The organism is Variovorax sp. 770b2 (assembly GCF_900115685.1).
Taxonomy (GTDB): domain Bacteria; phylum Pseudomonadota; class Gammaproteobacteria; order Burkholderiales; family Burkholderiaceae_C; genus Variovorax.
Genome location: NZ_FOXJ01000006.1, coordinates 1 through 55,317, shown reverse-complemented (window position 1 = coordinate 55,317; position 55,317 = coordinate 1). Strand labels below are relative to the sequence as shown.

Below are 55,317 nucleotides of genomic sequence, written 5' to 3'. Positions count from 1 at the left end.
GCGGCCAGTTCGAGCGAGAAGCCGTGTTCTTCGAGGATCTCGGCGTCGCTCCAGCGCCCGGGGCGGTAGAACTTGACCACCACCGCCGGATGCGGTGCGGGGTCTTCCAGGAACACCTGGTAGACCCGGTTTTCATAGGAGTTCAGGCCGGTGAGCCGGCCATCGCCGTGCAGGCCGAGCGTCGCGAGCGCGTCGAGCACCACGTCGGGCGTGAGGCTCTCGTAGGGATGGGTGTTGGCGGGCGCTGCGGGGGAAAGGGTCATGCGGCGATTGTCGCCACCCCCGCCCCGTTCGCCGTCACACCCCGCCGGGTTGTTTGTAAAGCGAAAGGATATGGCCCGTGCGCGGGTCGCCCTTGCCGCCCAGCACCTGCGCGTAGGCGGCCTGCACGGCCTCGCCGCCGCGGTGCTGCTGGGCGTGCAGCCAGGGGTTGCTCGCATCGGTCACCGTGGCGAGGAAGTTGCGCCAGGCGGACACCATGCGCCGGCCGAATTCGTCCGCGCCCCATTCGGCGGTGCGCTTCTTGATCTGCGCCGGCGCGAAGAACAGCGTGGCACGCGGGCCCGCGAGGTCCTTGCCCGCGCCCTTGGAGGCGAGCTGCTCCACGTGCGTGCCGCCGATCGAGCAGCTGTACTTGAGGTTCGCGAAGCGATCGTGGATCGCGTTGCGCAGCCCGCCGTTGCCCGCGAAGTCGATGTAAACGCTCGGCGTATCGGCCGCGATGCTGTCCAGCGCGTCGTAGGTCACCACGCGGTGGTAGCAGCCCAGGCTCTCGCAGAAGGCGACGTTCCCGGGCGAGGTCAGGCCGATCACCTCTGGCCCCGAGCGCTGGTGCAGCTGGAAGGCCGTGCCGTAGGCCGTCTTGCTCGACGCGCTGGACAGCAGCATGGTGCTCGCACCGAAGAAGTCGTTGTCGGCCATGAAGTCGTCGATCAGCCACGAGGTGATGAAGAGCGGGCGCAGCAGCGCCTGCAGGTCTTCGGTGTCGGTGGTGTAGAGCGGGTCGGCGTTGCAGCGGAAGTACTGGTTGTAGACCGCTGGCAATTCGGCGCGGTGCGGGGCCGCATCGGTGAAGCGCGTGGGCGAGAGCCGATCGGGGCTCAGCACGGCGCTCGATGCCATCGGCCAGTAGCCGTAGAGCCGCTCGCCCACCGCCACGCCGGGGTGCAGCGACTGCACGACGCTCGCGAAGCCCCACACGGGGATGCTGCCCCAGCCCTCTTCCTCGGAGGGAAAGAACTGCCAGTAGCTCATCGCATCGCCGAAGGCGGCGTAGGTGATGTTGTTGGAGGTGAGCGCAAAGCTGTCGATGCGCACGCGCACCTGGCCGTCGGCCAGTGGCTGGTCGGTGGCGGTGTGCAGGCGCGTGGTGGCGAGCTGGTCTTTGCGGATGAGGAAACTGGTGGTGCTCATGGGGTCGATCTCCACGGTGCGTTGAAGGGCGTGCGGCCACATTAGCCAAGCTTGATGAAAGGCGCTATCGCGTTGTCCCTTTCCGGGTCACGCGTGAGACAACGAGCGCCATGAAAAAAGCGCCCCAGCTTGAGACTGAGGCGCTTTCTTTGAAACTGTCGGGGTCCCTTCAAGGGAACACCGAGGAACCGGCTTTGCCGGGCCTCATGTGTTGCCCCCGGTAGGGGGTTGGCGAAGCGACACGAAGTGCGCGCAGCCTGGGGACGAGCTTAAACAATCACGAGTTCGACGTCGATGTTGCCGCGGGTGGCGTTCGAATACGGGCAGACCTGGTGCGCGGTGTCGACCAGCTTCTGCTTCTGTTCTGCATCGAGGCCGGGCAGCGTGATCGACAGTTGCACCGAGATGCCGTAGGCAGCACCGCCGTTCGTCGGGCCGAGGGAGACCTTCGAGTCGATGGCCACGTCGTCGGGCACCTTCACGCTGATCTTCGGGCCGACGGCCTTCATCGCGCCGATGAAGCAGGCGGCATAGCCGACCGCGAACAGCTGCTCGGGGTTGGTGCCGGGCTTGCCCGAACCGGGCGAGCTGAGCTTGACGTCGATCGCGCCGTCGCTGGACTTGCCTGCGCCGTCACGGCCGCCGACGGTGTGGGCTTCTGCGGTGTAGAGCACTTTGTCGAGCTTGGTGGTCATGGTGATTCCTTTGATGATGGAGGGAGGGGTGGGTGAAAAAAGCTTCTCTCGTTGTTCGATCGAAGCGGGGAGAAAAACGTTGTCCGTCAGGCCGCCTTCTTGACGCGGTCGCGAAGCGTCTGGATCTGCTGGGTGAGCGCGATGAGTTCGGGCACCGAGCATTCGGTGGCGGCCATGAGGCAGCCGGGAACGCTGGCTGCGCGGGCCTTGAGCTTGCGGCCGGCGGCGGTGAGCGTGATGTGCACGCGGCGCTCGTCGGCCACGTCGCGCACCCGGGCCACATGGCCGTTGGCTTCGAGCCGCTTGAGCAGCGGGGTGAGCGTGCCGGAATCCAGCGAAAGGCGCTCGCCGAGTTCGGAGACCATCGGGCCGTCCTGCTCCCAGAGGGCCAGCATGACGAGGTATTGGGGGTAGGTGAGCTGCAGCTTCTCGAGCACCGGCTTGTAGAGCCGGGTCATCGCCAGCGAGGCGGAATACACGGCGAAGCACAGCTGGTTGTCCAGCTTGAGCATTTCGTCGGCGGATACGGTGGTGGAGCGCATGGGTCGAATTGTAGCGAGCAATTAAATTGTGTGCAATGTAATTTGAAAGCATCCATTTCCAGATGCCGTGGACCGAAGCGCTCAGGCCTTGAACCGCTTGCGCGTCAGCGCCAGCGCGATCCAGAACGCCACGACCGCATACACCGCCAGCACGCCCGCATGCAGCCACCAGTCGGCCGGCCACTGGTCCATGAAGAGCGGCCGCACCAGTGCCACCGCGTTGGTCAACGGCAGCCATGCGGCCACCGCCTTCACCGCCGAGGGCAACTGCTCCAGCGGAAAGAACACGCCGCTCAGGAACATCATCGGCGTCATGAACAGCGTGAAGTAGTAGGTGAAGAAGTCGTAGCCCTTGGCGAGCGCATTGAAGATCAGCGCGATCGACGAGAAGGTGATGCCCGCGCCAATGAGCACCATCCACGCGACGAAGAGCTTCGGGCTGTGGCTGATGCCCAGTCCGAGCATCACGAACAGGATCGCGGTGACGGTGAAGATCGACTTGAACGCGGCCCACAGCATCTCGGCCATCACGATGTCGTCCAGCCCGACGGGCGCGTTCATGATGCCGTCCCACGTCTTTTGCACATGCATGCGCGAGAACGCCGAATACAGTGCCTCGAAGCTCGCCGCATTCATCGCGCTCATGCAGATCGAGCCGCTCGCCAGGAACAGGATGTAGGGCACCTTCACGCCGTCCACCGCCACCTGCCCGACCAGCGCGCCCATCCCGTAGCCGAAGGCCACGAGCCAGATCAGCGGCTCGGCGATGTTGCCGATGAGGCTGGGGATCGCGAGCTTGCGCCACACCAGCAGGTTGCGCAAGAAAACGGGCCACCAGCGCAGCGAGATTTCGGGCGCGCGCCACACGGAGGGCGGGGGCGGCGTGGGGTTCGTGCTTGTCGTTGCGGTCGTCGTGTTCATGGTCTAGCCGTCCTCGCGGATCTGCCGCCCGGTGAGCTTCAGGAAAAGGTCTTCGAGGTTCGCGGGGCGATGGAAAGTGCGCAGGCCGCTGTGCCGCGTCAGCGCATCGAGCAGCCGCCGCGCGTCCTGCGTGTAGAAGAACACCGTCTCCCCGCTCACTTCGACGCGCGCCGCCATCGCCTTGAGCTCGGGCGATTCGGCCAGCGACAGCGCACCGTTGCCGTACACCTCGACCACGTCCGGCTCCAGGTGCTCGGCGATCAGGTCGCGCGGCTTGCCTTCGGCGATCTTGCGGCCATGATCGAGCACCAGCAGGCGCGAGCACAGGCGCTCGGCCTCGTCCATGAAGTGCGTGGTCAGCAGGATCGACTTGCCCTGCTGCAGCAGCACCTGCAGCCGCTCCCACATCAGGTGGCGCGCCTGCGGGTCCAGGCCCGTGGTCGGCTCGTCGAGCAGCAGCAGCTTGGGGTCGTTCACGAGCGCGCGCGCCAGCGACAGCCGCCGGCGCATGCCGCCCGAGAGCTCCCCTGGTTTCGCATCGGCCTTGTGCGAGAGCGCCGCGAACTCCAGCAGCTGCGGCACGCGTGCGCGCACCTGCGCCTTGCCGAAGCCGAAGTAGCGGCCGTACACCACGAGGTTCTCGGCGCAGCTGAAGTCGGGGTCCAGCGTGTCGAACTGCGTGACCACGCCCAGTTGCGCCTTGATGGCCAGCGCATCGCGCGGCATCTGCAGGCCCAGCGCCGAGATCTCGCCGCCGTCGGGCGCGGTGAGGCCCAGGCACATGCGGATGGTGGTGGTCTTGCCGGCGCCATTGGGGCCGATCACGCCGAGGCACTCGCCCGGCGCGATCTCGAACGACAGGTCGTCCACGACCGTGGTGCCGCCGTAGCGCTTGCGCAAGTGGCTGGCGTGGAAGAGGGGGGAGGTGGGGGAAGAAGAAAGCACACAGCCATTCTGACGCAGGCCCCGGCGGACGCCGCCATCGCTTCAACCGATGGACAAGCGGCGCCAACCGGTGGACAGGCGGCATGCGTCGCACGCATGGCCGGTGCAAGTCCCGGCACAATCGACGCCCAGTCGAATACCGCGAGAGAAGAACCAAAGATGTTGCGTTTTCTGTTGGCACTGTCAGTCGTTTTACTGCTTGGCGCATGTGCCCAGTTTCACCGGCCGCTCGCGGCGGCGGACCGCACGAAGGTCCAGGAGGTCGACCTTCGCGTGGTCGTCGCGCAGGAGAGCTTCATGTTCTCCGCGCAGGCGCCCGGCGTGAGCGCGGCCACGGGCGGCGGCCTTATCGGCGCGCTGATCGATTCGTCGGTGCAGCAATCGCGGCAGAAGGAAATGAGTGCGGAAATCGGCGCCATCGTCGGTCCGCTGCTCGACTACGACTACCGCGTCGAAGCCGGCCTGGCCATCGGCGAGATGCTGAACACGCCCAGTGCGTTCCCGATGAAGATCGCTTCGTCGCAGGTGCTTGCAGGCATGCCGGCGAAAGCCGAGCAGGCTGCCCGCATCGCCGCAACAAAGACCGGCCCCGCCTATCTGGTGCTGTTGCTGCAGTACGAGCTGGAGCCCGGGCTGGGCGCCTTCACCACGCGCACCACGGCATTGCTCTGGCAGGACGGCAACAAGGAACCCTCGTACCGCTCGGCCACGATCTTCCAGACGCCCATCGGTGGCGGAACGCGCGCGACCGTCGTGCGCCGGCTGGGCGCCAACGACGGGCAGCAGCTCAGGGCCGTGATGCGCGACTCGATCCAGCAGACGCTGCGCGTGGTGGGGCTGGACCTGGCCGGCGCGCGCTCCGGCGCGATCCGCACCGCGCGGTTCAACGTCAACGGCACGTGGGTGACGCTGGGTGGCCAGGGCTTCGACGAGCAGCCCGGCCGCGTCGTCTTCCGCGACCAGGACAACGCGATGTATTCGGTCCGGACGGCCGCCCCATGAAGCAACCCTCACAACCACGCATCCCACGCACCGGCCTGGCCGCGGCCGCCTTGTTCGCGCTCTGCGCCATGCCCGGCCTGGCGCATGCGCTCACCGAGAGCGAACCGCTCGACATGGTCTACCAGCAGGCACCCGAACAGGAGCAGCGCCCCAACGGTCCGCCGGTCGAGACCCTTCGCGCGCCGCAGGGCTGCAAGCTCTACCTGCCGGCGATCGAGGACGGCCGCAACAACCAGGTCTACGCCGGCAACCTGACGCTGATGCTGCCGACGGTCCACGCCACGCCCAGGGCGGTCGAATCGCTGCGCAGCGGCGATGCGGGCATGTGGACGCGCGATGCGTTGCTGTCCACCAGGCGCTACGGCTTCCAGCCCATCGTCGGCGCGGCGGCTTCGGCTCCTTCGCCTGCCGCTTCCGCTGCTGCTGCTTCCGCTTCGGCGCGGCAGGTCTCCGCCGTGGTCGCGCTGCGCCTGGCGCATGCATGGTCCGCGGGGCTCAACCTTGTGTCGCACGTGGTGCTGAAGGTGAACTACCGGCTGCCCGGCGGCGCGATGGCCACGCGTCTCTATCACGGCATGGGAACGCGCACCAACTGGGCCAGCGGCAACGGCGAGTTCATGTCGGTGCTGAACCTCGGCATGGAGGAGGCGGTGCGCGGCATGGCGACCGATGCCGCGGCGCTGTGCGAAGGCAAGCCGCTGCCCGCTCCTGCGTCAGCGTCCGGGCCTGCTGCTGCGCCATAGCGGCTACAGCGGCTGCAGCGGCTACATCCGCAGGCCGCCGAACTCCGTCTTCATCCAGTCGATGAAAGCCCGCGTGCGGGCCGGCAGCAGCCGCGCATTCGGATAGATGACGCTCACCGGCCGAGGCGGCGGCTCGAAGTCCTCGAGCACGAGCTTCAGGCGGCCCTGCGCCACGTAAGGCAGCACCTGGTACGAGAAGAAGGTGCCGAAGCCCATGCCCGCGGCGCAGGCCTCGACGGCGGGCGCGAGATGGTTGAACTCCAGCCGGTTGCTCGGCGTCACGCCGATCGTCTTGCCGCCCTCGTGGAACTGCCATTGCGGCGGGGCATCGATGCGGCCGCGCACGCAGGCTGCGCCGTTCAGGTCGCGCGGATGCCGCGGCGTGCCGTGGCGCGCGAGGTAGTCGGGGCTAGCCACCACCACGCGCCGGATGGTGCCCAGCGTCTGCGCGACGAGCGACGAATCTTCCAGCGGGCTGATGCGGATGCCGACGTCGATGTTCTCCTCCAGCAGGTTCACCGCGCGGTCGTACAGCAGCACGCTGCAGCGCACCTTGTCGTAGCGCTTCATGAAGCGCGTGATGGCCGGCGCCACGTACATGTGGCCGAACAGCACCGGAGCCGTGATGGTGAGCTGGCCCGCCGGCTCGCGCGCTTCGGCGTTGAGCGCGCGATCGGCGGCGTCGGCCGCGAGCAGCACCTCGCGCGCGCTCGGCAGGTAATGGCGGCCTTCCTCGGTGAGCGACAGGCGGCGGGTGGTGCGGTGGAACAGGCGCACGCCCAGGTGCGCTTCGAGCGCCGCCAATGAACGCACCACCGCAGGCAGCGAGGTGCCCAGCGATTCGGCGGCGCGGGTCATGCTGCCTTGCTCGGCAATCTGAACGAAGGTCTGCATGGCTTTGAAGCGGTCCATGCCGCGATTAAACCGGAAAACGCAGCAGTCAAATACAGAAATGGCTATTCATTCATTGGACGCAAGAGAGAAGAATCGGGACCACGCCACACCCGGCCTTCGTCTCGACATTCCAAAGGATCTTCATGAACGCCATCGCCACCCGCCCCGCGCAACCCATCAAGCTCTACGGCAGCGCCATCTCGGGCCATGTGCACCGGGTGCGGCTGTTCCTCTCGATGCTCGGCCTGCCTTTCGAGGTGATCGAGCTCGACCTGAAGCAGCGCGCCAACCGCACGCCCGAGTTCCTGGCGCGCAATCCCTTCGGCCAGGTGCCGGTGATCGAGGACGGCGACGTCACGCTGGCCGACTCCAACGCGATCCTGGTCTACCTCAACGCACGCTATTCGGCCGACCCGTCGCGCTGGATGCCGCAGGACGCCGTGGGCGCGGCGCGCGTGCAGCGCTGGTTCTCGGTGGCTGCCGGCCCGCTGGCCCATGGCCCGGCTGCGGCGCGCGTGATGGCGCTGTTCGGCCTGGCCGTGGACCCCACGGAGACGGTGACCCGCTCGCACGCGCTGCTCGCGGTGATGGAGATCCACCTGGAGCGCCAACCCTTCCTGGCCGCGCCGTCCGCCACGCTGGCCGACATTGCGAACTACGCCTACGTCGCACATGCGCCCGAAGGCCGCGTGTCGCTGGAGGACTATCCGCATGTGCGCGAGTGGCTCGCGCGTGTGGAGGCCTTGCCCGGTTTCGTGCCGATGGTGCGTACGCCGGTCGGACTTGCGGTGGCGGCATGATCGCCGCGCCCTTCCACGCCGGCGAGCGCGCTCTGCAGGCGCAGGCCGGCTCGCGCGAGCAGATGGCGGTCGCGGGGCCGCGTGTGATCCGCGACTACATGCCCGACCAGCACCGCGAGTTCTTCGCGCAACTGCCGTTCGTGGTGGTCGGCAGCCTCGATGCGACCCTGCAGCCCTGGGCCAGCGTGCTCGCGGCACCCGCGGGCTTCGCGCATTCGCCCGACGCAGCGCACCTGCGCATCGATGCGCTGCCCGCGGCCGGCGATCCGCTCGCGGGCCAGCTCGCAGAGGGCGCCCCGCTCGGACTCCTGGGCATCGAGCCGCACACGCGGCGGCGCAACCGCATGAACGGCACGGTCGAATCGCTCGATGCGACGGGCTTCATGCTCCAGGTGCAGCAGAGCTTCGGCAATTGCCCGCGGTACATCCAGGCGCGGGAGCCGGTGTTCATGCCGACGCGCACAGGCAACGCGTCCGTGCAGTGGCTCGATGCGCTCGATCTCGATGCGCAGCGGCTCATCGGCAGCGCGGACACGCTGTTCATCGCCACGGCCTACCCCGACGAAGCTGCGGCGGGCGACGAAGCCGATGCCAGGTCGCACGGCGTCGACGTGTCGCACCGCGGCGGCCGTCCCGGTTTCGTGCGCGTCGACGAAGGCGGCGTGCTGACGGTGCCCGATTTCAACGGCAACCGCTTCTTCAACACGCTCGGCAACCTGCTGGCGCACCCGCGCGCGGGCCTGCTGTTCATCGACTACGACAACGGCGAACTGCTGCACGTGGCGGCCACGGCAGAGATCGTGCTGGACGGCCCCGAGCTCGCCGAGTTCGAAGGCGCCGAGCGGCTGCTGCGCTTGCACGTCGAGCACGCACTGCGCCGGCCGGCCGCGCTGCCGTTGCGCTGGGGCGACGCGCAGTTGTCGCCGCACCTGGCGGGCACGGGTCACTGGGCCACCGCGCGCGGCTGAAGCCGTCAGTGGAAGACGGGAATGCGCGCGTTGGCCGAGGGACGGTAGTGCCAGCCGCGCGCACGCAACGCGTCGAGGTCGGGCTGGTGGCGCAGCAGCGCGTCGAGCCCCGCGGCTGCGAGCGTGCAGGCCAGCGCCTGGCCCGGGCAGGCGTGCATGCCGTGGCCGAAGCCGAGCATGCGACGCCGTTCGCGGATCAGCCTGAAGCTGTCCGGGTCGGGGTTGAAGGCCGGATCACGGTTGGCAGCGGCCAGCACCAGCAGCACCGCGTCACCCGCCACCAGCGGCGTGCCCGCGATGGTGATCGGCTCGATCGCGAAGCGGCGTGTGTTGTGGACCGACGGGTCGTGCCGCGCCGTCTCCTCCACGATGGCTTGCAGCCCGCCGCGGGTGCGCGCGGCCTGGCGCAACGCAGGCTCGCGCATCGATGCGATGAGGCTGTTGCCCAGCAGGCCCGCCGTCGCGTCGCAGGTCTGCGAGAGCAGGCCGACGATGTTGGCGAGCAGGGAGCGAGAGAGGGGCGCATCGGCACCGCTCTCGGACAGGACAGCCGCGAGCAGTGTTCCGCTCCGCGGCGGCGTACTTGCCGTCAGCACCTCGAATCGCGTCATCAGCTCGCTCGCAGCAGCGCTCGCGGCCTGCAACTGGTCCGCTGTCGACAACGGCGACAGGCAGGCGACGAAATCGCGCATCCAGCCGTCCACCTGCGGCAGTGCTTCATCCGCGAAACCCAGCAGGTGCGCGACCGTCTGCACGGGCATGGAAAACAGCGCGTCCGACAAAGGCTCCGCCGGCACATGGCGCGCAATCCGCAAAGCCGCCGCGTACACGGCATCCAGGTCCAGCCCGGCCAGCGCGCGCTGCAACGCGGGGCGATGCGCTGGGTGCGCGGGGCCATCGTTCATGCGCACCAGGTGGCCGAACACCTCGCCGGCCGGGCTGCCCGCGATGGCGCGCGGGACGGGCTCGGCGGCGGGCCGCACACGCAGCGCGCCATGCGCGAGCAGCACCGATTCGATGACGTCCGCACGGCTCGCGACCCACACGCGCAGCTTCTCGTTCCACACGAGCGGCGGACCCGCGCGCAACTGGGCATAGAAGGGATAGGGATCGGCATGCGTGACGGCCGCGACCGGGTCGACGGGCATGCAATCGGCGAAGGAAGTGGGGCGGGTGTTCATGGCGCGCAGTGTGCAATCGACGATGCCGCCACACTTCGTTCGCGGGCGAAGTGTGGATTGCGGCAGCGTCTTACGATCGGTGCATGGACACGACTTCATCCTCCACCGCGGATCTCCAACTGGCCCGCCTCGCGGGTGCCATCGCCGAGCCGGCGCGGGCCCGCATGCTCAACTGCCTGATGGACGGCCACGCGCGCACCGCGACCGAACTGGCCACCGTCGCCGAGGTGGCCGCCTCCACCGCGAGCGCGCACCTCGCGCGGCTCAAGGAAGAGCGGCTGGTCGAAGTGCTCGTGCAAGGCAAGCACCGCTACTTCCGGCTCGCCGACGACAACGTCGCGGCCGCGCTCGAAAGCCTGATGGTGGTGGCCGGTGCGCCGCGCGCGGTCGAATTCAAGCCCAACACGCCGAGCCGCCTGCGCGCCGCGCGCACCTGCTACGACCACATGGCCGGCACGGCGGGCGTCGCGCTGCACGACCGGCTGCATGCGCAGGGCTGGCTCAGCGGCCTGCAGAGCGGTTCGTACGAACTCACGCCCGAGGGCGCGATCGCGCTCGAGAGCCTGGGGGTCGAAGTCGATGCGGTGCGCCGCTCGCGCCGGCGCTTTGCCTGCGCGTGCCTGGACTGGAGCGAGCGCCGTCCGCACCTGGGCGGCGCGTTGGGCGCCGCGTGGCTGCAGCTGTCGCTGCGCCGCGGCTGGGTGCGGCAGGAACTCGACGGACGCGAACTCGCGCTCACGCCCAAGGCGCAGCGCGAGATGCCGGAGCTGTTCGCCTGAAGGCGCTCGCTCAGGCCTTCAGCTTGAGCAGGTAGATCATCGGCCCGGCCATCGCCAGGTCCAGCTCGAGGAAGCTCTCGAAGTCCTTGCCCGCCATCCAGTACGCATCCCAGTTGTTGCGCTTGATGGTCTTCTGCCAGATGTCGGCACCGGTCGCGCGGCGCACGGCTTCCAGCAGCACGGCGCGGCGCTCGGCGGGCACCTTCTTGCCCGTGAGCACGCCGCGCCAGTTGGCCAGGTCGGCATCCACGCCCTGTTCGCGCACCGACGGAATACCCAGGAACGGGCGCTTGGACGACACGCCGATCGCGCGCAGCTTGCCGCCGGCCAGCGCCTCGCTGAATTCGCTGTAGCCCGAGATGCCGGCGACGGCCTTGCCGGTTTCCAGCGCCTCCACCACCTGCGCGCCGCCGGGATGCGGCTGGTAGACCAGGCCCGCCGTGTTGCCGGCCACGCGCGCCAGCATGCCGGCGTACATGTGATCGACGCCGCCGGCCGAGCCGCCCGCGATGACGGTCCTGGCCGCATCGGCGCGCAGCTGGGCGATCAGATCCTTGGGCGTCTTGATGGGCGAATCGGCCTTCACGGCCACCACCTCGTAGTCGCTGGTCAGGCGCGCCACCGGGGCGACCTGCGCCATGGTGACCGCGGGCTTCTGCAGCGCCACCGCGCCGACCATCACCATGCCGCTCATCAGCACGGTGTCGGGGTCGGCATCGTATTTCTCGACGTACTTTGCCAGGCCGATGGTGCCGCCCTTGCCGCCGACGTTCTCGTAGACCACGTCGCCCGCCGCGCCCGAGGCCAGCAGCGCCGCGCCGAGCGCGCGGCCGGTCTGGTCCCAGCCGCCGCCTTCGTTGGCGGGAATGACGATGCGCAATCTGGAAACCAGCTGCGGCTCGGCCGCGCCGGCAGGCCGGGGCCACAGCAGCGCGGCCTGGCCGATGCCGGCGGCGGCGACGCCACCCGCCATCCACGCGCTGAAATCGCGGCGAGAAAGGGTAGAAGGCGACGATCTAGTCATTTTGTTTCCGGTTGTTCTCAAAAGTAACCGGATGATGTCTGCGAAATGTGCAAAACACCCGCGCAGACGCCTAGGTGAAAACCCTAGGACTCGCTGTGAACTGCCAACTATTACTGGAAAGCGACTTCCGCGAAGCTGCGCAGCTTGCGGCTGTGCAGCCGGGTGGAGCCCTCTTCCCGAAGGATGTCGATGGCCCGCATGCCGATGCGCAGATGCTGTTCCACGCGCTCCCTGTAGAAGTGGTTGGCCATGCCGGGCAGCTTGATCTCGCCGTGCAACGGTTTGTCGCTCACGCACAACAAAGTACCGTAGGGCACGCGAAAGCGAAAGCCGTTGGCCGCGATGGTCGCGCTCTCCATGTCGAGCGCCACCGCGCGGCTCTGGCTGAAGCGGCGCTGCGGCTGGTTGCCGGGCAGAAGCTCCCAGTTGCGGTTGTCGGTGCTGGCCACGGTGCCGGTTCGCATGATCTTCTTCAAGTCGGGGCCTTCGTAGCGCGTGATGTCGGCCACGGCCTTCTCCAGCGCGAGCTGGATCTCCGACAGCGCCGGAATCGGCACCCACAGCGGCAGTTCCTCGTCCAGCACATGGTCCTCGCGCACATAGGCGTGCGCCAGCACGTAGTCGCCCAGCTGCTGCGTGTTGCGAAGGCCCGCGCAGTGGCCCAGCATCATCCAGGCGTGCGGGCGCAGCACGGCGATGTGGTCGGTGATGGTCTTGGCGTTGGCCGGGCCGACGCCGATGTTGGTCATCGTGATGCCGCTGTAGTCCTCGCGCACCAGGTGGTAGGCCGGCATCTGCGGCAGCCGCGGGGGCGCGGTGCCCTGGCTGCCATCGAGCAGGTGGCCGAAGGTCTCGCTCGCGCCGGCATCCAGCCCGCGCCGGCGCGTGACCACGTTGCCCGGCTCGATGAAGGCGACGTACTCGCTGTTCTCGTCGGCCATCGCCTCGTGGCCCAGGCGCACGAACTCGTCGATGTAGAACTGGTAGTTGGTGAACAGCACGAAGTTCTGGAACCACTCGGGCGCGGTGCCGGTGTAGTGGCGAAGCCGATGCAGCGAATAGTCCACGCGCGCCGCCGTGAACAGCGACAGCGGCTGTGCCTCGCCGTCGCGCGCCTCGTAGGTGCCGTTGGCGATGCCGTCGTCCATCACGCCCAGGTCGGGCAGGTCGAACACGTCGCGCATCAGCGCGCGGCGGTCTTCGCTCATCGTGCCCTCGATGTGGTCGTTCTCGGCGAACGAGAAGTGGATGGGAATGGGCTGCGTGCTGGTGCCCACCTCGAGCTCGACCTGGTGGTTCTCCAGCAGCAGGCGGAACTGGTCCAGGTAGTAGCGCGAGAAGAGATCGGGCCGCGTCAGCGTGGTCTCGTAACGGCCGGGCCCGGCGACGAAGCCGTAGCTCAGGCCCGCATTGGCCGGCGGCGTGTGGCGCGAGACCGTGTGCGTGTGCACCCGAACGAACGGATAGCAGGCCCGCACCCGGCCCGGCAGCGCCTCCCCGGCCACGAAGCGCAGCATCGATTCGCGCAGGTGGGCGAGGCCACCCTGGTAGATGGCCTTGACCTGGTCGAGTGCGGCGGCGGCGTCGGTGAAGCGGGCGGGGGCGACGAATGTGGGCATGTAGGGCATGGCGGCATTGTGCAATGCGCCGTTACCCTATGGCTGGACAGACAACCAAGGAAACGAATCGATGAAAGTCGCAGTCATGGGCGCCGGCGCAGTCGGCTGCTACTACGGCGCCATGCTGGCGCGCGCGGGCCACGAGGTGGTGCTGATCGGGCGGACTTCGCATGTGGAGGCGGTACGTGCAAACGGGCTGCGGCTGGAGACAGGGACCTTCGACGAACAGGTGCGGCTGGACGCGAGCACCGAGGCGAGCGCGGTGCGGGGCGCCGACCTCGTGCTGTTCTGCGTGAAGTCCACCGACAGCGAATCGGCCGCCGCGCAGATCAAGCCGCACCTTTCGCCCGATGCGCTGCTGCTCACGCTGCAGAACGGCGTGGACAACGACGAGCGCGTGCGCTCGGTGCTGTCGAACGAGGTGGCCGCTGCCGTGGTCTACGTGGCGACCGAGATGGCCGGCCCCGGCCATGTGAAACACCACGGCCGCGGCGAGTTGGTGATCGCGCCTTCGCGAGCGAGCGAGCAGGTCGCGCAGCACCTGGTCGCCGCCGGCGTTCCCACGCAGATTTCCGACAACGTGCGCGGCTCGCTCTGGGCCAAGCTGGTTTTGAACTGCGCCTACAACGCGCTGTCGGCGGTGTCGCAATTGCCCTATGGCGAATTGGCGAGAGGCATGGGCGTGACCGATGTGATCCGCGACGTGGTCGCCGAATGCCTGGCCGTGGCGAAGGCCGAAGGCGTCGTCATCCCGGGCGACACCGATGCGGCCATTCGCGGCATCGCGCAGTCGATGCCCTCGCAGTACTCATCGACCGCGCAGGACCTCGCACGCGGCAAGCTCAGCGAGATCGACCACCTCAACGGCTTGGTCGTGCGCCGCGGCGAAGCGCTCGGCGTGCCCACGCCCGCCAACCGCGTGCTGTTCGTGATGGTGAAGCTGCTCGAAGGCAAGCAGCACAAGACGGTCGCCTAGCCCGGCATCGGTTCGCGCATGGTGACGAACTCTTCGGCGCCCGTCGGGTGAATGCCGATGGTGCTGTCGAAGATCGCCTTCGTCGCACCCGCGCGCATCGCCACCGCAAAGCCCTGCACGACTTCGCCCGCGTCCGCGCCCACCATGTGCAGGCCCACCACGCGGTCGCTCTTCTTGTCCACCACCAGCTTCATGAAGGTGCGTTCGCTGCGGCCCGAGAGCGTGTGGCGCAGCGACTTGAATTCGCTGGAGAACACCGCCACCTCGCCGAACTTCGCGCGCGCGTCCAGTTCGGTGTAGCCGCAGGTGCCGATGTTCGGATGGGTGAACACCGCCGTCGGGATGAACTCGTAGTCCATGGCGCGCTTGCCTTTGCCGAACAGCGCATCGACCACCACCATCGCCTCGGCCAGCGCCACCGGCGTGAGCTGCACGCGCGTGGACACATCGCCCACCGCGTAGATCGACGGCACCGAGGTGCGGTAGTGCGCATCGACCGCGATCGCGCCCTGCTCGTCGAGCTTCACGCCCGCGGCGTCGAGGCCGAGGCCCTTCGTATTGGGCACGCGGCCCGTGGCGAAAAGCACCGTGTCGGCTTCGATCTGCTGTCCGCGCGCCAGGGTCACGACGAGGCCGTCCGCACCGCGCGCGATCGACGAGGCCTCGCAGTTCAGCCGCACGTCCACGCCCGCCTTGCCCATCTCGTTGGCCAGGAACTGGCGCACGTCGTCGTCGAAGCCGGTGAGCAGGTGCGCGCGGCGGTGCAGCTGCGTCACCTTCGAACCCAGGCCGTTGAAGATCGACGCGAACTCGCACGCGATGTAGCCGCCGCCCACCACCAGCAGGCGCTGGGGGAACGGGTCGAGATCGAACATCGCGTCGGAGGTCACGATGTGCTCGCGGCCTGGAATCTCCGGCACGTAGGGCGTGCCGCCGGTGGCCACGAGCAGGTGGCGCGCGGTGTGGCGCTTGCCGTCGATCTCCACCGTGTGGCCGTCGACCAGCTGCGCCCATCCGGCGATCACCGTGACGCCCGAGTTCTTCAGCAGCGAGGCGTAGATGCCGTTGAGCCGGCCGATTTCCTTTGCGCGCTGCGACTTGAGGTGTGCCCAGTCGAACTGCGGCTCGGAGGCCAGTTTCCAGCCATAGCCCGCGGCCTCCTCGAACGATTCGGCATAGCCGGCTGCGTAGCTGTAGAGCTTCTTCGGAATGCAGCCTACGTTGACGCAGGTGCCGCCGAGGTCGGCGGCTTCGGCCAGGCCCACCCGGGCGCCCGTTTGCGCCGCCATGCGCGCGGCGCGAACGCCGCCGCTGCCGCCGCCGATGACGAAAAGATCGAAGTCGAATGTGGGCATGAGAAGAGGCTCCTTTCGGGCGACTGTAGCGGCCGGTCGATGGCGGTGCTGCCGGCGGGACTTGGCGCGGACGCGGCCCCGCTGGAACGCGAGCGAGAATCCGCGCTGCAACAAGAGGGGCACAGCATGAAGAACAACAGCACCCGGGATCAGGCGGGCAAGGCGCCGGGCTGGCTCTGGCCATCGGCACTGGCGTTGTGCGTGGTGGCCGTCGCGCCCGCACCGGCCGATGCGCAACTCGCGCGCAAGCCCTCCTTCTATCAACAGCAGAACCAGCCGCAGCCCGAGGGCCCGGCCGCCCAACTCGTGCCGCGCCCCGCGGTGCCCGCATCGCTGCCGGCGCTCCGCAGCCAGGGCGACTTCGACACGCTGGCCCGCGTCTACGACCCCGGCACGCCGATGCAACTGGCCCACGTGCTCTTCATCGTGGACCGCCAGGCCAGGCCGGTACGCACGTACTACATCGACACGCCGCGCTACCAGCTGCACGTGCGCTTCGTGCGCGACACCGGGCTCTCGCCGCGCGCGGGCAAGCGCGAGATCGACCGCAACTACCTCGTGCCCGACCGTCGCTTCCTGTTCGGTACGCTGAGCTGGCAGCAGAACATCGGCAGCTTCACCTACGAGTTCTGGGAGGGCGACCAGCTCACCGCGCCGCTGCTGAGGCAAGCCGACGCACAGGTGAAGGCGAGCTTCTTCGCGGCCGTGAAGTTCAAGACCAACTCCACGCTGCACGAACGCGTGGCCAAGGAAGCGGGCATCGATTTCGTGAGCCAGGAGGCGTTGATCCGCGAGCAGCCCTACATGCCGATGAACCTGGGCACTGCGACGGGACGCGTGCGCATCGTGGACGACGCGTCGGGACTGAACGCGCTCTTGCCCGACGACATCGCCGTGCTGCGCCAGGTGCCGATCAACCTGCCGCCCGTGGCCGGCGTGCTGACCGAGCGGCCATCGACTGCGCTCTCGCACGTCAACCTGCTGGCCAAGGGCTGGGGCATTCCGAACGCCTATGTGCGCGATGCCGCGTCCGTGCTGCGCGAGCACGCGGGCCAGTGGGTGGCGTTGAAGGTCGCGGCCTCGGGCTATCAATTGCGCCGCCTCACCGCGGAAGAAATTGCGGCATTGCCGCCGCGTGCCGTGCGCACCGCGGCCACGGGCGCCGTGCCCGGCAGCGACAGGGCCGTGAAGCCCGACCTGCGCGAGACTCGCCTGCTGCCGCTCGCGTCGCTGCGCGCGCGCAACAGCGCGCAGTGCGGCTCCAAGGCCGCCAATCTCGGCGCGGTGCTGGCCGCGCGCATTCCCTCGACCACCGTGCCCGACGGCTTCTGCATTCCGTTCGCGCACTACGACCGCTTCATGCGAACCAACGGCCTGGCCGATCGCATCGCGCGCATGCAGCAGCAGCCCGGTTTCGCGAGCGACCCGCAGTTGCGGCAGAAGGCGCTCGCGCAACTGCGCGACGAGATCGTGGCATGGCCCGTCGATGCCGCCACCGCGGCGGCATGGCGCGCCGCATGGCAGTCTCAGTTGGGCGGCGGCGGCGTGTTCGTGCGCAGCTCGTCCAACTCCGAAGACCTGCCCGGCTTCAGCGGCGCGGGGCTCTACTCGACGATGCCCAACGTCAAGACCGGCGACGCGCTCGAAGTCGCGGTGAAGAAGGTCTGGGCCTCGGTGTTCAACCCCGAGGCCTGGGAGGCCCGCGGCGCCGCGGGCTTCGGCGCCGAGTCGGTGCTGATGGGCGTGTTCGTGCAGGCCGCCATCGACTCGACCAACGCCGGCGTGATGATCACGCGCGACCCCTTCGATGCGGGCCACCCGCACGTCACCTACATCTCGGCCAAGCGCGGCATCGGCATCCGCGTGGTCGAGGGGCAGCGCGTGGCCGAGCAGGTGATGTATTCGAGCTGGTCGAAGGCGATCCAGGTGCTAAGCCGGTCGGCCGAAGAGACGGCGCTCCAGCTGGACAAGGACGGCGGCGTGAAGGAGGTGCCGGTGGAGATCGGGCGCAATGTGCTGACCGATGAACTCGTGGTGCGGCTTGCGAACGTGGGCGCGGCCGTGAAGCGGACGTTCAATGCCGTCGACCAGGACATCGAGTGGGCGACTGTTGGAGACAAGATCGTGCTGCTGCAGGCGCGGCCGTATGTGGAGCGGCGGCGCTGACAGTCGGCAAGCGGGCCCTAATCTTTATAAAATAATCTATTGAATTAGTAATAAATTGCCGAAGCCCCTTACAGGACCGCAACTTACTCCAAATGATTTCTCAATCTATATCCGCACAAAAACGCTCCGGTTTTTTGCGCTTGTCCAATTAGGTACGCGAGGTCGCGAATGACGGGATTTAGCCTTCTTGAGTATCAAAACGAAGACTATCTGCCTTACGGTCCAGCGCTGCCTTAAACTCTGTGCCGCCTCTAATGTCTCGAAGGTCATCAAGAGAAAAAACAATCAGAAAAAGACCGTCTCGATCAAATCGACTTTGTATTTCGCGAAGTGCGTCAGCCCCAGAATCAACCCCTGTGACGCCGTTTTTTGAGAAAATGATGCCTAGTTTTACTTTGCATTTGTCTAGTTTTCCCATGAAGTCTCTTACCGGTCCAACCCCAACAGGCTTGCTCCAGTTTTTGCATTCGACAAGGCAATAGCGGCCGATCTCATCGAACAGAGGAATCGTTCCTTTTAAAGGATCGTATTCAATAACAAGGTCAATTTCACTGCTTCGGGTCTGCAGATTCTGATATTTGCATCGTAGAGATGGAGTGTTTTCCAAGAGAAACCGGGCTAAATTTTCTAGTGATTTTCCCTTTTTTTCGTTCGTCTCGGCTTTCTCTACCGTTTCAATCAAATCGACGAGCGCTAAATGGACCGAAACCTTTGAGGGTGGCGACGGCGTTTGTAAATTACGTTCAAGCACATACACGATTTCATTTGCTTGCTCTGAACTTAGTGCTTGAAGGTCAAAACGCCACTCTTTTTTTTCTGAGACAAGAATCAGGATATCCGGGGAAAAAACTACACCCATGTGGCAGTCGAAAGCATTCAGATACCGGCGAACCTGAAAAATCCAATCGCCGATGTTTTTTGGTTTTCTGTTTTTAAGCTCAATAACCACCCAGGGCTTTGATTCAATAGAATCAGCGAGCGCGATGTCTGCGCGCATACGGCTTCCGCCGTATTCATAGAAAGTCTCCTGTTCGCCATAATCGAGAATTTGCGTGAGTCGAGGAATTATTTCCCTAGCAAAATCTGCTTCTGTTTCAAAGCTCCTATTAGGCAAATCGCGCAACAGATCGCGAAGTTGTTTCCCCGATTCGTTGAGGTAGCGCTTTTGTTGTGGGCGACCTGATGGTGAAAATATTATCCTGCCATCAGCTTCAAGCGCTTTGGCCTTTTCTTGTGTAAAACGCCAAAAACGCCCAGGCGGGGGAAGCACTCCGTTCCATTCGTACTGCAATAAAGGGCGATTTCCTAGCAGCGTAGTGTCCGAAAGCAGGTATGGTCCTTTAGGGTCATTGTCAGGATTCTTGTATTTTTGTTTGGAAAATGCGAAATCTTCTTGCAACGGCATTGCAAAATTCCTTTAAACGGTTATTCTTTGTTCGCAATAATGGCCAGTCATTGTGACCGCACCGGATTTTCAATTAAGCTCTTTTCTTTTACGAAAGTTTTGAAAGCGGCGCTCCTACCCATACAAATATTGCGGCAGCCACAGCGTCAACCCCGGCCAGATGTACATAAACACCATGCACAGGATCACGATCAGCATGTACGGCATCATCCCGGCGAATATCTGGTTGATGGTCACGTGCGGCGGCGACACTCCTTTCAGATAGAAGGCCGACATCGCCACCGGCGGCGAGAGGAACGCCGCCTGCAGGTTCACGAACACCAGCACGCCGAAGAGCAGCGGGTCGATCTGGAAGTGCGCGAGCAGCGGCAGGAAGATGGGCACGAAGATCACGATGATCTCGGTCCACTCCAGCGGCCAGCCCAGCACGAAGATGATCGCCTGCGACAGCAGCAGGAACTGCAGCGGCGACAGGTTCATGCCCAGCACCCACTCCTCGATGATGCGTTGCCCGCCCAGCAGCGCGAACACCGCGGAGAACAGCGCCGATCCCACGAACAGCCAGCACACCATCGAGGTGGTCTTGAGCGTGAGGAAGACCGCCTCCTTGGTCTTCTTGAAGTCCAGCGTGCCGGCCTGCCATGCCATGAGAAATGCCCCGGCCGCGCCGACCGCCGCCGACTCGGTGGCGGTCGTGATGCCGAACAGGATCACGCCCAGCACGATCAGCGTGAGCGTGGCGAGCGGCATCACCGACGACACCAGCATGCGCAGGATCTCGAACTGCTCCGCGTCCATGCGCCAGTAGTACCAGCCGAGCAGCGCGAGCGTGAAGAGGCTGGCGAGCAGGAAGCCGGTGTAGAAGGCCTCGGGCACGGCGGCAGTCTTCGGTGCATCGACCGTTTCGCCCAGTTGTTGAAGTCCGCCTTCCGCCGCCGGAGGGCTCGCAGCGGCTTCGCTGCCGGGTGGCTCCTCGACGCCGCCGGGCGGCTCCTGCAGGCCGCTGTCCGATCCGGCCTCCCTCGGCGCGTCGTCGGTCGGCGGTTCGGCCAGGCCGGTGCCGCTTTCGGAGGACGAAGGAGATGAAGACGCTTCGGGCAGCGTCGCAGCCGCGCCCGCGGTCTTCTGCGTCGCCTGCTGCTCTGCCACCACCGGCGCGTTGTTGTCCTTCTGCGAGTAGATCGTCACGTACCACCACACCGAGCCCAGTGTCGTCGCGGCCAGCGCCAGCGGCACCAGCGCGTTCAGCAGGCTGCGCAGCAGCAGCCACCAGGTGATGCGCACGCCCTCGGCCGCGCCGCGCAGTGCACGCGCCGGCGACACCACTGCCGCGAACAGCGCGGGCAGCATGCGTGGCGAGTAGCTCTGCGCAATATGCGCGACCCATGGCGTGATCGGCGCGCGCTGCTTGTCGGGTGGCAGCTTGGGCGCGACCTTCGGCTGCAGCACGGCCCATCCGATCACATAGATCAAATAGAGAAACGCGAGGAAGAAACCGGGGAACATCGCGGCTGCATAGAGCTTCACCACCGACTGCCCGGCGACGGCCGCGTACACGATGATCATCACCGAGGGCGGTATCAGGATGCCGAGCGTGCCGCCGGCGGTGATCACGCCGGCCGCCAGGCGCGTGTCGTAGCCCGCGTTGAGCATCGGCCGCATCGCGATCACGCCCATCAGCACCACCACCGCGCCGACCAGGCCGCTCGCGATGCCCCAGAAGGTGCAGACGATCAACGTCGTCACCGCGAGCGAGCCCGGCACGCGGCGAAAGGCGAGCTGCACGCTGTGGAACATCTTGTCCACCAGCGCGCCGCGCTCCATCACATAGCCCATCAATACGAAGAGTGGGATGGACAGCAGCGTCTCGTTGGTCATCGCGCCGAACGCGCGCTGCACCATCAGGTCGAAGACCTTGTTGTCCAGCCAGGGCGAGGCGGGGTCGTAGAAGGCGATGAAGCCGAAGAACATGCCCAGGCCCATCAGCGTGAACGCCGTGGGGAAGCCGAGCATGATCACGACCACGATCAGGCCGAGCATCGCGAGGCCGAGTGCGGGTTCGCTCATTCCGTAACCTCCGTGCTCCGCACTGCGGTGCGCGCTTGCCTGGGGCGGGCCGGCGCGGCGCTCATGCGGCACCTCCGGTCGAGTCGCTCTTGCGCTGCTGCGCGGCCTGCTCGATCGCCTTGGCCCTGTCGATCACTTCGCGCTTGTCGGCCTCGTCGACGTAGCTGCTGCCGGCGAGCTGTTCGCCGACCACGTCCATTTCTTCCGCATCCTTCAGGCGCGGCGTCCAGACGCCGGTCTTCAGGCACAGCGCGCAGCGCACCATCTCGGCGATGCCCTGCAGCAGCAGCACGGCGCCAGCCACCGGGATCACGAACTTGAAGGGGTAGACCGGTATCGGGTCTGCATTGAAGGTCTGCTCGTGCATCGCGAGCGATTCGCCGAAGTAGGTCCAGCCCGACCAGGTGAGCGCCACCACGCCCGGCAGGAAGAAGATGGCGAACAGCACGAGGTCCAGCGCGGCCTGCGTGCGCGGCTTCATGCTGCCGTAGAAGAAATCGCCGCGCACATGGCCGGCCTGCGAGAGGGTGTAGGCGCCGCCCATCATGAAGAGCGTGCCGTAGAGCATGTTGTTGGCATCGAAGATCCAGGCGGTGGGCGCGTTGAGCGCATAGCGCTTGAAGACCTCGCCGCACACCAGCAGCATCAGCGCCACGATGAGCCACGAGAAGGTCTTGCCTACGACCATGCTGAACCGGTCGACGGTGTGGAGGAAACGTTGGATGGTCATGAAGGCATGGCAGGCAGAAAAGCACGCATCGGAAAGCCAGCCATCCGGAGCGTTCCGGATGACTGGCGCGAACCGTCATCGGCAGATTTCTCAGGCCTTCTTCTTGCTGAAGTAGTGGTTGTAGGCCATCTTGAAATCGACGCCGTAGTCGTTCTGCCATTGCAGCGCACGCTCGGCGAACACGCGCTGGGAATCCAGCACCTTCTTGAAGAGCGGGTTCTCTCCGGCCTTCTTCTCCACCGTCTTGTCCCACGCAGCGAGCTGCGCGCGCAGCACCGCATCGGGTGTCTTGTAGAACTTGATGCCGGCCTTCTTCATGTCCGCATAGTCCTGCGAGTTGCGCTGCACCGCCTTCCAGCTCATGTCGGCGCTCGCGGCCTGCACGGCGTAGTCGATGATCGAGCGCAGCTCCTGCGACAGCGCGCTGTACTTGCCCTTGTTGAACAACACCTCGAACTGCTCGCCCGACTGGTGGAAGCTCTGCAGCATGCAGTTCTTCACCACGTCGGGAAAGCCGAGCACGCGGTCGCTGGAGGCGTTGTTGAACTCGGCCGCATCGATCAGCCCGCGGTCCAGCGCGGGAACGATTTCGCCACCGGGCAGCGGGTTCACCGCGGTACCCATCTCGGTGAACATGTCCACGGCCAGCCCGACGGTGCGGAACTTCAGGCCCTTCATGTCTTCCACCTTGGCCACCGGCTTCTTGAACCAGCCGAGCGGCTGCGTGGGCATCGGGCCGTAGAGGTACGACACCACCTCCATGTTCAGGCTCTTGTAGATCTCCTCGAGCAGTGCCTTGCCGCCGCCGTAGTTGTGCCAGGCCAGCACGGTGTTGGCGTCCATGCCGAAGCCCGGGCCCGAGCCCCAGAGCGCGAGCGCGGAGTTCTTGCCGTAGTGGTACGCCACCACGCCATGGCCGCCGTCGAGCGTGCCTTTGTTCACTGCCTCCAGCAGCTGGAACGCGGGCACCACCGCGCCGGAAGGCAGCACCTCGATCTTCAGGCGGCCGCCGGCCATGTCGTTCACCTTCTTGGCGAAGTCGTTGGCGTACTCATGGAAGATGTCTTTCGCCGGCCAGGTGCTCTGGAAGCGCAGCGAGGTGGTTTGTGCCGTGCTGATCATCGGCACGGACATGGCGCCCGCGGCCACGGCCGCGCCCTTGAGCAGCCCGCGGCGGCGGGGCAATTTGCTGTCTGTCATGTTGTCTCTCTCCATACAAGTTCTGACGGAAGAACCCTGGCCGCTGTCTTGGAGTTATGTTTGGCAGCCCCGAGCCGCATCTTTGGCGCGCAGGAAACCGCGACAAACAGGGTTTTCACGAACTGGTGAAAAATTCCACCATCCGGCGAGGGCACCGGGCAAAGTAAAGACGGCCCTTTCCCGTGCAGTAACCCTATGGATTTGAAGGACGCAGACACATGACTGAACCCGTTGTTGAAAAGGGCTACGCCGGCGACGTGACGCCCGAGCAGGCCGCGCTGTGGCTCGCGAGCGGCGAGGCCGTGCTGGTCGACGTGCGCACCGATGCCGAGCGCGAGTGGGTCGGCTACGTCCCCGGCGCCGTGCCGTTGGCGTGGAAGCAATGGCCGGGCATGGCGCTGAACCCGGCGTTCGATGACGGTGTTCGCGCTGCGGGTGATGGCGGCAAGAAGCTGGTGCTGTTGTGCCGAAGCGGTGTGCGCTCCATCGCGGCCGCGAAGCGCGCCACCGAACTGGGGCTGGAGGCCTACAACATCCTCGAAGGCTTCGAGGGCAATCCGGACGAGAGCGGACACCGTGGGCAGATCGGCGGCTGGCGCAAGCGCGGGCTGCCCTGGAAGCAGAGCTAGCGTTCGGGGCGGCACTCCCGCCGACGGTGGGCTCTCTGTTTCGCGAATGTCCCCCGGCTTCGCCTCCTCCTTTATTTCGCGAAACAGAGAGCCCACCATCGGCGCGAGCGCTTCAGAGCGGTCGTTGATCGGCGGTTCACCCAGAGCGTGCCCAGTGCGCAGGCCATCGGGTACTCCCCGCAGCGAAATCAAGGAGGAGGGCGAAGCCCGGGGGACATTCGCGGAGGGGAGTACCCGGTGGCCTGCGCACCCGCCCTGAACAAACCCACCCAAAAACAAAAAGGCCCACCGTTTCCAGTGGGCCCTTTCAAATGGCGTGCCTGAAGAAGATCAGAGCGCCGGAATGCGCAGCTTCTGCCCCGGATAGATCTTGTCCGGGTGCGACAGCATCGGCTTGTTCGCTTCGAAGATCGCGTTGTACTTGTTGGCATCGCCGTAGTACTTCTTCGAGATGGCCGAGAGCGTGTCGCCCTTCACCACGTCGTGATACTGCGCAGGGGCTGCGGCGGGTGCGACCAGGTTGTTGTCCACGCTCGTCACATTGGCCACGTTGCCCGCGGCCAGCGAGGCTTTTTCGCTGGCTTCCTGCGATGGCGCCTGGCCGGCGAGGGTGACCACGCCGCTGCTCGCAACGTAGGTCACCTCCAGGCCGGTGAGGCCGAGGTTCTGCGTCTCGATGTAGGTCTTGATGGCTGCGGCAGCAGCCGTGTTCGCATCGGGCGTGGCGGCCTGGGCCGACGAGCCGCCGAACAGTTTTTCACCGGCTTCCTTGATGAAACTAAGCAATCCCATGGTTTTCTCCTTGTGCCGTGGTGGATGGAATTGGCGAATGTAGCGGCGGATCGCCGTGTCCCGGCGTAGGCCCATGCCGCGTATGTCAAGGACGTGCCAGCGGGAATAACCACAAAGTCGCAATAATCCCGCGCATGGCATCCCCCTTCCTCGCAATCGACATCGGCAACACCCGCCTGAAATGGGCGCTCTACGACGGGGCGCATCCGGGCGCCGCGTTGCAGGCCTCGGGCGCGGAGTTCCTGGACCACATCGAACGCCTCGCCGATGGCCCCTGGGCCGATCTGCCCGCACCCGGCGCCATGCTCGGCTGCGTGGTGGCCGGCGACACCCTGCGGCGACGCGCCGAAGAGCAGATCGTCGAGCGCTTCGACTGCGCGCCGCGCTGGGTGGTCTCCAGCGCGGGCGAGGCCGGCATCGTCAACGGCTACGACCATCCCACGCGCCTGGGCGCCGACCGCTTCGTGGCGATGATCGGCGCGCGCCACCGCATGCTCGCGCAAGGGCCGGCGCGGCCGATGGTGGTGGTGCTGATCGGCACGGCCGTCACGGTGGAGGCGATCGACGCCGAGGGCAAGTTCCTGGGGGGCCTGATCCTGCCGGGCCACGGCATCATGCTGCGCGCGCTGGAGTCGGGCACTGCGGGCCTGCATGTGCCCACCGGCGAGGTGCGCGAATTTCCCACCAACACCAGCGATGCGCTCACCAGCGGCGGCACCTACGCCATCGCGGGCGCCGTCGAGCGCATGGTGCAGCACGTGCGCTCGCACTGCGGCGCCGAGCCGGCCTGCTACATGACCGGTGGTGCGGGCTGGAAGATGGCGCCCGTCATGAACGGGCACTTCGAACTGGTCGAGAGCCTGATCATGGATGGGCTGCTGGTCATCGCCCGCGAGCGGGCGGCCGCCTGAACTGAAGAAGAATCAGGGGCGCGCGATCAGCGCCTCGGCCACCGCCTGGAACGCCGGCAGCGTGAGCGGATCGTTCCCCCCATTCGCCGCCACCGGGTGCGCGGCGTAGCGCACGATCACCATTTCCGCCTTCGGATCGACATAGATGCTCTGGCCATGGATGCCGCGCGCCATGTACGCACCGTGCGGGTTGTTCGACACCCACCACATGTTGCGGTACGACCAGCCCGGCAGCAGCGCATAGCCCGCCTTGGCGAACTTGGCGGGGTCGCCGCCGCGCTGGATGTCTTCGACCACGGCCTTCGCAATGGCCTGCTGCCCATTGGGTGCGCGGCCGCCGTTGCGCAGGGTCTCGCCGAAGCGCGCGAGGTCGCGCAGCACGGTGTTCAAGCCGCCGCCACCCGACTCGGTGCCGATGCGGTCGACCATGAAGTACGCGTCCTGCTCGGCGCCGATGCGGCGCCAGATCTTCTCGCTCAAGAGGTCGGCCAGCGACTGGTTGCTCGCGCGCCGCAGGATCCACGCGAGCACCTCGGCGTTCACCGTCTTGTAGGCGAAGGCGGTGTCGTGCGCGCCTTCCTTCTTGAGCGTCACGAGGAATTCGTAGAACGACTTGGGGCCCGTGTAGTTCGGCCCTTGCGTCAACATGCCGCCGGCGCGTGCGTAGTCCCAGATCTCGGCCTTCGGGTCGGCGTAGTTCTCGGAGTAGTGCACGCCGATGGTCATGTCCATCACCTGGCGCACGGTGGCATCGCCATACGCCGTGTCCTTGAGCTCCGGCAGGTATTTGGTGACGGGCGCCGACGGATCGAGCTTGCCCTCGTCCGCGAGGATCGCCGCGAGCGTTCCGACGAAGGACTTGGTCACCGACATCGCGATGTGCGGCCGCTCGGGCGTGAGGGCGCCGAAGTACTTTTCATAGACCACGCGGCCGCGGTGCATCACGAGGATGCCGTCGGTGTAGGTGCGCGGGATCATCTGCGCGAAGGTCACGGTCTCTTCGCTGCCTGCGCTTCCAAGGGGCTTGAAGGTGACCGCCTCGATGTCGTCGCGCGGCGCCGAAGGCAAGGGGCTCGCCGCACCGCTGCCGCGCCACACGTTGGCCGTGGGCACCGTCTCGCGCACGTGCGAGAAGCTCCAGCGCGTGCGCGGAAACACGCCGCCGGCCGGGTTGTCGAAGGTGATCTGCTTGTCGGGCGGCGGCGGAAAGCCCTTCATCCAGCCCAGCGCATCGACCGAGGTGGCCGCGGGGTCGGGCAGCGCGGCGGGTGCCGGCGTCTGTGCGTAGGAGGTGTTCACGGCGAGCAGTGTGAAGGCGGCGGCGACCGCCGTGCGTTGAAAGACAACAGAACGAAAGAATGGCATGCAATGGGCTCCGGTGAAAAAACGGGATTCATGCAACTGGCGAGATTCAGTCGGGAGGCACCGCAGAACCGGCTTTGCCGGGCTGCAGGTGTCGCCCCCGGTAGGGGGAAGGAGAAGCGACACGAAGTGCGCGAAGCCTGGGGGCGAGCTTTGCCTATCGACCGCTGAAACGCGCGGGACGGCGCTCGACGAAGGAGCGCACGCCTTCGGCCGCGTCCTCGCTGTTGGAGAGGCGCTTCTGCGTCTCGATGAATTCCGACACCGCCGCGAGCGGCCCGTGTTCCACGGCCTTGATCACGTTGAGCCGCGTAGCCACCACCGCGAGCGGCGCCTGCGCCGCGATGCGCTGCGCAATGGCCAGCGCCGCATCGAGCTCCTGCCCGGCCGGCACCACCTTCTGCACGAAGTGAAGGCGGTACGCCTCGGCGCTGTCGAACTCGTCGGCCGTGAGCAGGTGCAGCATCGCGTTGCCCACGCCCGCGCGCTCGGCCATGCGCAGCGTGGCGCCGCCCGTGGCCATGATGCCGCGCTGCACTTCCATCTGCGAGAAGCGGCAGTTGTCGGCGGCCACCACGATGTCCGCGCCCAGCATCAGCTCGATGCCGACCGTGAAGCAGATGCCCTTGACCGCCACCACCATCGGCTTGGTGCGGCGGCGGTAGTCGGGCAGGCCGAAGTCGTGCGGCTCCACCAGCCCGGCGGGAATCGCCTTCTCGCCGCGCTTCATGTACTCGGTGACCGCGGGCAGGTCCAGGCCCGCCGTGAAGTGGTCGCCAAAGGCATGCAGCACGCCCACACGCAGGGCCGGGTCGTCGTCCAGGCGCGTGTAGGCCTCGGCCAGTTGCTTGAACATCGGCGGCGTCCAGCCGTTGCGCTTGGCGGGGCGGTTGATGCCGATCAGCAGCACGTGGTCGAGCACCTGGGTGTCGATGCAGCCTTCGACGGGCGGTGTGGTGGGTGTGGCGGTCATGGCGTTTCTTGTCTCCTTGTTTTTATGGAACGCCGACTCAGTACGTGTAGACGCCGCGGCCCGTCTTGCGACCCAGTTGGCCGGCGGCGACCATTTCCTTGAGCAGCGGGCAGGGGCGGTACTTGGAGTCGCCGAACTGTTCGAGGTACACCTCCATCACCGCCAGGCACACATCCAGGCCGATCATGTCGGCCAGTGCCAGCGGGCCGATGGGCTGGTTGCAGCCCAGCTTCATGCCGGCGTCGATGTCTTCGGCGGTCGCGATGCCTTCGGAGAGAACGAAGAAGGCCTCGTTGATCATCGGCACCAGGATGCGGTTGACCACGAAGCCCGGCGCGTTCTTCACCGTGATCGGCGACTTGCCCAGCTTCTCGGCCAGCGCCTTGACGGCGTCGTGCGTGGCGTCGCTCGTGAGATAGCCGCGGATCAGTTCCACCAGCGCCATCATCGGCACCGGGTTGAAGAAGTGCATGCCGATGAAGCGGTCGGGACGCGAGGTGGCGGCCGCCAGTTGCGTGATCGAGATCGACGAGGTGTTCGACGCGACGATGACTTCGGGCGCCACCAGTTCGTCGACCTGCTTGAGGATCTTGAGCTTGAGCGCGTGGTTCTCGGTGGCCGCTTCGATGACCAGTTGCGCGCCCTTCAGGTCGTCGTAGTTCGTCGAGCCCTTGATCAGCGCGAGCGCGGTGGCCTTCTGCTCTTGCGTGAGCTTTTCTTTCTTGATCAGCCGGTCGAGGCTGCCCGAGACGGTGGCCAGGCCCTTGTCGACCGCCGCTTGCGCGACGTCGACCATCACCACATTGACGCCGGACACCGCGCAGGCCTGCGCAATGCCATTGCCCATCGTTCCGGCGCCGATGATGCCGACGGTCTGGATCGTCATGAGAAAACTCCTTGAAAGTACAAAAAACGGGAAGGGGGAGCGGGTGGGGCGCGAGGCGGCCACCGCGGCAGGACATCGATTGTGAAGCAGCCCCGCCGGGGTGCCGTTCCCGGACGCGACACCGGGGTTCACGGGTGGCTTACAGTGCGGCGGTTGCTTTTTTTTCTCTCTTTTTCTCTCTTTTCGACTTCGACCATGACCACCCTCGGCACCCCCCTTTCCCCCTCCGCCACCCGCGTGATGCTGCTCGGCTCCGGCGAACTCGGCAAGGAGGTGCTGATCGCCCTGCAGCGCCTTGGCGTCGAGACCATCGCGGTCGACCGCTACGAGAACGCACCCGGCCAGCAGGTGGCCCACCACGCCCGCACCATCACCATGAGCGACCCCGCGCAGCTCAAGGCGCTCATCGAGGCCGAGAAACCCATGCTCGTGGTGCCCGAGATCGAGGCCATCGCCACGCAAACGCTGCAGGCGCTGGAAGACGCGGGCGTCGTGCGCGTGATTCCCACGGCCCGCGCCGCCCGCTTGACGATGGACCGCGAAGGCATCCGCCGCCTGGCCGCCGAGACCCTGGGCGTGCCCACCAGCCCCTACAAGTTCTGCGACTCGCTGGCCGAGCTGCAGGCGGCCATCGACGCCGGCATCGGATATCCCTGCATCGTCAAGCCCGTGATGAGCAGCTCCGGCAAGGGCCAGAGCAAGATCGACGGCCCCGCCGACGTGCAGAAGGCCTGGGACTACGCCATGGCCGGAGGACGTGTGAGCCACGGCCGCGTGATCGTCGAGGGCTTCATCGACTTCGACTACGAGATCACGCTGCTGACCGTGCGCGCCAAAGACGCGGCCGGCGCCGTGGAAACGAAGTTCTGCGACCCCATCGGCCATGTGCAGGTGAGCGGCGACTATGTGGAAAGCTGGCAGCCGCACCCCATGGCACCGGCCGCGCTGCAGAAGGCGCAGCAGATCGCAGAGGCCGTCACGGCCGACCTGGGCGGCCAGGGCCTCTTCGGCGTGGAGCTCTTCGTGAAGGGCGACGAGGTCTGGTTCAGCGAAGTGAGCCCGCGTCCGCACGACACCGGCATGGTCACCATGGCCACGCAGTGGCAGAACGAGTTCGAGCTGCATGCGCGCGCCATCCTCGGCCTGCCGGTCGACACCTCGCTCAAGAGCCCGGGCGCGAGCGCGGTGATCTACGGCGGCGTCGATGCCACCGGCATCGCCTTCGACGGCGTGGCCGAGGCGCTGCAGGTGCCGGGCAGCGACATCCGCCTGTTCGGCAAGCCCGAGAGCTTCACCAAGCGCCGCATGGGCGTGGCGCTGGTGCACGCGGCCGATACCGACACGGCGCGCAAGCTCGCCAAGGAAGCCGCCTCGCGCGTGAAGCCCCGCAAGGCCTGAGCTTCCAGACGCACGCGACAGCCGTAGCCAGTTTCCGCAAGCCGCGCTGCCGGGGCGCGGGCATGGTGCGGGCTTGCCGGGAGGCCGAGATCGGGTGCGGGTGCATGCGGATACCGCGCATGCGCGATGCGCTCCACACTGGGCGCCCGTCAGCTCGATCCACCGGAGACACCATGCTGCATCCCCAGGCGCGCGCCTTGCTCGACTTCATCGAGGCGCGCGGCATTCCGCCGACCCACACGCTTTCGCCCGCCGATGCGCGGGCCTTCTACCGCGAGCGCCGCGCCGCCACGCAGCCGCTGCCCGCGGAAGTGGCCGAGGTGCGCGACCTCGCCGCGGACGGTCCGCACGGCACCATCCCGGTGCGCCTGTACCGGCCGCTGGGTTCGGGCGCCGGCCCGCTGCCGGTGCTGGTGTACTACCACGGCGGTGGCTGGGTCATCGGCGATCTCGACACGCACGACGTGCTGTGCCGGGAACTGGCCAACGGCGCGGGCTGCGCGGTGGTCGCGGTCGACTACCGCATGGGCCCCGAACACCGCTTTCCCACCGCCGTCGACGACGTGCTGGCCGCCACGCGCTGGGTGCGCCGCGAGGCCGCGACGCTGGGCCTCGATGCAAGCCGTCTGGCGGTCGGCGGCGACAGTGCCGGTGGCAATCTCGCGGCCGTGGTGGCGATCGCCGCGCGCGATGCGGGTGACCTGCCCATCGCCTTCCAGCTGCTGATCTATCCCGCCACCGACATGCGCCGCGGCCACCCGTCGCACCAGGCGAACGGGCAGGGCTACCTGCTGACGCGCGACACGATGACGTACTTCCACGACCACTACATCACCGACGCCAAGCACGACCTCGACTGGCGCGCTTCGCCGCTGCTGCACACCGACCTGTCCAGGCTGCCGCCCGCGCTCGTGATCACCGCCGGCTACGACCCGCTGCGCGACGAGGGGCTCGCGTATGCGGAGGCGCTCACCGCCGCCGGCAACCGCGCGAACTACGTCTGCTTCGAGCGCCAGATCCATGGCTTCATCACGATGGGCAAGGTGCTGGACGAGGCCAACACCGCCGTTGCGCTTTGCGCCACCGAGTTGCATCGCGCACTGTCGGCAGGCTAGGGGCGGACTAGGGAAAGTCCCCGCGCAAATGCATGCCGCGCATGAGGGTTGCGCCGCTACGATCCAGCCAACACGAGGCGGCCCACCGCAGGGCAGGCCAGACCCGATGCAGGAGACAAACACCATGCAGCGAGCAAGGAATGCGCCTCCGCAAAACGGTGGCGCACGGCAGGGCGAACGCCTCATGTGGCTCACGCCGCAGCGCGTGTTCTACGCCGGCCTGCTCGGCGCGGCCGCCGAGCGCACGATGGGCGGGCACGGCGTGTACGTGTCGCCCGCGGGCGTGCCGCCGATCCGCATCCGCATCGGCGGCGGCGCCTGGCAGGCGGGCGAGCTCATCGTGGTGCCGCCGCAGGTGCCGCACCATGTCGAGAGCCCGCATCCGCTGATCTTCAACCTGCTGGTCGAATCGGAGTCGGTCGATCCCGCGCGCACGCCCGCCTTCATGCAGCACTGCGGGCCGGTCGATGCGCCGGCCTTCGCCAAGCGCATGCGCGATGCCCATGCACACCTGCTCGCCGCGTCGGGACGCGGCACGGATTTCGACGGTTTCGATTTCGATGCGCTGTTCTTCGGCGAAACGCTCGCGCCACGCATGCTCGATGCGCGCATCCGCAAGGTCATCGACGCGCTCGTTGCCGACCCGTCCGCACCCACCTCGGCCGAGGACTGCGCGGCCTCGGTGCACCTGTCGTTCTCGCGCTTCCTGCATCTCTTCAAGCAGGAGACCGGCATGGCGTTTCGCGCCTTCCGGGCCTGGAAGCGCGCGCGCAGCCTGCTGCGCTACGTGCGCCAGACCACCACGCTCACCGACATCGCGCTCGATACCGGCTACCCCGACTCGACGCACTTCAGCCATTCGATCCGCCAGGTCTATGGCCTGAAACCCAGCGACATCCTGGCGGGCTCGCGCCGCCTCGCGCTGCACGATGCGGCCGGCGGCTTCCGGCAGTAGGCAGGAGACAGGAGCCCCATGCAGATCCTCCAACTCCTGCTGTCGGGCATTGCGCAAGGTTGCATCTACGGGCTGATCGCGCTCGGGTTCGTGCTGATCTACAAGGCCACCGAGACCGTGAGCTTCGCGCAGGGCGACCTGATGATGCTCGGCGCCTTCGGTGCGTTCGCCGGCATGTCGCTCTTCGGCCTGCCGTTCTGGCTCGCGGCGATCCTGGCGGTGGTGGCGATGGCGGCCTTCGGCGTGCTGCTGGAGCTGGCGGTGATCCGCCCGATCCTGGGGCAGCCGCAGTTCTCCATCGTGATGCTGACCATCGGCATCGCCTACGTGGCGCGAGGCCTCATCACCATGGTGCCGGGCATCGGCACCGAGACCCACACGCTGCCCGTGCCCTACAAGGACCAGATCTGGAAGCTGGGCGAACTCGTGGTCAACCTGGAGCAGCTCGCGATCATCGTCGCCACGGCCATCCTGTGCGCGTTGCTGTTCGCGATGTTCCGCTACAGCAAGCTGGGCATCGCGATGCAGGCCTCCTCGCAGAACCAGCTGGCGGCCTACTACATGGGCATTCCGGTCAAGCGCCTCAACGGGCTGGTGTGGGGGCTGGCCGCGGCGGTCGCGGCCATCGCGGGCATGCTGCTCGCGCCCATCACCTTCGTGCACGCGAACATGGGGTTCATCGGCCTGAAGGCCTTTCCGGCGGCGGTGGTGGGCGGCTTCGGCAGCCTGCCGGGCGCGATCGTCGGCGGGCTGGTGATCGGCATCGTCGAATCGTTCGCCGGGTTCTACCTGCCCGATGGCTTCAAGGACACGGCGCCGTACATCGTGGTGCTGCTGATGCTGATGATCAAGCCCAACGGTCTCTTCGGCGAAAAGCTGCGCAAGAAGGTCTAGAACATGTGCCCCCACGCTCGTCACTCCGTGTACCCGCTGCCCCCCGAGGGGGCGCAGGTCCGCCTTGGGGCGGCCCGGCGTCGGAGCTGATTCATGCGCTACATCTTCAAGACCAGCTACGACCAGGACATCCGCCTCGCGCGGCACGGCGGCCATGTGTTCTGGTACGGCCTGCTCGTCGCGTTCCTCATCGCCGCGCCGTGGGTGATCGAGGAATACTGGCTCGCGCAACTGACCTTCGTGCTGATCTACGGCATCGTCGGCCTGGGCTTGATGCTGCTGGCGGGCTTCACGGGGCAGTTCTCCATCGGGCACGCGGCGTTCCTCGGCACGGGCGCGTACACGCAGGGCGTGCTGACCAACATGGGCGTGCCGTTCCCGCTCGCGCTGCTCGCGGCCGCGGCGCTGTCGGCGGCGGTCGGTGTGGTGGTCGCCTTGCCGGCGCTGCGCGTGAAGGGCATCTACCTGGGCATCGCGACGCTGTCGTTCGGCTTCATCGTCGAGGAAGTGTTCGCGCGCTGGGAGAGCGTGACGGGCGGCAACGCGGGGCTGCATGTGAAGTCGCCGCAGCTCTTCGGGTGGTCGCTGGGTTCGGGCGACGGCTTCTACTTCCTGTGCCTGGTGGTGGCGGTGCTCAGCACGCTGGGCATCCTGAACCTGCTGCGCTCGCCGACCGGGCGCGCCTTCGTCGCCATCCGCGATTCGGAAATCTCGGCGCAGAGCATGGGCATCCACCTCGCGCGCTACAAGACGATGTCGTTCGCGATCTCGGCCGCGCTCGCGGGGCTCGGTGGCGCGCTGTATGCGCACAAGCTGAGCTTCATCTCGCCCGACCAGTTCAACATCCTGCAGTCGATCGACCTGCTGCTGATGGTGGTGATCGGCGGCCTGGGCTCGGTGCACGGCGCGTTCCTGGGCGCGATCTTCCTGATCGCGATGCCGCAGCTCATCTCGATGGGCAAGGACTGGCTGCCGGCAGTGATCGGGCAGGCGCCGGGCCTGCAGGGGCTGGTGTACGGCGTGGTGCTCATCACGTTCGTGCTGTTCGAGCCGCTGGGGCTCTACGGCCGCTGGCTCAAAGTCAGGACGTACCTGCAACTCTTCCCGTTCTACCGCAAGGGGTTGTTCAAACGGCAGAAGTCCTTCGCCAAGTCGGACCGGTTGAGATGAACAGCGACGGCGACATCCTCCTTTCTGCCAAGGACCTGAGCGTGCGCTTCGGCGGCGTGCTCGCGGTCAACAAGGTGAGCTTCGATGTGCGGCGCGGCGAGGTGTTCACGCTGATCGGCCCGAACGGCGCGGGCAAGACGACCGTGTTCAACCTGATCAGCCGCATCTACACGCCGACCACGGGCGAGATCACATGGCACGGCGAGCCGGCCGGGCCGCTCGCGCTGACGCGGCAGGCGCCGCATGCGATCGCTGCGCTGGGCATCGCGCGCACCTTCCAGAACATCGAGCTCTTCGAGCACGCGACCGTGCTGCACAACCTGCTGATCGGCCGCCACACGCACCGGCAGACGGGGTTCTGGAGCGAGGTGTTCTTCACGCCCGCCACACGGCGCGCCGAGATCGCGGCGCGCGAGAAGGCCGAGCAGGTGATCGAGCTGCTCGATCTGCAGCATCACCGCGATTCGATGGTGGCCGGTTTGCCCTACGGCGTGCGCAAGGTGGTGGAGCTGGCGCGCGCGCTGTGCACCGAGCCCAAGCTGCTGCTGCTGGACGAGCCGTCGTCGGGGCTCAATGTCGAGGAGACGGCGGACATGGCGTTCTGGATCCAGGACATCCAGCATGAGTTGGGCGTGTCGGTGCTGATGGTCGAGCACGACATGTCGCTGGTCTCGAAGGTGTCCGACCGCGTGCTCGCGATGAACCAGGGCGAGGTGCTGGCCACCGGCACGCCGCGCGAGGTGCAGGCGGATGCGCGCGTCATCGAGGCGTATCTCGGCACCGTGGACGACGTGAGCAGCTTGCGGAGGGTGGCGGCATGAGCGACGTGGTACTGCAACTGCTCAATGTCGAGAGCGCTTATGGCCCCATCAAGGCCATCCGCGGCGTGAGCCTGAAGGTCAGGCAGGGCGAGATCGCGACCGTGCTCGGCTCGAACGGCGCGGGCAAGACGACGATCCTGAAGACCATCTCCGGGATCATCGATCCGCGCAAGGGCAGCATCGAATTCCAGGGCAAGGACATCACCGCCAAGGACCCCGCCTTCATCGTGCAACAGGGCCTGAGCCACGTGCCCGAGGGGCGCGAGGTGTTCCCGCTTCTCTCGGTGAAAGACAACCTGCTGATGGGCGCCTACACCCGCAAGGACCGCGACGGCGTCGCGCGGGACATGGAGACGGTCTACACCTACTTCCCCATCCTGCGCGAGCGCGCCACGCAGGACGCCGGTCTTCTCTCCGGCGGGCAGCAGCAGATGCTCGCGATCTCGCGCGCGATCATGGCCGCGCCGCATCTCATCCTGCTGGACGAGCCCAGCCTGGGCCTGAGCCCCAAGCTGACGAAGGAGATCTTCGAGATCGTCGTGCGCATCAACCGCGAACGCGGCACCACGATCCTCCTGGTCGAGCAGAACGCCAACATGGCGCTCAACGCCGCCGACCACGGCTACGTGCTGGAGAACGGGCGCATCGTCATGGAGGATTCCTGCGATCGCCTTCGCGAGAAGGAAGACATCAAGGAGTTCTACCTCGGCGTGAAAGACGACGGCGTGCGCGGCGAGCGGCGCTGGAAAAAGAAGAAGAACTGGAGATGACATGAGCACTGCCGCCTTGCGCGCTCCTGCCGGCCTCTGGGACCTGGCGCACCTGCAGCCCCGGCTCGATGTCGTGGTACCGGGCGACACCATCCCGGCCGTCTTCTGGAAAGCCGTGGAAATGCGCAGCGACAAGGTCTGGATGCGCCAGAAGGAGTTCGGCATCTGGCGCACCTGGACCTGGCGGCAGACCGCCGAGGCCGTGCGCGAGATCGCGGGCGGCCTGCTGGCGCTGGGCTTCGGGCATGGCGAGTGCGCGTCGATCCTCTCCAACACCGTCATCGAATGGGTGCTGTGCGATGTGGCCGTGCTCAGTTGCGGCGGCGTTTCGAACGGCATCTATCCCACCGATGCGGCCTCGCAGGTCACGTATCTCTGCGAGGACTCGCGCACCACCGTGCTCTTCGTGGAAGACGACGAGCAGCTCGACAAGGCCCTCGAAGTGCGCGCGCAGTTGCCGCTGCTGCGCAAGGTGATCGTGTTCGACATGGAGGGCCTGCGCGAGCTGGACGACCCCGGCGTCATCAGCCTCGATGCATTGCGCGCGCTCGGCCGCGACCACATGAAGGCCAACCCGCAGGCGCTGGAACAACGCATCGCCGCCTGCCGCGCCGAAGACCTGGCGATCCTCGTCTACACCTCCGGCACCACCGGCAAGCCCAAGGGCGCGATGCACAGCCACCGCGGGCTGGTCTACACCATGCGTGGCTACAACACGCTGCTCGCGCAGGGCGAGACCGACGAGCGCATGTGCTTCCTGCCGCTGTGCCACATCGCCGAGCGCATGGGCGGGGAGTACTTCGCGATGTACACCGGCTCCATCCTCAACTTCGTCGAGAACCCCGAGACCGTGCCCGAGAACGTGCGCGAGATTTCGCCCACGGTGTTCACGGCCGTGCCGCGCGTGTGGGAGAAGTTCTATTCGGGCGTGATGATCGCGCTGAAGGAAGCGAGCCGCCTGCAGCAGGCTGCCTACGGCTGGAGCATCGGCGTGGGCCAGCAGATCGCCGAGCGCGTGCTGCAGGGCAAACCGATCGGCGCGGGGCTGCGCCTGAAGTTCCGCATCGCGCGCTGGCTGGCGCTCAACAACGTGCGCAAGCTCATCGGCATCCACCGCGCGCGATTCCTGGTGACCGGCGCGGCGCCGATCTCGCCCGACCTCGTGCGCTGGTACCTCGCGCTCGGCGTGCCGATGCTGGAGGTGTGGGGCATGACCGAGTCGTGCGGCGCCTCCACCGGCGTGCCGCCGTCGCGCATCGCCCCGGGCTCCATCGGCCCGGCCACCAGCTACAACGAGGTGCGGCTGGACCCCGGGACGGGCGAGATCCTGGTGCGCGGCCCCAATGTCTTCATGGGGTACCTCAACCTGCCGGAGAAGACGGCCGAGACCATCGACGCGGACGGCTGGCTGCACACCGGCGACGTCGGGCTGGTGGACGCGGAAGGGTATTTCCGCATCACCGACCGCATGAAGGACATCATCATCACGGCAGGTGGAAAGAACATCACGCCGAGCGAGCTGGAGAACGAACTCAAGTTCAGCCCCTACGTCACCGACGCGGTGGTGATCGGCGACAAGAAACCCTACCTGACGGTGATCGTGATGATCGATCAGGAGAACGTCGAGAAGTTTGCGCAGGACAACGACGTGCCGTTCAGCAACTACGAGAGCCTCACGCGCGCGCAGGAGGTGCTGGACCTGATCCAGGGCGAGGTCGATCGCGTCAACGCGAAGTTCGCGCGCGTGGAGCAGATCAAGAAGTTCTTCCTGCTCGAGACGCAACTGAGTGCCGAGGACGAGGAGCTCACGCCCACGATGAAGCTCAAGCGCAAGCTGGTGCAGACGAAGTACGCGCAGCGGATCGAAGCGATGTACCGCTGACGGGGCCAACGTTTTTTGTGTCAACCCGAGGAGACAACCGCATGAAGCTCAAGACAGTGACGACTCTGGCCGTGCTGGGCCTGATCGCGACGCTCGCGTCCGCGCAGCAACAGGGCGTGAGCAAGGACGAGATCCGGATCGGCACGATCCAGGACCTGTCGGGTCCGCTCGCGGGCTTCGGCAAGCAGGCGCGCAACGGCATGCAGCTGCGCGTGGACGAGCTCAACGAGCAGGGCACCCTCAATGGCCGCAAGCTCAAGCTCTTCGTGGAGGACTCGGGCTACGACCCGAAGAAGGCGGTGCTGGCCGCGCAGAAGCTGGTGAACCAGGAAAAGATCTTCATCATGGCCGGCCACATCGGCACGGCGCAGAACATGGCGGCGATGCCGGTGCAGTTCGACAAGAACATCGTCAACTACATGCCGATCACCGCGGCGCGGGAGATGTACGAGCCGCTGAACCGGCTGAAGTATTCGTTCGCGGCCACCTACTACGACCAGATCCGCCTGGCCCTGCCCAAGATGATCAAGGACAAGGGCGCCAAGAAGGTCTGCACGATCTACCAGGACGACGAGTTCGGCCTCGAAGTGCAGCGCGGCGCCGAGGCGGGGCTGAAGGCGGCGAACATGGAGTTGACCGAGAAGACCTCGTTCAAGCGCGGCGCCACCGACTTCAGCTCGCAGGTCGCCAAGATGAAGGCCGCGAATTGCGATCTGGTAGTGCTGGGCACGATCATCCGCGAGACCATCGGCACCGTGGGCGAGTCGCGCAAGACCGGCTTCAACCCGACCTTCATCGGCTCGAGCGCGGCCTACACCGACCTCATCCACAAGCTGGGCGGCAAGGCGATGGACGGCGTCTACGCGACCATGACGGTGCAGAACCCCTACACCGACGAGCAGTCGCAGCCGCTGCGCTTCTGGGCCAACAAGTACAAGACCAAGTTCAACGAAGACCCGACGGTGTTCTCGGTGTACGGCTACGTGATCGTCGATTCGTTCATCAAGGCGGCGACCAAGGCCGGCCCCAACTTGACGACCGACAGCTTCATCAAGGCGATGGACAGCATGACCTTCGAGCCCGACATGTTCGGCAGCCCCAAGAGCAACTACACCGCCACCAAGCGGCTGGGCAACGAGCAGTCGCGGCTGTCGCAGATCAAGGACGGGAAGTGGGTCGTCGTCTCTGACTACGTGACGCCGTAGGCCATCGCGCAGTACCGGGGCGAGCGGCTATATTCCGCGAAAACACATCTTCGCGAGAACGCCATGCCCCAGTACTGGTTGATGAAATCCGAGCCCGACGAAGTCTCCATCGACGACGCGCTCGCCGCGCCCGGCGCCACCGTGGCGTGGACCGGCGTGCGCAATTACCAGGCTCGCAACTTCATGCGCGACGGCATGAAGGTCGGCGACGGCGTGCTGTTCTATCACTCGGGCTGCCCGGAGCCGGGCATTGCCGGCATCGCGCGCGTGGCCTCGGGCATCCAGCCCGATCCGACGCAGTTCGATGCGAAGTCGCCGTACTACGACGCGAGCGCCAAGAACGACGATCCGCGCTGGCTGCTGGTCGACGTGCAGGCGGTGCGCAAGACCCGGCTGCTGGCGTTGCCCGAGTTGCGCGCCAGGCCCGAGCTGGCCGAGCTGATCGTCTTGCGCAAGGGCAACCGGCTGTCGATCACGCCGGTGGAGCCCGCGCACTGGAAGATCATCGAGAAGATGCTGGCCTGAGCCTGAGCCTGGGCCACTCGGTCAGGCGACCTTCGACAGGATCGGGAACAGCTTGCCGAGCCCGTCGGCCATCACCTCGACGGCCAGCGCCGCGAGGATCAGGCCCATCAGCCGCGTCATGATGTTGATGCCCGTCTTGCCCAGCACGCGCGCGATCGGCTGTGCGAGCGAAAAGGCCAGCGCCGTTGCCAGCGCCACCACCACGCCGTAGCCCACCAGCACCGCCAGCTCCCACAGGTGCTGCGCCTTGTCGGCGTAGATCACCACGGTGGAGATCGCGGCCGGACCGGTGAGGAGGGGAATGGTGAGCGGCACCACCGCGATGGAAGCGCCCATCGAGGCCTTCACCTCGGTGGCTCGCAGCTCCTCGACGTTGGTCTTGCTCTCGGCCGGCTGCGCGTTGAGCATCGACAGCGAACTCATGAGCAGCAGCAGCCCGCCGCCCACCTGGAAGCTCGCGATCGAGATCCCGAAGAAGGCCAGCAGCTGCAGCCCGATGAGCGCGCTGACCGCGATGACCACGAACGCGCTGAACGCCGACATGCGCACCGTGTGCCGGCGCTGCGCATCGGTGTACCCCTGCGTGTAGTGGATGAAGAAGGGCACGATGGCCAGCGGGTTGACGATGGCCACCAGCGTGACCAGCGGCTTGATGAGGTCCATCGAGGTGCTCATGCTCACCTTCCTCCGGTCACGTCGAGGAGAGCCATGGTGGTGTAGCTGGCTTCGGCGGACAGCAGCCAGAGGATGGCGCCTGCGATTTCCTCGGGACTGCCGGTGCGCTTCATCGGCACGGTGGGGGCGAGCTCGGCGGCGCGATGGGGCATGCCGCCGGAGGCGTGGATTTCGGTGTCGATCAGCCCGGGGCGTACCGCGTTGACGCGAATGCCTTCGTCGCCCACTTCCTTCGCCAGGCCGATGGTCAGGGTGTCGATGGCGGCCTTGCTGGCCGCGTAGTCGACGTACTGGCCCGGCGACCCGAGCCGCGCGGCACCGCTGGAGATGTTGACGATGGCGCCGCCCTCGCCGCCGTGTTTCGTGCTCATGCGGCGCACGGCTTCGCGGGCGCAGACGAAGCTGCCGATCACGTTGATGCGGAACATGCGCTCCAGCCGCGCGACGCTCATCTCGTCCACGCGCGCCTGCACGTCGACCACGCCGGCGTTGTTGACCAGGGCGGTGAGGCGGCCGAGCTTGGCATCGACCTTCTCGAACATCGAGATCACCTGGGCTTCGTCGCCCACGTCGGCCTGCACGGCGATGGCGGTGCCGCCGCCGGCGCGGATGGTGCGAACCACCTCGTCGGCGGCCAGCGAGTTGCTGGCGTAGTTGACGGCCACCGCATAGCCGCGCTGCGCGGCCAGGAGGGCGGTGGCGGCACCGATGCCGCGCCCACCGCCGGTGATCAATAGCACTGGATTCAAAACCTACCTCCTGCAGAGAAACTGTGTGTCAGTTAAAACCGTCGCCTTGGATTACATCATCCGAGGGCTGGCGCATGAGCCCAGCGCCGGGCCGCCCCAAGCAAGCTCGCACCGCAGTGCGAAGCACGGAGGTTACTGAATGCTCACTGGCAAGACGATCGACTACTACTTTGCGCCCCAGAGCCCGTGGACCTATCTGGGTCATACCCGGTTCGCGGCGATCGCGGCCGAGGCGGGCGCCACAGTGCGCGTGCGGCCCATCGACATGGGCAGCGTGTTCCCGGTGTCCGGCGGACTGCCGCTGGGCAAGCGGGCGCCGCAGCGCCAGGCCTACCGGCTGGTGGAGATGGCGCGGTTCTCGCGGCACCTGGGCCTGCCGATGAACACCAGGCCCAAGTTCTTTCCGGTGGCCAGCGACGACGCCGCGCGGATCATCATCGCGGCCGATATCCACGACGGCACCGAGGCCGCGATGCGCGTCTGCACCGCGGTGTTCGCGGCGGTGTGGGTGCAGGAGCGGAACATCGGCGATCCGAACGTGCTCGAAGCGCTGGTCGTCGAATGCGGGCTGCCCGCGAAGCGCTCGGAGCAATCGCAAAGCCAGGCGGTGCAGGAGCGCTACGAGGCCTATACGCAGGAAGCCATCGACATCCAGGTGTTCGGCGCGCCGAGCTACGTGATCGATGGCGAGATTTTCTGGGGGCAGGACCGGCTCGATTTCGTCGAGCGGGCGCTGCGCCAGTGACGACAACCTTCTTTATTCAATCGCTATCAGGAGCATGACGAACATGGGCCAATTCATCGATCTCACAGCCAAGGACGGCTTCAGCTTTCCCGCCTACGTGGCCGAACCCGCGGGCAAGCCGCGCGGCGCGGTGGTCGTGGTGCAGGAAATCTTCGGCGTGAACTCGCACATCCGCTCGGTGGCCGACGGCTATGCGGCCGAGGGGTATCTCGCGGTCGCACCGGCGACCTTCCAGCGCGTGAAACCGGGCGTCGAGCTCGGCTACAGCGACGAGGACATGAAGGAGGGCTCCGCCCTGAAGGCCGCGGCCGAGGCGCTCCCCGCGCCCGGCGTGCTGCAGGACATCGAGGCCGCCATCGCCTACGCAGCGAAGGCCGGCAAGGTCGGCATCGTGGGCTACTGCTGGGGCGGTTTGCTGGCTTGGCGTGCCGCCAGCCTGCTGCCGGGCCTGGCGGCCGCGGCACCGTACTACGGCGGCGGCATGACCTCGCCCCAAGAAACCGCGCGGCAACCCAAGGTGCCGGTGCTGGCGCACTTCGGCAACCAGGACCACTGGATTCCGCTGGACACCATCGAGAGTTTCAAGAAGGCGCACCCCGAGGTGGAAGTGCATGTCTACCCCGTGGGCCATGGCTTCAATTGCGACCAGCGCGGCTCGTACGACGCGGATGCGGCCAAGCTGGCACGCGAACGCACGCTGGCGTTCTTCGCGAAGCACGTCGGCTGATCGGTCGATAGGCGCAAGAAAAAGCCCGGTACGCGCCGGGCTTTTTTCATGTCGCGGCTAGCGCTTGAGGCCCGGTCCGTCGCCCACGCGGGTCTGCAGGAAATCGAGCAGCGCGCGCAGCGCGGCGCTGTTGTGGCGCCGCTGCAGGTACGCGGCCGAGAGCCACATGTCCTTGCGCGTGTAGTCCTGCAGCACCGGCACGAGCTCGCCGTGCTCGATGTGCGACTGCACGAGGATCGAGGGCAGGTAGATCACGCCGAAGCCGCGCATCGCCACCCGGATCAGCGGCGCGCCTTCGGTGCAGTCCATGCGGCTCTTGACGTGCACGTCCAGCGGCTTGCCGCCATCGTCGAAGCGCCACACCGGCTGGGCGCCCAGCAGGGAGTGGGTGAGCGCGTCGTGCCCGGCCAGATCGTGCGGGTGCTCGGGCTTGCCGTGCTTCTTCCAGTAGACCGGCGAGGCGCAGACCACCATCTCCATGAGCCGGAGCTTGCGCACGATGAGGTTGGCGTCCTCGACCGGGCCGCTGCGGATGTCGACGTCGATGCCCTCTTCGGCGAGGTCCACCGTGCGATTGGTCAGCTGCAGGCTGATGCTCACGTCGGGGTAATAGCGCATGAAGTCGGCCAGCAGGTTGGGGAACTCGCCGTTGCCCATGCCGTGGGGCGCCGAGATCCGCAGGCGCCCGGCGGGCTGGCTGGCGCGATCCTGCAGCTCGGCCTGGGTGAGTTCGACCATTTCGAGCACCGGGGTGCTGCGATCGAGCAGCAATTGCCCGGCGTCGGTGAGGCTCACCGAGCGCGTGGAGCGGTTCAGAAGCCGCACGCCGAAGCGGGTTTCGAGCTCGGCCACGTACTTGCTGACGGTGGCCTTCGACATGTCCAGCTTCTTGGCCGCCTGCGAAAAGCTGCCGTGCGAGGCGACCTCGCGGAAGGTTCTGATCAGATCGAGACTGTCCATGTCAAAGAGCCCATTGTTTCCGTTCGAGGAACGCGGTGGTTCGATTCTCCGGCGTTTTTCCGAGGTGACCTGCGTCACACTTGTGCCACGCGAAGGAGCCGAACCATGAACACCCCGAACATCATCGCCGTTGCTGCCCTGTCGATCCTGACGGCCGTCGGTGCGCACGCACAGGGTTTCGAGCCGGTGCAGCCGCTGAAGATCACCGGGAGCCGTGCGCAGGCGGACGCCGAAGGCGCCGCCGCCGCGCGCCGCGGCAATGTGTACGGCGACGTGGTGGCCTCGCCCCTGACCACGCAACCGAGCCACCTCGATCGGGCCTCGATCCGCGCGCAAGCGGTTGCCGCCGCCCACGCGCCGAACCAGAACCTGGACCGCCGCGCCTTCGCGAACAGCGAAGTCCCGCCGCAGTTTCAAGCGGCGCCCGCCGGCCGCTAGGCTGAAGACTCGTGTTTCGAAAAAGGCCGGGGCCGTGCATGCGGCCCCGGCCTTTTTCCATGTGCATGCCAATGTGTCGGCATTGTTTCAATAGAGGAAACACCGTGTCTCTGATCCGAGCGTTTTCTCTAGGGAATTTCGTCTGAAACTCGCCGCACAGGCAAGCGACCGAGCAAGCCTGGTGGACAAACCATCCGACGAACACAAGGAATTGACATGAAGACCTCGCACATCCTCGCCGCCGCTGCTCTGACCCTCCTGGCCGCTACCGGCGCCCAAGCTGAAACGTACCAAGGCGTGAACACCGCCGTCTCGACCAAGAGCCGCGACGAAGTCGGCGCCGAAGCCGTGCGCACCGCAGCGGCTCCTAACCAGAACGTGACCCGCGGTTCGCGCGGCCCGGAAACCGTCGCCGTGTCGAAGGACCGCGCCATCGTCGAAGCCGAAGCCGTTCGCACTGCCTACGCTCCCGACCAGAACGTGACCTCGGGTTCGCGCGTCAACAGCAAGGTCGTCTCGACGATGACCCACCCGATGGACGCACGCGTTCAAGCCCAGCAAGGCACCGGCGCTACCGCCAAGTAAGGAAAAGAGCCCGCCCCTCGGGGCAGCTCAGCAAAAAGGCCACGCGAAAGCGTGGCCTTTTTGCGTTGGGCGAGCGGTTATCGCGTTCGCGCGAGGTAGCGCTTGCGCCAGAAGACCAGCACCAGCAGCACCGCGATGACCAGCATGGCGGTCATCGCGATCCAGAAGCCGTCGGCCTTGTGCACCAGCGGAATGAACTCGAAATTCATGCCGAAGATTCCCGCGATCAGGTTCAGCGGCAGGAAGATGGCGGTCAGCACCGTGAGCACCCGCATGATGTCGTTGGCCCGGTGGCCCTGGACGCTGAAGTGCATCTGCACGGCCGTCTCGGCGTTCTGCTCGAGCCGGTGCACGTGGTGCACCACCCGCTCGATGTGCTCCAGCACGTCGCGGCTTCGGATCATGATCAGCTCCCGCTCGCGCTGCTCCGCCTCGCCCTTGGGCGCGGGCAGGGTCTCCAGCGAGTCGATCCAGTCCTGCATGGCGGCGCGCTGGTCTTCGCAGATCTCGTCCAGGTGGTGCAGCGACTGCCTTGCCTCCATCAGCGCTCCCCAGTTGGTGAAACGGCTGCGCGGATCGATCAGTTCGGTCTGCCAGTGATCCAGCTGCCTGGTGAGCTCGCGCCGCAGGTCCAGGTAGCCGTCGACGATCTGGTTGATGACGCGCAGCATCAGGTCCGATGGCCCGGTGGGCACGCGCGTGGACGTTGCGCGCACGTCCAGCGCGGGGGCGCCGCGGTCGTCGGACGACCCGGCCGCCAGCAGCCGCGCGGCGAAGGCGTCGCGCACGGCGCCGTCCTCCGGATGCACCGACAGCAGCACCCGGTCGAACACGGCAAAGCCGACCGGACGGGTGTCGACGCGGCGCAACACGGGCGGGCCGCCCCGGGGCTTGGGAGACGCAGGGATGGGCGGGGCTTCGTTGCCATTGCCCTTGCCATTGCCCAGCGCCGCCTGCCCCTGGCTGGTCGCCAGGCGTCGGAACACCAGCACGTCGTACTGCGAGGTGTAGTCGTAGTGCGAGGGCAACTGGTCGTTGAGGAGGTCGGCCACGTGCAGGTCCACCAGCTGGGTCTGGCACAGCGCCTGGAGGATCTGCTGGACCTCCGCCAGCGAGGCGCGGAATTCCTCGCGCGTGAGCGAAATCCAGAGATAGCCATTGGCGGCGCACGCGCCCGGCACGGCCAATGGCGTGAGCGCCGGATGCTCGCTGACCTGCGAGCGGTTGATTTCGAAGATGCGCATGGCCCGACCTTGGTTTTCCATCAAACCGCCCAGCTCGCCCATGTGCCATGGGCCTGGGTAGCTATTATTTTTGTAGCAGGCGCGCGGCGTCAAGCGCAAAGTAGGTGAGCACGCCATCGGCGCCCGCCCGCTTGAAGGCCAGCAGGCTTTCGAGCACCACGGCATCGTGGTCGAGCCAGCCGTTCTGGGCGGCGGCCTTGAGCATCGCGTATTCACCGCTCACCTGATAGGCGAAGGTCGGCACATGGAATTCGTCCTTCACGCGGCGCACGATGTCCAGGTAAGGCATGCCGGGCTTGACCATCACCATGTCGGCGCCTTCGGCGATGTCCAGCGCTACCTCGCGCAGCGCTTCGTCGCTGTTGCCGGGGTCCATCTGGTAGACCTTTTTATTGCTCTTGCCGAGCGTGGCGGCCGAGCCGACGGCGTCGCGGAACGGGCCGTAGAAGGCACTGGCGTACTTGGCGCTGTAGGCCATGATGCGCGTGTGAACGTCGCCGCGGGCTTCGAGCGCCGCGCGGATGGCGCCGATGCGGCCGTCCATCATGTCGCTGGGCGCCACAATGTCCACGCCAGCTTGCGATTGTGTGAGTGCCTGCTTCACCAGCACTTCGACGGTGGTGTCGTTGACGATGTAGCCGTTGTCGTCGAGCAGGCCGTCCTGCCCGTGGCTGGTGTAGGGGTCCAGGGCCACGTCGGTCATCACGCCGAGTTCGGGGAAGCGCGACTTGAGGGCGGCGACCACGCGGGGGATCAGCCCGTCGGGGTTGAACGCCTCGTCGCCGGCCGGCGTCTTGAGGCTCGCATCGATCACCGGAAACAGCGCCATCACCGGAATGCCGGCCGCCACGCACTGCTCGGCAACCGGCAGCAGCAGGTCCAGGCTCAGGCGCTCCACGCCGGGCATCGAGGCGACGGCATCGCGCCGTTTCTCGCCTTCCTGGACGAACACCGGGTAGATCAGGTCGTTGACCGTCAGTGTGTTTTCCCGCACCAGGTTGCGAGTGAAAGCGTCCCGGCGAAGGCGTCGCGGACGGCCGGCGGGGTACATGGCAAGAGGAGAGGAGGAGCGCGTCATAATCCCGAAAATTGTGCCTGAAGCATTCGGCCGTCGTGTTGTCGCCTGCGGGACAGGTTGTCTGACAACTACGGAAATTCGTAGCTATAAAGTTCTAAATAAATAGTTATGAATCACAAAGAAAGTGCCTTGGTCGCTTGAAACCTTGTTTCGTCTTTGTTAAATTCTGAAGCGGGCGGCTTGCCGCTCCCCGCTTTTCCTCCCTGAGCGGGTGCCTTGATGTGTGACAGCAAAAGGGCTTCCCAGCCCGACGTGAAGACGTCGGGCTTTTTTTTGTCCAGGACTCCCCGGGCGTTATGGGACGACCCCGTGCGACAGCGCGGTGCACCACTAAACTGCCGCCATGCTCTGGGTCAAATCTCTCCACATCGTCTTCATCGCAAGCTGGTTCGCCGGGCTTTTCTATCTGCCGCGGATCTTCGTCAATCTTGCGATGGTGCCGCCGGAGTCGGTCGCCGAGCGCGAACGCCTGCTGCTGATGGCGCGCAAGCTGCTGCGGTTCACCACTTTCCTGGCCGTCCCGGCGCTGGGCTTCGGCCTGTGGCTCTGGTTGGGCTACGGCATCGGGCGTGGGCCGGGCAACGGCTGGATGCACGCCAAGCTGGCGCTGGTGCTGGTGGTCATCGGTTATCACCATGGCTGCGGCGTGCTGCTGCGGCGTTTTGCGGCGGGAGGCAACCAGCGCAACGACCGCTGGTACCGCTGGTTCAACGAGTTGCCGGTGCTGCTGCTGCTGGGTATCGTGATCCTGGTCGTCGTGAAGCCCTTCTGAGCCCGATGGACACGGTGGAGAAGCCGCACAAGTCCGCCGCGCTTCCCCTCGCGCTCGCCTACGCGGCGCTGATCGTCTACGCGAGCCTCTATCCCTTTGCCGACTGGCGCGACCAGGGCATCGCGCCCTGGGCCTATCTGTCGGCGCCCTGGCCCAAGTACTGGACGGGTTTCGACTTCGCGGTCAACGTCGCGGGCTACGTGCCCTTCGGCTTCCTGTGCGCCCTCGCGGTGCTGCGCACGCGCCGGACCGCCGGTGTCTGGGGCGCGGTGCTGCGCGCCACCGCGGCCGGCGCGGCGATCGCCTTCGCAATGGAGACGCTGCAGAGCTACCTGCCCGTGCGCATCCCTTCCAACGTCGACCTGGGGCTGAACACGACCGGCACGGTCCTGGGCGCCGTGCTGGCGGTGGCGCTCGAGCGCCTGGGGGCGGTGGCGCACTGGGGCCGTGCGCGCTCGCAATGGTTCGTCGAAGATTCGCGCGGCGCCCTCGTGCTGCTCGCGCTCTGGCCGTTCGCCCTGCTGTTTCCGGCCGCCGTCACCTTCGGGCTGGGGCAGGTGTTCGAGCGGCTCGAGGTCGCGATCTCCGAATGGCTGCTCGACACGCCCTTCATCGACTGGTTGCCTGTGCGCCAGTTCGAGCTCGAGCCCCTGGTGCCCGCGGTGGAACTGCTGTGCGTGATGCTCGGTGCGCTGGTGCCCTGCCTGCTGGGCTACCTGGTGGCGCGCACGGTGGTGCAGCGCGCGGTGCTGCTCCCGCTGATCTTTCTGGCGGGCTTCGCGGCGTCGGCGCTGTCGGCGGCCTTGAGCTACGGCCCCGCGCATGCCTGGGCGTGGCTGGATCTTCCCGTTCAGGTCGGCATGGCGGCTGCACTCGTTGCGGGCGTGCTGCTCGTGGCGGCGCCGCGGCGCCTCTGCGCGGCGTTGTTGCTGGTGGGGCTCGTGCTCCAGCTGAGCCTGCTGAACCAGGCCCCCGAGAGCGCGTACTTCGCGCAGACCCTGGCCACCTGGGAGCAGGGGCGATTCATCCGCTTTCACGGGCTGGCCCAGTGGCTGGGGTGGATCTGGCCCTTCGCGGTGCTGGCGTACGTGGTGGCGGCCCTGTCCCGCAGGGGGCGGCTCGCGTCGTAGCGCCGATGTCGGGATGGCGTCATTAAAATCGACCGATGCCCAGTCCCAACCCTGCCGCGTCCGGCTACTACGGCCGCCATATCTTCTTCTGCCTCAACGAGCGCAAGAACGGCGAAGACTCCTGCGCCATGCACAACGCGCAGGAAGGCTTCGATCGCTGCAAGGCGAAGGTGAAGGAAGCGGGGCTCTCCGGGCCCGGCAAGGTGCGGGTCAACAAGGCGGGGTGCCTGGATCGCTGCGCCGGCGGGCCGGTGGCGGTGGTTTACCCGGAAGCCGTCTGGTACACCTTCGTCGATGCCGACGACATCGACGAGATCGTCGAGTCGCACCTGAAGAACGGCGAGGTCGTCGAGCGGCTCCTCTTGCCCGCCGACGTCGGGCGCTGAACTTTCCCGCGAGCTCGCCGCTCGTACCGTGCTCCCCGACCGGCGCTGCCGGACCGCCCACCCATCCCAGCCATGAATTCCCAGACCGAAAAGATCACCCTCCAAGGCGCCGCCGGTGCGATCGAGGTGCAGCGCGACCAGCCGGCGGGTGACCCGCGTGGCATCGCGGTGATCGCCCATCCGCATCCGCTGTTCGGCGGCACGATGGACAACAAGGTCGTGCAGACCCTGGCGCGTGCTTTCGTGTCGTGCGGCTGGACGACGGTGCGTTTCAACTTCCGGGGCGTCGGCGCCAGCGAAGGCGTGCACGACGAAGGGCGCGGCGAGCTGGAAGACATGCTGAATGTCGTCAGCCAGCTGGCGCCCGAAGGCCCGCTGGCCATTGCCGGTTTCTCGTTCGGCGCTTTCGTTGCCTGCGGCGCTGCTGAAAGGCTCTGGACCGCGCGCGACATCAAGCAAGTCGTGCTGGTCGGTACGGCCGCCGCGCGCAACACCGTGGCCACGCTGCCGGTTGAAGCCCACGATCGCATGCTCGTGGTCCACGGCGAAGCCGACGACACCGTGCCGCTGGCCGCCGTGATGGACTGGGCGCGGCCACAGTCACTTCCTGTCACGGTTATTCCCGGGGGCGGCCATTTCTTTCACGGACAATTGCCGCTGCTCAAAAGTCTGGTTGCCCGCCACCTCCGCGCGGGCATTGAATGAAAGCCTCACGGGCTTTGTTTTCGTCTCTTCTCATCCTCCCCATGAACCGTTTTTTCAATGCGCTCCGCGCACTGGTGCTGACTGCTGCTGCCTCGGTCGGCGTGATCGCTGCCGCGCAGGTGCCGGCACCGCCCGAAATCGCCGCGCGCAGCTACCTGCTGCTGGACGTGACCGCCAACCAGATCCTTGCGCAGAAGGACATCGACAGCCCCGTGGAGCCGGCTTCGCTCACCAAGCTGATGTCGGCCTACATCGTGTTCGACGCGCTGCGCGCCAAGAAGATCACGCTGACCCAGACCTTCCCGGTCAGCCAGCGCGCCTGGAAGATGCCTGGTTCCCGCATGTTCATCGACCCGAAGATGCAGGTGCCGGTCGAAGACCTGATCAAGGGGCTGATCGTGCAGTCGGGCAACGACGCCACGGTCGCGCTGGCCGAAGGCGTGGGCGGAACGGTCGAGCATTTCGTCGAACTCATGAACGCCCAGGCCAAGGCGCTGGGCATGAAGAACACGAGCTACAAGAATCCGGAAGGTCTCACGGCGCCCGGCCACACCACCACGGCCCGCGACCTGAGCATCCTGGCGACCCGCCTGGTGCGGGACTTTCCGGAAGAAGCCAAGTACTACGCCATCAAGAAGTACCGCTACCCGGGCACGCCGTCGACCAACGACACCAATCGCAACCTGCTGCTGTTTCGCGACCCCACCGTCGATGGCCTGAAGACCGGCCATACCGAAGCCGCCGGCTACTGCATGATCGCCACCGCCAAGCGCGATTTTCCGAACCTGACCGGCGGCCGCCGCCTGTTGTCGATCGTGCTGGGCGCCTCGGGCGAGACCGTGCGCGCCAACGAATCGCAGAAGCTGCTGAACTGGGGCTACACGGCCTACGATGCCGTCCGCCTGTTCGACGCCGGCCAGCCGGCGGCCACACCCGCGGTCTGGAAGGGCAAGGCCAATGTCCTCAAGCTGGGCCGCCCGGAGGCCATCGTGGTGGCGGTTCCCGCCGGCACTGCCAGCAAGATCAAGACCCAGGTCGCGCGCCCCGACCCCCTGGTGGCGCCGTTCACCAAGTACCAGGCCGTGGGCTCGCTCAAGGTGACCCTGGACGACCAGCCGGTGGCGGACGTGCCGCTGGTTGCCCTGGAAGCCGTCGAGCAGGCTGGCATCTTTGGCCGCGCCTGGGATGCAATCCGCCTCTGGATCAAGTAAGGGGCTCCGGCGGGTGAGGCCGCCAGCTGTCGCTGGCCGCGCCTGACCTTGCCGTTTCAAGCCCGCCTGCTATACTCGTGGGCTTTTCGGAATTTTCCGAAGGGTTTCACGTTTTCGTTATTCCCGGCTTCCTTTCCTTGCGTCACGTCAAGGACAAGGACGGTTTCACAGCCAAGGCCGGGTTGTTTTGGGACTAATTCATTCATGCCAACCATCAATCAACTGGTGCGTCAGGGTCGAACGGTCGAAAAGATCAATTCGAAGAGCCCTGCCATGCAGAACTCGCCGCAACGTCGCGGTGTCTGCACCCGGGTCTACACCACGACCCCCAAGAAGCCCAACTCGGCGCTTCGTAAAGTTGCCAAGGTCCGTCTGACCAATGGCTTCGAAGTCATCTCCTACATCGGCGGCGAAGGCCACAACCTGCAGGAACACAGCGTCGTGCTGGTTCGCGGCGGTCGTGTCAAGGACTTGCCCGGTGTTCGCTACCACATCGTGCGCGGTTCACTCGACTTGCAAGGCGTGAAAGACCGCAAGCAGTCGCGCTCCAAGTACGGCGCAAAGCGTCCCAAGAAGGCCTAAGCCTTCCTGTCGTCGGAAAACAAACGGTGTTCGGTTGCCTTGGCGGGCACATCGAACGAAGTGACCCAATGTCGGGTCGAGTAAGTGAGAGTCCGAACTGGCTCTCGCGGTACCGGAAACGGTGCCAACTGAAGCAAAGAGGTTAAAAAATGCCACGTCGTCGCGAAGTCCCCAAACGTGAAATCCTGCCGGATCCCAAGTACGGCAATGTCGAGCTGTCGAAATTCATGAACGTGATCATGGAAGGCGGCAAGAAGGCGATCGCCGAGCGCATCATTTACGGTGCACTCGACTTCATCGAAAAGAAGAACCCTGACAAGGACCCGCTCGAAGCTTTCACCGTTGCCATCAACAACGTGAAGCCGATGGTCGAAGTGAAGTCGCGCCGCGTCGGTGGTGCGAACTACCAGGTGCCGGTCGAAGTCCGCCCTGTCCGTCGCCTCGCCCTGTCGATGCGCTGGATCAAGGAAGCCGCTCGCAAGCGTGGCGAAAAGTCGATGGCCCTGCGTCTGGCCAACGAACTGATGGAAGCCACCGAAGGCCGTGGCGGCGCCATGAAGAAGCGCGACGAAGTGCACCGCATGGCAGAAGCCAACCGCGCCTTCAGCCACTTCCGCTTCTAAGAATCAAACTTCGCTTGGGCGTTGGGTGTTGAGTTTCGGGCGATGTCGCCCGGGCTCAGGGCCCAGCGCTCAACGCATTTAACCCGAAAGTAAATCATGTCTCGCAAGACCCCCATCGAGCGCTACCGCAACATCGGCATCTCCGCGCACATCGACGCCGGCAAGACCACGACGACCGAGCGCATCCTGTTCTACACCGGTGTGAACCACAAGATCGGTGAAGTGCACGATGGCGCCGCCACGATGGACTGGATGGAGCAAGAGCAAGAGCGCGGCATCACGATCACCTCGGCTGCCACCACCTGCTTCTGGAAGGGCATGGCGGGCACGTTCGACGAACACCGCATCAACATCATCGACACCCCCGGCCACGTCGACTTCACCATTGAAGTCGAGCGCTCGATGCGCGTGCTGGACGGCGCTGTCATGGTGTACGACGCGGTCGGCGGCGTGCAGCCCCAGTCCGAAACCGTCTGGCGCCAGGCCAACAAGTACAAGGTTCCGCGTCTCGCGTTCGTCAACAAGATGGACCGCACCGGCGCCGACTTCCTGCGCGTGCGCCAGATGATGGTGGACCGCCTGAAGGCCAACCCCGTCGTGATCCAGATCCCGATCGGCGCCGAAGAGCGCTTCCAGGGCATCGTCGACCTCGTGAAGATGAAGTCGATCATCTGGGACGAAGAAAAGGGCGTGACCTTCAAGTACGGCGAAATCCCGGCCGACCTGGCCGAGGTGTGCGCCGAGTACCGCGAAAAGCTCGTCGAAGCCGCTGCCGAAGCGAGCGAAGAGCTCATGAACAAGTACCTCGAAGGCAACGAGTTGACCGAGGTCGAAATCAAGGCCGCGATCCGCCAGCGCACCATTGCCGGTGAAATCCAGCCGATGCTGTGCGGCTCGGCCTTCAAGAACAAGGGCGTGCAGGCCATGCTCGACGCCGTCGTCGAATACATGCCCGCACCGACCGACATTCCGCCGGTCAAGGGCATGGACGAAGACGAAGTGCCGACGACCCGCCGGGCCGACGACGACGAGAAGTTCTCCGCGCTCGCATTCAAGCTCATGACCGATCCGTTCGTCGGCCAGCTGACCTTCGTGCGCGTCTATTCGGGCGTGCTGACCAAGGGCGACAGCGTCTACAACCCGGTGCGCGGCAAGAAAGAGCGCATCGGCCGGATCGTGCAGATGCACGCTAACAACCGCGTCGAAGTGAGCGAAATTCGCGCCGGCGACATCGCAGCCTGCATTGGCCTGAAGGAAGTGACCACGGGCGAAACCCTGTGCGATCCCGCAGCCATCCTGACGCTCGAACGCATGGTGTTCCCGGAGTCGGTGATCTCGCAGGCCGTCGAACCCAAGACCAAGGTCGACCAGGAAAAGATGGGCATCGCCCTGCAGCGTCTCGCTCAGGAAGACCCGTCGTTCCGCGTCAAGACCGACGAAGAATCGGGCCAGACCATCATCGCCGGCATGGGCGAGCTCCACCTTGAAATCATCGTGGACCGCATGAAGCGCGAATTCGGCGTGGAAGCCAACGTGGGCAAGCCCCAAGTGGCGTACCGCGAAACGATCCGCAAGACCGTCGAAGATGCCGAAGGCAAGTTCGTTCGCCAGTCGGGCGGCAAGGGCCAGTACGGCCACGTCGTCCTGAAGCTCGAGCCGCAGGAAGCGGGCAAGGGCTTCGAGTTCGTCGACGCCATCAAGGGCGGTGTGGTTCCTCGCGAATACATCCCCGCGGTGGAAAAGGGCGTTGTCGAAGCGCTGACCCAAGGCGTGCTGGCGGGCTACCCCGTCGTGGACGTCAAGGTCACGCTGCACTTCGGCTCGTACCACGACGTGGACTCGAACGAAATGGCGTTCAAGATGGCCGCGATCTTCGGTTTCAAGGAAGGCGCCCGCAAGGCCAGCCCCGTGATCCTGGAGCCAATGATGGCTGTGGAAGTCGAGACGCCTGAAGACTACGCCGGCAACGTGATGGGCGACCTGTCCTCACGCCGCGGCATGGTGCAGGGCATGGAAGACATGATCGGTGGCGGCAAGACCATCAAGGCCGAAGTGCCGCTGTCGGAAATGTTCGGCTACTCGACCACGCTGCGCTCGATGTCGCAAGGCCGCGCTACGTACACGATGGAGTTCAAGCATTACGCTGAAGCTCCGCGCAACGTTGCCGAAGCCATCGTGGCCGCTCGCGCTAAGTAATGTCTTTGCGGGACAGGCCAGGATTTGCGCAGCAAATCTGCTCTGTCCCCAACTGATTGAAAAGAATGCAGGGTCACGCAGTGCGTGGCCTTCGTTGTCTGCGATCCGGTGCCGCCGCGTTCCCGTGCGAGGCGAACCAGCAATCGGGTGCAGACATAAAACCAATACACGGGAATGCTCTTTCAAGGATTGAAAAATGGCAAAAGGTAAATTCACCCGCACCAAGCCGCACGTGAACGTGGGCACGATCGGTCACGTCGACCACGGCAAGACGACGCTGACGGCTGCGATTGCAACCGTTCTGTCGGCCAAGTTCGGCGGCGAAGCCAAGGCTTACGACCAGATCGACGCAGCGCCCGAAGAAAAGGCCCGCGGCATCACGATCAACACCGCGCACGTCGAGTACGAAACGGCCAACCGCCACTACGCTCACGTGGACTGCCCCGGCCACGCCGACTATGTGAAGAACATGATCACGGGCGCCGCTCAAATGGACGGCGCCATCCTGGTGTGCTCGGCCGCCGACGGCCCGATGCCCCAGACGCGTGAACACATCCTGCTGGCTCGCCAGGTGGGCGTGGGCTACATCATCGTTTTCCTGAACAAGTGCGACATGGTCGACGACGCCGAACTGCTCGAGCTGGTCGAAATGGAAGTGCGCGAGCTCCTGGACAAGTACGAATTCCCTGGCGACGACACCCCGATCATCCACGGCTCGGCCAAGCTCGCCCTGGAAGGCGACAAGGGCAAGCTGGGCGAAGAAGCCATCATGAAGCTGGCTGACGCGCTGGACACGTA

56 protein-coding genes (1 of these 56 only partly in view) are annotated in these 55,317 nt (G+C 66.1%); 32 read left to right on the top strand and 24 right to left on the bottom strand.

All coding sequences use genetic code 11. The annotated features are described in order from the left end of the window. The 6 genes from BM133_RS26355 to BM133_RS26330 form a co-directional block, all read right to left on the bottom strand. On the bottom strand, positions 1-263 hold the beginning of the coding sequence (locus tag BM133_RS26355; protein ID WP_093440542.1) for a serine/threonine protein kinase. It extends 781 nt beyond the left edge of the window; 263 of the gene's 1,044 nt are visible here — the first part of the coding sequence; its start codon is at positions 261-263; its stop codon lies beyond the left edge, outside the window. A gap of 34 nt (positions 264-297) precedes the next feature. Beyond that, positions 298-1,413 (bottom strand): DUF2855 family protein, encoded by a 1,116-nt coding sequence (locus BM133_RS26350; protein WP_177224950.1) that lies wholly within the window; start codon positions 1,411-1,413, stop codon positions 298-300. 269 nt (positions 1,414-1,682) lie between these two features. Next, positions 1,683-2,108: an organic hydroperoxide resistance protein gene (locus BM133_RS26345; RefSeq protein ID WP_093440537.1), complete on the bottom strand. Its 426-nt coding sequence runs from the start codon at positions 2,106-2,108 to the stop codon at positions 1,683-1,685. A gap of 86 nt (positions 2,109-2,194) precedes the next feature. Next, positions 2,195-2,650 carry a MarR family winged helix-turn-helix transcriptional regulator gene (locus tag BM133_RS26340; RefSeq protein WP_093440535.1) on the bottom strand — a complete coding sequence of 152 codons (456 nt, stop codon included), beginning with the start codon at positions 2,648-2,650 and terminating at the stop codon, positions 2,195-2,197. 81 nt (positions 2,651-2,731) lie between these two features. Continuing rightward, positions 2,732-3,571 (bottom strand): ABC transporter permease, encoded by an 840-nt coding sequence (locus BM133_RS26335; protein WP_093440532.1) that lies wholly within the window; start codon positions 3,569-3,571, stop codon positions 2,732-2,734. A gap of 3 nt (positions 3,572-3,574) precedes the next feature. Then, on the bottom strand, positions 3,575-4,516 hold the full coding sequence (locus BM133_RS26330) for an ATP-binding cassette domain-containing protein (protein ID WP_093440530.1): 942 nt from the start codon (positions 4,514-4,516) through the stop codon (positions 3,575-3,577). Positions 4,517-4,813: 297 nt separating this feature from the next. Here BM133_RS26330 and BM133_RS26325 point away from each other — a divergent pair, with 297 nt between their 5' ends. Continuing rightward, positions 4,814-5,518: a hypothetical protein gene (locus tag BM133_RS26325; RefSeq protein WP_256219360.1), complete on the top strand. Its 705-nt coding sequence runs from the start codon at positions 4,814-4,816 to the stop codon at positions 5,516-5,518. Then, positions 5,515-6,261, top strand: a complete 747-nt coding sequence (locus BM133_RS26320; RefSeq protein ID WP_093440525.1) for a hypothetical protein — start codon at positions 5,515-5,517, stop codon at positions 6,259-6,261. The genes BM133_RS26325 and BM133_RS26320 overlap by 4 nt, the downstream gene beginning before the upstream one ends. 21 nt (positions 6,262-6,282) lie before the next feature. On the opposite strand, the gene BM133_RS26315 is transcribed toward BM133_RS26320, so the two are convergent. Further along, entirely contained in the window at positions 6,283-7,173 is an 891-nt protein-coding gene (locus BM133_RS26315) for a LysR family transcriptional regulator (RefSeq protein ID WP_093440522.1), read from the bottom strand. A 125-nt stretch (positions 7,174-7,298) separates the two neighbouring features. Between BM133_RS26315 and BM133_RS26310 the strand changes: the two genes are divergently transcribed. Both BM133_RS26310 and BM133_RS26305 read left to right on the top strand, forming a co-directional pair. Then, on the top strand, positions 7,299-7,955 hold the full coding sequence (locus tag BM133_RS26310) for a glutathione S-transferase family protein (RefSeq protein WP_093440518.1): 657 nt from the start codon (positions 7,299-7,301) through the stop codon (positions 7,953-7,955). Continuing rightward, positions 7,952-8,923, top strand: coding sequence for a pyridoxamine 5'-phosphate oxidase family protein (locus tag BM133_RS26305; protein WP_093440516.1), 972 nt, complete (start codon positions 7,952-7,954; stop codon positions 8,921-8,923). The genes BM133_RS26310 and BM133_RS26305 overlap by 4 nt, the downstream gene beginning before the upstream one ends. 5 nt (positions 8,924-8,928) lie before the next feature. Here BM133_RS26305 and BM133_RS26300 read toward each other — a convergent pair whose 3' ends face one another. Next, complete coding sequence (locus BM133_RS26300) at positions 8,929-10,104, bottom strand: cytochrome P450 (protein ID WP_256219359.1); 1,176 nt, start codon at positions 10,102-10,104, stop codon at positions 8,929-8,931. Positions 10,105-10,187: 83 nt separating this feature from the next. On the opposite strand from BM133_RS26300, the gene BM133_RS26295 reads away from it, so the two are divergent. Next, the gene (locus BM133_RS26295; protein ID WP_093440513.1) at positions 10,188-10,883 is read left to right on the top strand and encodes an ArsR/SmtB family transcription factor; all 696 of its coding nucleotides are present in this window, start codon (positions 10,188-10,190) and stop codon (positions 10,881-10,883) included. Positions 10,884-10,893: 10 nt separating this feature from the next. On the opposite strand, the gene BM133_RS26290 is transcribed toward BM133_RS26295, so the two are convergent. Together BM133_RS26290 and BM133_RS26285 are read right to left on the bottom strand one after the other, a co-directional pair. Beyond that, positions 10,894-11,856 (bottom strand): Bug family tripartite tricarboxylate transporter substrate binding protein, encoded by a 963-nt coding sequence (locus tag BM133_RS26290; protein ID WP_093440510.1) that lies wholly within the window; start codon positions 11,854-11,856, stop codon positions 10,894-10,896. 161 nt (positions 11,857-12,017) lie between these two features. Continuing rightward, a complete protein-coding gene (locus BM133_RS26285; RefSeq protein WP_093441214.1) occupies positions 12,018-13,535 on the bottom strand; it encodes an AMP nucleosidase in 1,518 nt (505 codons plus the stop codon). 61 nt (positions 13,536-13,596) lie between these two features. Here BM133_RS26285 and BM133_RS26280 point away from each other — a divergent pair, with 61 nt between their 5' ends. After that, a complete protein-coding gene (locus BM133_RS26280) occupies positions 13,597-14,502 on the top strand; it encodes a ketopantoate reductase family protein (RefSeq protein ID WP_093440508.1) in 906 nt (301 codons plus the stop codon). Here the strand turns inward: BM133_RS26280 and gorA are convergent. Further along, positions 14,499-15,857 (bottom strand): glutathione-disulfide reductase, encoded by a 1,359-nt coding sequence (gene gorA, locus BM133_RS26275; RefSeq protein ID WP_093440505.1) that lies wholly within the window; start codon positions 15,855-15,857, stop codon positions 14,499-14,501. The genes BM133_RS26280 and gorA overlap by 4 nt on opposite strands. A 126-nt stretch (positions 15,858-15,983) precedes the next feature. On the opposite strand from gorA, the gene BM133_RS26270 reads away from it, so the two are divergent. Further along, a complete protein-coding gene (locus tag BM133_RS26270; protein WP_093441212.1) occupies positions 15,984-18,023 on the top strand; it encodes a PEP/pyruvate-binding domain-containing protein in 2,040 nt (679 codons plus the stop codon). A gap of 178 nt (positions 18,024-18,201) precedes the next feature. Here BM133_RS26270 and BM133_RS26265 read toward each other — a convergent pair whose 3' ends face one another. From BM133_RS26265 to BM133_RS26250, 4 genes are all read right to left on the bottom strand, one after another. Next, positions 18,202-19,428 (bottom strand): restriction endonuclease, encoded by a 1,227-nt coding sequence (locus BM133_RS26265; RefSeq protein WP_143100224.1) that lies wholly within the window; start codon positions 19,426-19,428, stop codon positions 18,202-18,204. A gap of 114 nt (positions 19,429-19,542) precedes the next feature. Beyond that, a complete protein-coding gene (locus BM133_RS26260) occupies positions 19,543-21,495 on the bottom strand; it encodes a TRAP transporter large permease (RefSeq protein WP_093440500.1) in 1,953 nt (650 codons plus the stop codon). A 61-nt stretch (positions 21,496-21,556) separates the two neighbouring features. After that, positions 21,557-22,225: a TRAP transporter small permease subunit gene (locus BM133_RS26255; protein ID WP_093440498.1), complete on the bottom strand. Its 669-nt coding sequence runs from the start codon at positions 22,223-22,225 to the stop codon at positions 21,557-21,559. A 90-nt stretch (positions 22,226-22,315) separates the two neighbouring features. Next, complete coding sequence (locus tag BM133_RS26250; protein WP_093440495.1) at positions 22,316-23,425, bottom strand: TRAP transporter substrate-binding protein; 1,110 nt, start codon at positions 23,423-23,425, stop codon at positions 22,316-22,318. 218 nt (positions 23,426-23,643) lie between these two features. Between BM133_RS26250 and BM133_RS26245 the strand changes: the two genes are divergently transcribed. Then, entirely contained in the window at positions 23,644-24,054 is a 411-nt protein-coding gene (locus BM133_RS26245) for a rhodanese-like domain-containing protein (protein ID WP_093440493.1), read from the top strand. Positions 24,055-24,384: 330 nt separating this feature from the next. On the opposite strand, the gene lysM is transcribed toward BM133_RS26245, so the two are convergent. Then, positions 24,385-24,846, bottom strand: a complete 462-nt coding sequence (gene lysM, locus BM133_RS26240; RefSeq protein WP_093440490.1) for a peptidoglycan-binding protein LysM — start codon at positions 24,844-24,846, stop codon at positions 24,385-24,387. A gap of 134 nt (positions 24,847-24,980) precedes the next feature. Between lysM and BM133_RS26235 the strand changes: the two genes are divergently transcribed. Further along, entirely contained in the window at positions 24,981-25,757 is a 777-nt protein-coding gene (locus BM133_RS26235; protein WP_093440488.1) for a type III pantothenate kinase, read from the top strand. A gap of 12 nt (positions 25,758-25,769) precedes the next feature. Here BM133_RS26235 and BM133_RS26230 read toward each other — a convergent pair whose 3' ends face one another. From BM133_RS26230 to BM133_RS26220, 3 genes are all read right to left on the bottom strand, one after another. Further along, positions 25,770-27,122: a serine hydrolase domain-containing protein gene (locus BM133_RS26230; RefSeq protein WP_093440485.1), complete on the bottom strand. Its 1,353-nt coding sequence runs from the start codon at positions 27,120-27,122 to the stop codon at positions 25,770-25,772. A 154-nt stretch (positions 27,123-27,276) separates the two neighbouring features. Further along, positions 27,277-28,092 carry a crotonase/enoyl-CoA hydratase family protein gene (locus tag BM133_RS26225; RefSeq protein WP_093440483.1) on the bottom strand — a complete coding sequence of 272 codons (816 nt, stop codon included), beginning with the start codon at positions 28,090-28,092 and terminating at the stop codon, positions 27,277-27,279. 37 nt (positions 28,093-28,129) lie between these two features. After that, positions 28,130-28,978: a 3-hydroxybutyryl-CoA dehydrogenase gene (locus BM133_RS26220; protein WP_093440481.1), complete on the bottom strand. Its 849-nt coding sequence runs from the start codon at positions 28,976-28,978 to the stop codon at positions 28,130-28,132. A 195-nt stretch (positions 28,979-29,173) separates the two neighbouring features. On the opposite strand from BM133_RS26220, the gene purT reads away from it, so the two are divergent. From purT to BM133_RS26170, 10 genes are all read left to right on the top strand, one after another. Next, complete coding sequence (gene purT / locus BM133_RS26215; protein WP_093440479.1) at positions 29,174-30,376, top strand: formate-dependent phosphoribosylglycinamide formyltransferase; 1,203 nt, start codon at positions 29,174-29,176, stop codon at positions 30,374-30,376. Between the two features lie 173 nt (positions 30,377-30,549). Beyond that, on the top strand, positions 30,550-31,491 hold the full coding sequence (locus BM133_RS26210; RefSeq protein ID WP_093440476.1) for an alpha/beta hydrolase: 942 nt from the start codon (positions 30,550-30,552) through the stop codon (positions 31,489-31,491). A gap of 124 nt (positions 31,492-31,615) precedes the next feature. Further along, entirely contained in the window at positions 31,616-32,446 is an 831-nt protein-coding gene (locus tag BM133_RS26205) for a helix-turn-helix domain-containing protein (RefSeq protein WP_093440473.1), read from the top strand. Positions 32,447-32,464: 18 nt separating this feature from the next. After that, positions 32,465-33,340, top strand: coding sequence for a branched-chain amino acid ABC transporter permease (locus BM133_RS26200; protein WP_093440471.1), 876 nt, complete (start codon positions 32,465-32,467; stop codon positions 33,338-33,340). A 93-nt stretch (positions 33,341-33,433) separates the two neighbouring features. Beyond that, positions 33,434-34,510, top strand: a complete 1,077-nt coding sequence (locus BM133_RS26195) for a branched-chain amino acid ABC transporter permease (protein WP_093440468.1) — start codon at positions 33,434-33,436, stop codon at positions 34,508-34,510. Next, positions 34,507-35,331 carry an ABC transporter ATP-binding protein gene (locus tag BM133_RS26190; RefSeq protein ID WP_093440465.1) on the top strand — a complete coding sequence of 275 codons (825 nt, stop codon included), beginning with the start codon at positions 34,507-34,509 and terminating at the stop codon, positions 35,329-35,331. Before BM133_RS26195 ends, BM133_RS26190 begins: the two co-directional genes overlap by 4 nt. Beyond that, the gene (locus tag BM133_RS26185) at positions 35,328-36,101 is read left to right on the top strand and encodes an ABC transporter ATP-binding protein (protein WP_093440463.1); all 774 of its coding nucleotides are present in this window, start codon (positions 35,328-35,330) and stop codon (positions 36,099-36,101) included. The genes BM133_RS26190 and BM133_RS26185 overlap by 4 nt, the downstream gene beginning before the upstream one ends. 1 nt (position 36,102) lies before the next feature. Continuing rightward, the gene (locus tag BM133_RS26180; protein ID WP_093440460.1) at positions 36,103-37,983 is read left to right on the top strand and encodes an AMP-dependent synthetase/ligase; all 1,881 of its coding nucleotides are present in this window, start codon (positions 36,103-36,105) and stop codon (positions 37,981-37,983) included. Positions 37,984-38,024: 41 nt separating this feature from the next. Next, the gene (locus BM133_RS26175; RefSeq protein WP_093440457.1) at positions 38,025-39,188 is read left to right on the top strand and encodes an ABC transporter substrate-binding protein; all 1,164 of its coding nucleotides are present in this window, start codon (positions 38,025-38,027) and stop codon (positions 39,186-39,188) included. A gap of 63 nt (positions 39,189-39,251) precedes the next feature. Next, positions 39,252-39,713 (top strand): EVE domain-containing protein, encoded by a 462-nt coding sequence (locus BM133_RS26170; RefSeq protein ID WP_093440455.1) that lies wholly within the window; start codon positions 39,252-39,254, stop codon positions 39,711-39,713. A 21-nt stretch (positions 39,714-39,734) separates the two neighbouring features. On the opposite strand, the gene BM133_RS26165 is transcribed toward BM133_RS26170, so the two are convergent. Continuing rightward, positions 39,735-40,388: a MarC family protein gene (locus BM133_RS26165; protein WP_093440452.1), complete on the bottom strand. Its 654-nt coding sequence runs from the start codon at positions 40,386-40,388 to the stop codon at positions 39,735-39,737. Positions 40,389-40,390: 2 nt separating this feature from the next. Then, complete coding sequence (locus BM133_RS26160) at positions 40,391-41,137, bottom strand: SDR family oxidoreductase (protein ID WP_093440449.1); 747 nt, start codon at positions 41,135-41,137, stop codon at positions 40,391-40,393. Between the two features lie 139 nt (positions 41,138-41,276). Between BM133_RS26160 and BM133_RS26155 the strand changes: the two genes are divergently transcribed. Further along, the gene (locus tag BM133_RS26155; protein WP_093440447.1) at positions 41,277-41,882 is read left to right on the top strand and encodes a 2-hydroxychromene-2-carboxylate isomerase; all 606 of its coding nucleotides are present in this window, start codon (positions 41,277-41,279) and stop codon (positions 41,880-41,882) included. A 43-nt stretch (positions 41,883-41,925) separates the two neighbouring features. After that, complete coding sequence (locus tag BM133_RS26150) at positions 41,926-42,609, top strand: dienelactone hydrolase family protein (protein WP_093441209.1); 684 nt, start codon at positions 41,926-41,928, stop codon at positions 42,607-42,609. A 57-nt stretch (positions 42,610-42,666) separates the two neighbouring features. On the opposite strand, the gene BM133_RS26145 is transcribed toward BM133_RS26150, so the two are convergent. Next, positions 42,667-43,569, bottom strand: a complete 903-nt coding sequence (locus BM133_RS26145; RefSeq protein ID WP_093440444.1) for a LysR family transcriptional regulator — start codon at positions 43,567-43,569, stop codon at positions 42,667-42,669. Between the two features lie 105 nt (positions 43,570-43,674). Here BM133_RS26145 and BM133_RS26140 point away from each other — a divergent pair, with 105 nt between their 5' ends. Together BM133_RS26140 and BM133_RS26135 are read left to right on the top strand one after the other, a co-directional pair. Then, the gene (locus tag BM133_RS26140; protein WP_093440442.1) at positions 43,675-44,007 is read left to right on the top strand and encodes an alpha/beta hydrolase; all 333 of its coding nucleotides are present in this window, start codon (positions 43,675-43,677) and stop codon (positions 44,005-44,007) included. 216 nt (positions 44,008-44,223) lie between these two features. Beyond that, complete coding sequence (locus BM133_RS26135) at positions 44,224-44,592, top strand: DUF4148 domain-containing protein (RefSeq protein WP_093440439.1); 369 nt, start codon at positions 44,224-44,226, stop codon at positions 44,590-44,592. Positions 44,593-44,669: 77 nt separating this feature from the next. Here the strand turns inward: BM133_RS26135 and BM133_RS26130 are convergent, their stop codons facing one another. After that, positions 44,670-45,836, bottom strand: a complete 1,167-nt coding sequence (locus BM133_RS26130) for a magnesium transporter CorA family protein (protein WP_093441207.1) — start codon at positions 45,834-45,836, stop codon at positions 44,670-44,672. Positions 45,837-45,900: 64 nt separating this feature from the next. Further along, complete coding sequence (gene hemB, locus BM133_RS26125; protein WP_093440437.1) at positions 45,901-46,887, bottom strand: porphobilinogen synthase; 987 nt, start codon at positions 46,885-46,887, stop codon at positions 45,901-45,903. 370 nt (positions 46,888-47,257) lie between these two features. Between hemB and BM133_RS26120 the strand changes: the two genes are divergently transcribed. From BM133_RS26120 to BM133_RS26080, 9 genes are all read left to right on the top strand, one after another. Then, positions 47,258-47,686 carry a CopD family protein gene (locus BM133_RS26120; protein ID WP_093440435.1) on the top strand — a complete coding sequence of 143 codons (429 nt, stop codon included), beginning with the start codon at positions 47,258-47,260 and terminating at the stop codon, positions 47,684-47,686. Between the two features lie 5 nt (positions 47,687-47,691). Beyond that, on the top strand, positions 47,692-48,816 hold the full coding sequence (locus tag BM133_RS26115) for a VanZ family protein (RefSeq protein WP_177224948.1): 1,125 nt from the start codon (positions 47,692-47,694) through the stop codon (positions 48,814-48,816). Between the two features lie 35 nt (positions 48,817-48,851). Further along, a complete protein-coding gene (locus BM133_RS26110) occupies positions 48,852-49,202 on the top strand; it encodes a (2Fe-2S) ferredoxin domain-containing protein (RefSeq protein ID WP_093440433.1) in 351 nt (116 codons plus the stop codon). Between the two features lie 72 nt (positions 49,203-49,274). Then, the gene (locus BM133_RS26105) at positions 49,275-49,907 is read left to right on the top strand and encodes an alpha/beta hydrolase (protein ID WP_093440430.1); all 633 of its coding nucleotides are present in this window, start codon (positions 49,275-49,277) and stop codon (positions 49,905-49,907) included. 41 nt (positions 49,908-49,948) lie between these two features. Continuing rightward, the gene (locus tag BM133_RS26100; RefSeq protein WP_093440428.1) at positions 49,949-51,118 is read left to right on the top strand and encodes a D-alanyl-D-alanine carboxypeptidase family protein; all 1,170 of its coding nucleotides are present in this window, start codon (positions 49,949-49,951) and stop codon (positions 51,116-51,118) included. A 204-nt stretch (positions 51,119-51,322) separates the two neighbouring features. Further along, on the top strand, positions 51,323-51,700 hold the full coding sequence (rpsL, locus tag BM133_RS26095) for a 30S ribosomal protein S12 (protein ID WP_013543948.1): 378 nt from the start codon (positions 51,323-51,325) through the stop codon (positions 51,698-51,700). Between the two features lie 149 nt (positions 51,701-51,849). Beyond that, positions 51,850-52,323 carry a 30S ribosomal protein S7 gene (gene rpsG, locus BM133_RS26090; RefSeq protein WP_013543947.1) on the top strand — a complete coding sequence of 158 codons (474 nt, stop codon included), beginning with the start codon at positions 51,850-51,852 and terminating at the stop codon, positions 52,321-52,323. A 96-nt stretch (positions 52,324-52,419) separates the two neighbouring features. After that, positions 52,420-54,519: an elongation factor G gene (gene fusA, locus BM133_RS26085; protein WP_093440425.1), complete on the top strand. Its 2,100-nt coding sequence runs from the start codon at positions 52,420-52,422 to the stop codon at positions 54,517-54,519. A 196-nt stretch (positions 54,520-54,715) separates the two neighbouring features. Beyond that, the coding region (locus BM133_RS26080) for a GTP-binding protein (protein ID WP_143100223.1) at positions 54,716-55,317 on the top strand (602 nt) is incomplete at its 3' end.

Bases quoted from the DNA above. Each gene is read 5' to 3' on its own strand.
- BM133_RS26305 (WP_093440516.1), top strand. From the start codon at position 7,952: ATGATCGCCGCGCCCTTCCACGCCGGCGAGCGCGCTCTGCAGGCGCAG.
- BM133_RS26235 (WP_093440488.1), top strand. From the start codon at position 24,981: ATGGCATCCCCCTTCCTCGCAATCGACATCGGCAACACCCGCCTGAAA.
- BM133_RS26225 (WP_093440483.1), bottom strand. From the start codon at position 28,092: ATGACCGCCACACCCACCACACCGCCCGTCGAAGGCTGCATCGACACC.
- BM133_RS26335 (WP_093440532.1), bottom strand. From the start codon at position 3,571: ATGAACACGACGACCGCAACGACAAGCACGAACCCCACGCCGCCCCCG.
- BM133_RS26180 (WP_093440460.1), top strand. From the start codon at position 36,103: ATGAGCACTGCCGCCTTGCGCGCTCCTGCCGGCCTCTGGGACCTGGCG.
- BM133_RS26145 (WP_093440444.1), bottom strand. From the start codon at position 43,569: ATGGACAGTCTCGATCTGATCAGAACCTTCCGCGAGGTCGCCTCGCAC.
- BM133_RS26300 (WP_256219359.1), bottom strand. From the start codon at position 10,104: ATGAACACCCGCCCCACTTCCTTCGCCGATTGCATGCCCGTCGACCCG.
- BM133_RS26200 (WP_093440471.1), top strand. From the start codon at position 32,465: ATGCAGATCCTCCAACTCCTGCTGTCGGGCATTGCGCAAGGTTGCATC.
- BM133_RS26265 (WP_143100224.1), bottom strand. From the start codon at position 19,428: ATGCCGTTGCAAGAAGATTTCGCATTTTCCAAACAAAAATACAAGAAT.
- BM133_RS26105 (WP_093440430.1), top strand. From the start codon at position 49,275: ATGAATTCCCAGACCGAAAAGATCACCCTCCAAGGCGCCGCCGGTGCG.
- BM133_RS26140 (WP_093440442.1), top strand. From the start codon at position 43,675: ATGAACACCCCGAACATCATCGCCGTTGCTGCCCTGTCGATCCTGACG.
- BM133_RS26345 (WP_093440537.1), bottom strand. From the start codon at position 2,108: ATGACCACCAAGCTCGACAAAGTGCTCTACACCGCAGAAGCCCACACC.
- BM133_RS26120 (WP_093440435.1), top strand. From the start codon at position 47,258: ATGCTCTGGGTCAAATCTCTCCACATCGTCTTCATCGCAAGCTGGTTC.
- BM133_RS26295 (WP_093440513.1), top strand. From the start codon at position 10,188: ATGGACACGACTTCATCCTCCACCGCGGATCTCCAACTGGCCCGCCTC.
- lysM (WP_093440490.1), bottom strand. From the start codon at position 24,846: ATGGGATTGCTTAGTTTCATCAAGGAAGCCGGTGAAAAACTGTTCGGC.
- BM133_RS26250 (WP_093440495.1), bottom strand. From the start codon at position 23,425: ATGACAGACAGCAAATTGCCCCGCCGCCGCGGGCTGCTCAAGGGCGCG.
- BM133_RS26290 (WP_093440510.1), bottom strand. From the start codon at position 11,856: ATGGCGGGTGGCGTCGCCGCCGCCGGCATCGGCCAGGCCGCGCTGCTG.
- gorA (WP_093440505.1), bottom strand. From the start codon at position 15,857: ATGCCCACATTCGACTTCGATCTTTTCGTCATCGGCGGCGGCAGCGGC.
- BM133_RS26220 (WP_093440481.1), bottom strand. From the start codon at position 28,978: ATGACGATCCAGACCGTCGGCATCATCGGCGCCGGAACGATGGGCAAT.
- BM133_RS26155 (WP_093440447.1), top strand. From the start codon at position 41,277: ATGCTCACTGGCAAGACGATCGACTACTACTTTGCGCCCCAGAGCCCG.
- BM133_RS26165 (WP_093440452.1), bottom strand. From the start codon at position 40,388: ATGAGCACCTCGATGGACCTCATCAAGCCGCTGGTCACGCTGGTGGCC.
- fusA (WP_093440425.1), top strand. From the start codon at position 52,420: ATGTCTCGCAAGACCCCCATCGAGCGCTACCGCAACATCGGCATCTCC.
- BM133_RS26130 (WP_093441207.1), bottom strand. From the start codon at position 45,836: ATGCGCATCTTCGAAATCAACCGCTCGCAGGTCAGCGAGCATCCGGCG.
- BM133_RS26340 (WP_093440535.1), bottom strand. From the start codon at position 2,650: ATGCGCTCCACCACCGTATCCGCCGACGAAATGCTCAAGCTGGACAAC.
- BM133_RS26245 (WP_093440493.1), top strand. From the start codon at position 23,644: ATGACTGAACCCGTTGTTGAAAAGGGCTACGCCGGCGACGTGACGCCC.
- BM133_RS26255 (WP_093440498.1), bottom strand. From the start codon at position 22,225: ATGACCATCCAACGTTTCCTCCACACCGTCGACCGGTTCAGCATGGTC.
- BM133_RS26285 (WP_093441214.1), bottom strand. From the start codon at position 13,535: ATGCCCTACATGCCCACATTCGTCGCCCCCGCCCGCTTCACCGACGCC.
- BM133_RS26210 (WP_093440476.1), top strand. From the start codon at position 30,550: ATGCTGCATCCCCAGGCGCGCGCCTTGCTCGACTTCATCGAGGCGCGC.
- BM133_RS26260 (WP_093440500.1), bottom strand. From the start codon at position 21,495: ATGAGCGAACCCGCACTCGGCCTCGCGATGCTCGGCCTGATCGTGGTC.
- BM133_RS26185 (WP_093440463.1), top strand. From the start codon at position 35,328: ATGAGCGACGTGGTACTGCAACTGCTCAATGTCGAGAGCGCTTATGGC.
- BM133_RS26205 (WP_093440473.1), top strand. From the start codon at position 31,616: ATGCAGCGAGCAAGGAATGCGCCTCCGCAAAACGGTGGCGCACGGCAG.
- rpsL (WP_013543948.1), top strand. From the start codon at position 51,323: ATGCCAACCATCAATCAACTGGTGCGTCAGGGTCGAACGGTCGAAAAG.
- BM133_RS26170 (WP_093440455.1), top strand. From the start codon at position 39,252: ATGCCCCAGTACTGGTTGATGAAATCCGAGCCCGACGAAGTCTCCATC.
- BM133_RS26350 (WP_177224950.1), bottom strand. From the start codon at position 1,413: ATGAGCACCACCAGTTTCCTCATCCGCAAAGACCAGCTCGCCACCACG.
- BM133_RS26315 (WP_093440522.1), bottom strand. From the start codon at position 7,173: ATGGACCGCTTCAAAGCCATGCAGACCTTCGTTCAGATTGCCGAGCAA.
- hemB (WP_093440437.1), bottom strand. From the start codon at position 46,887: ATGTACCCCGCCGGCCGTCCGCGACGCCTTCGCCGGGACGCTTTCACT.
- BM133_RS26100 (WP_093440428.1), top strand. From the start codon at position 49,949: ATGAACCGTTTTTTCAATGCGCTCCGCGCACTGGTGCTGACTGCTGCT.
- BM133_RS26320 (WP_093440525.1), top strand. From the start codon at position 5,515: ATGAAGCAACCCTCACAACCACGCATCCCACGCACCGGCCTGGCCGCG.
- BM133_RS26310 (WP_093440518.1), top strand. From the start codon at position 7,299: ATGAACGCCATCGCCACCCGCCCCGCGCAACCCATCAAGCTCTACGGC.
- purT (WP_093440479.1), top strand. From the start codon at position 29,174: ATGACCACCCTCGGCACCCCCCTTTCCCCCTCCGCCACCCGCGTGATG.
- BM133_RS26115 (WP_177224948.1), top strand. From the start codon at position 47,692: ATGGACACGGTGGAGAAGCCGCACAAGTCCGCCGCGCTTCCCCTCGCG.
- BM133_RS26195 (WP_093440468.1), top strand. From the start codon at position 33,434: ATGCGCTACATCTTCAAGACCAGCTACGACCAGGACATCCGCCTCGCG.
- BM133_RS26150 (WP_093441209.1), top strand. From the start codon at position 41,926: ATGGGCCAATTCATCGATCTCACAGCCAAGGACGGCTTCAGCTTTCCC.
- rpsG (WP_013543947.1), top strand. From the start codon at position 51,850: ATGCCACGTCGTCGCGAAGTCCCCAAACGTGAAATCCTGCCGGATCCC.
- BM133_RS26270 (WP_093441212.1), top strand. From the start codon at position 15,984: ATGAAGAACAACAGCACCCGGGATCAGGCGGGCAAGGCGCCGGGCTGG.
- BM133_RS26280 (WP_093440508.1), top strand. From the start codon at position 13,597: ATGAAAGTCGCAGTCATGGGCGCCGGCGCAGTCGGCTGCTACTACGGC.
- BM133_RS26230 (WP_093440485.1), bottom strand. From the start codon at position 27,122: ATGCCATTCTTTCGTTCTGTTGTCTTTCAACGCACGGCGGTCGCCGCC.
- BM133_RS26175 (WP_093440457.1), top strand. From the start codon at position 38,025: ATGAAGCTCAAGACAGTGACGACTCTGGCCGTGCTGGGCCTGATCGCG.
- BM133_RS26325 (WP_256219360.1), top strand. From the start codon at position 4,814: ATGTTCTCCGCGCAGGCGCCCGGCGTGAGCGCGGCCACGGGCGGCGGC.
- BM133_RS26110 (WP_093440433.1), top strand. From the start codon at position 48,852: ATGCCCAGTCCCAACCCTGCCGCGTCCGGCTACTACGGCCGCCATATC.
- BM133_RS26135 (WP_093440439.1), top strand. From the start codon at position 44,224: ATGAAGACCTCGCACATCCTCGCCGCCGCTGCTCTGACCCTCCTGGCC.
- BM133_RS26190 (WP_093440465.1), top strand. From the start codon at position 34,507: ATGAACAGCGACGGCGACATCCTCCTTTCTGCCAAGGACCTGAGCGTG.